This window comes from Acinetobacter sp. TYF_19, from assembly GCF_043105125.1.
Classification (GTDB): domain Bacteria; phylum Pseudomonadota; class Gammaproteobacteria; order Pseudomonadales; family Moraxellaceae; genus Acinetobacter; species Acinetobacter johnsonii.
Map to the genome: position 1 here is coordinate 1 of NZ_JBICLH010000066.1, position 57,671 is coordinate 57,671.

At 42.0% G+C, this 57,671-nt stretch carries 50 protein-coding genes and 6 pseudogenes (1 of these 56 running past the window's edge); 33 read left to right on the forward strand and 23 right to left on the reverse strand.

Annotated features, from left to right (window positions below; all coding sequences use genetic code 11):
- Positions 1-349: 349 nt before the first annotated feature.
- The 4 genes and pseudogenes from ACF8FD_RS09335 to ACF8FD_RS09350 form a co-directional block, all read right to left on the reverse strand.
- Positions 350-2,305, reverse strand: a complete 1,956-nt coding sequence (locus ACF8FD_RS09335) for an alkyl/aryl-sulfatase (protein ID WP_000693745.1) — start codon at positions 2,303-2,305, stop codon at positions 350-352.
- Positions 2,306-2,386: 81 nt separating this feature from the next.
- Positions 2,387-2,647: pseudogene (locus tag ACF8FD_RS09340) on the reverse strand (integrase core domain-containing protein); the annotation flags it as partial.
- A gap of 15 nt (positions 2,648-2,662) precedes the next feature.
- On the reverse strand, positions 2,663-2,995 hold the full coding sequence (locus ACF8FD_RS09345; protein ID WP_004692353.1) for a transposase: 333 nt from the start codon (positions 2,993-2,995) through the stop codon (positions 2,663-2,665).
- Entirely contained in the window at positions 2,943-3,338 is a 396-nt protein-coding gene (locus ACF8FD_RS09350) for a transposase family protein (protein ID WP_078388747.1), read from the reverse strand. Before ACF8FD_RS09350 ends, ACF8FD_RS09345 begins: the two co-directional genes overlap by 53 nt.
- 250 nt (positions 3,339-3,588) lie before the next feature.
- Between ACF8FD_RS09350 and ACF8FD_RS09355 the strand changes: the two genes are divergently transcribed.
- Together ACF8FD_RS09355 and ACF8FD_RS09360 are read left to right on the forward strand one after the other, a co-directional pair.
- Complete coding sequence (locus ACF8FD_RS09355; protein WP_004692352.1) at positions 3,589-5,004, forward strand: glutamine synthetase family protein; 1,416 nt, start codon at positions 3,589-3,591, stop codon at positions 5,002-5,004.
- Positions 5,005-5,014: 10 nt separating this feature from the next.
- Positions 5,015-5,230 carry a hypothetical protein gene (locus ACF8FD_RS09360; RefSeq protein WP_004692350.1) on the forward strand — a complete coding sequence of 72 codons (216 nt, stop codon included), beginning with the start codon at positions 5,015-5,017 and terminating at the stop codon, positions 5,228-5,230.
- A 45-nt stretch (positions 5,231-5,275) separates the two neighbouring features.
- On the opposite strand, the gene ACF8FD_RS09365 is transcribed toward ACF8FD_RS09360, so the two are convergent.
- Positions 5,276-6,055, reverse strand: coding sequence for a TorF family putative porin (locus ACF8FD_RS09365; RefSeq protein WP_004692349.1), 780 nt, complete (start codon positions 6,053-6,055; stop codon positions 5,276-5,278).
- A 193-nt stretch (positions 6,056-6,248) separates the two neighbouring features.
- Here ACF8FD_RS09365 and ACF8FD_RS09370 point away from each other — a divergent pair.
- The 7 genes and pseudogenes from ACF8FD_RS09370 to ACF8FD_RS09400 all read left to right on the forward strand — a co-directional run.
- A pseudogene (locus ACF8FD_RS09370) lies at positions 6,249-6,437 on the forward strand (hydrolase or metal-binding protein); the annotation flags it as partial.
- 242 nt (positions 6,438-6,679) lie between these two features.
- Positions 6,680-8,410 carry a class I SAM-dependent DNA methyltransferase gene (locus ACF8FD_RS09375; RefSeq protein ID WP_114259451.1) on the forward strand — a complete coding sequence of 577 codons (1,731 nt, stop codon included), beginning with the start codon at positions 6,680-6,682 and terminating at the stop codon, positions 8,408-8,410.
- Positions 8,400-9,803: pseudogene (locus tag ACF8FD_RS09380) on the forward strand (RNA-binding domain-containing protein). Before ACF8FD_RS09375 ends, ACF8FD_RS09380 begins: the two are co-directional and overlap by 11 nt.
- Complete coding sequence (locus ACF8FD_RS09385) at positions 9,800-11,137, forward strand: restriction endonuclease subunit S (RefSeq protein ID WP_392453334.1); 1,338 nt, start codon at positions 9,800-9,802, stop codon at positions 11,135-11,137. Before ACF8FD_RS09380 ends, ACF8FD_RS09385 begins: the two are co-directional and overlap by 4 nt.
- Positions 11,130-12,098: an Abi family protein gene (locus ACF8FD_RS09390; protein ID WP_392453335.1), complete on the forward strand. Its 969-nt coding sequence runs from the start codon at positions 11,130-11,132 to the stop codon at positions 12,096-12,098. The genes ACF8FD_RS09385 and ACF8FD_RS09390 overlap by 8 nt, the downstream gene beginning before the upstream one ends.
- A gap of 103 nt (positions 12,099-12,201) precedes the next feature.
- Entirely contained in the window at positions 12,202-15,324 is a 3,123-nt protein-coding gene (locus ACF8FD_RS09395; RefSeq protein ID WP_392453336.1) for a type I restriction endonuclease subunit R, read from the forward strand.
- Positions 15,325-15,437: 113 nt separating this feature from the next.
- Positions 15,438-17,192 carry an ATP-dependent endonuclease gene (locus ACF8FD_RS09400; RefSeq protein WP_074163967.1) on the forward strand — a complete coding sequence of 585 codons (1,755 nt, stop codon included), beginning with the start codon at positions 15,438-15,440 and terminating at the stop codon, positions 17,190-17,192.
- Here ACF8FD_RS09400 and ACF8FD_RS09405 read toward each other — a convergent pair.
- The 4 genes and pseudogenes from ACF8FD_RS09405 to ACF8FD_RS09420 all read right to left on the reverse strand — a co-directional run.
- Positions 17,192-17,290 (reverse strand): annotated as a pseudogene (locus ACF8FD_RS09405) (IS5/IS1182 family transposase); the annotation flags it as partial. The gene ACF8FD_RS09400 and the pseudogene ACF8FD_RS09405 overlap by 1 nt on opposite strands.
- 239 nt (positions 17,291-17,529) lie before the next feature.
- A complete protein-coding gene (locus tag ACF8FD_RS09410) occupies positions 17,530-18,045 on the reverse strand; it encodes a YkgB family protein (protein WP_004911234.1) in 516 nt (171 codons plus the stop codon).
- A gap of 137 nt (positions 18,046-18,182) precedes the next feature.
- Complete coding sequence (locus ACF8FD_RS09415; protein WP_000088799.1) at positions 18,183-18,737, reverse strand: carboxymuconolactone decarboxylase family protein; 555 nt, start codon at positions 18,735-18,737, stop codon at positions 18,183-18,185.
- Positions 18,738-18,795: 58 nt separating this feature from the next.
- The gene (locus tag ACF8FD_RS09420; RefSeq protein ID WP_005006244.1) at positions 18,796-18,972 is read right to left on the reverse strand and encodes a peptide-methionine (S)-S-oxide reductase; all 177 of its coding nucleotides are present in this window, start codon (positions 18,970-18,972) and stop codon (positions 18,796-18,798) included.
- A gap of 852 nt (positions 18,973-19,824) precedes the next feature.
- Between ACF8FD_RS09420 and ACF8FD_RS09425 the strand changes: the two genes are divergently transcribed.
- Positions 19,825-21,111, forward strand: a complete 1,287-nt coding sequence (locus ACF8FD_RS09425) for a GAF domain-containing protein (protein ID WP_000257537.1) — start codon at positions 19,825-19,827, stop codon at positions 21,109-21,111.
- Positions 21,112-21,180: 69 nt separating this feature from the next.
- Here ACF8FD_RS09425 and ACF8FD_RS09430 read toward each other — a convergent pair whose 3' ends face one another.
- Positions 21,181-21,357: a hypothetical protein gene (locus ACF8FD_RS09430; protein ID WP_153310265.1), complete on the reverse strand. Its 177-nt coding sequence runs from the start codon at positions 21,355-21,357 to the stop codon at positions 21,181-21,183.
- A 371-nt stretch (positions 21,358-21,728) separates the two neighbouring features.
- Between ACF8FD_RS09430 and ACF8FD_RS09435 the strand changes: the two genes are divergently transcribed.
- Complete coding sequence (locus ACF8FD_RS09435) at positions 21,729-22,706, forward strand: sensor domain-containing diguanylate cyclase (RefSeq protein ID WP_002119794.1); 978 nt, start codon at positions 21,729-21,731, stop codon at positions 22,704-22,706.
- Positions 22,707-22,925: 219 nt separating this feature from the next.
- Here ACF8FD_RS09435 and ACF8FD_RS09440 read toward each other — a convergent pair whose 3' ends face one another.
- From ACF8FD_RS09440 to msrA, 5 genes are all read right to left on the reverse strand, one after another.
- Entirely contained in the window at positions 22,926-23,573 is a 648-nt protein-coding gene (locus tag ACF8FD_RS09440) for a peptide-methionine (S)-S-oxide reductase (protein WP_223846397.1), read from the reverse strand.
- Positions 23,574-23,793: 220 nt separating this feature from the next.
- Entirely contained in the window at positions 23,794-24,039 is a 246-nt protein-coding gene (locus tag ACF8FD_RS09445) for a glutaredoxin domain-containing protein (protein ID WP_011711656.1), read from the reverse strand.
- Positions 24,040-24,093: 54 nt separating this feature from the next.
- A complete protein-coding gene (msrB, locus tag ACF8FD_RS09450) occupies positions 24,094-24,534 on the reverse strand; it encodes a peptide-methionine (R)-S-oxide reductase MsrB (protein WP_005403705.1) in 441 nt (146 codons plus the stop codon).
- 31 nt (positions 24,535-24,565) lie between these two features.
- The gene (locus ACF8FD_RS09455) at positions 24,566-24,826 is read right to left on the reverse strand and encodes a glutaredoxin (RefSeq protein ID WP_005403706.1); all 261 of its coding nucleotides are present in this window, start codon (positions 24,824-24,826) and stop codon (positions 24,566-24,568) included.
- 3 nt (positions 24,827-24,829) lie between these two features.
- Positions 24,830-25,303 carry a peptide-methionine (S)-S-oxide reductase MsrA gene (gene msrA / locus ACF8FD_RS09460; protein WP_005403707.1) on the reverse strand — a complete coding sequence of 158 codons (474 nt, stop codon included), beginning with the start codon at positions 25,301-25,303 and terminating at the stop codon, positions 24,830-24,832.
- 138 nt (positions 25,304-25,441) lie between these two features.
- Between msrA and ACF8FD_RS09465 the strand changes: the two genes are divergently transcribed.
- The 3 genes and pseudogenes from ACF8FD_RS09465 (at position 25,442) to ACF8FD_RS09475 (ending at position 28,975) form a co-directional block, all read left to right on the forward strand.
- Positions 25,442-26,377 (forward strand): AraC family transcriptional regulator, encoded by a 936-nt coding sequence (locus ACF8FD_RS09465; protein WP_005403708.1) that lies wholly within the window; start codon positions 25,442-25,444, stop codon positions 26,375-26,377.
- Positions 26,378-26,379: 2 nt separating this feature from the next.
- A complete protein-coding gene (locus ACF8FD_RS09470; RefSeq protein ID WP_005403709.1) occupies positions 26,380-27,120 on the forward strand; it encodes a hypothetical protein in 741 nt (246 codons plus the stop codon).
- Positions 27,121-28,331: 1,211 nt separating this feature from the next.
- Positions 28,332-28,975 (forward strand): annotated as a pseudogene (locus ACF8FD_RS09475) (hypothetical protein).
- A gap of 62 nt (positions 28,976-29,037) precedes the next feature.
- On the opposite strand, the gene ACF8FD_RS09480 reads toward ACF8FD_RS09475, so the two are convergent.
- The gene (locus ACF8FD_RS09480; protein ID WP_062033424.1) at positions 29,038-30,228 is read right to left on the reverse strand and encodes an MFS transporter; all 1,191 of its coding nucleotides are present in this window, start codon (positions 30,226-30,228) and stop codon (positions 29,038-29,040) included.
- Positions 30,229-31,292: 1,064 nt separating this feature from the next.
- On the opposite strand from ACF8FD_RS09480, the gene ACF8FD_RS09485 reads away from it, so the two are divergent.
- From ACF8FD_RS09485 to ACF8FD_RS09510, 6 genes are all read left to right on the forward strand, one after another.
- Positions 31,293-32,420 carry an NAD(P) transhydrogenase subunit alpha gene (locus tag ACF8FD_RS09485; RefSeq protein ID WP_205667146.1) on the forward strand — a complete coding sequence of 376 codons (1,128 nt, stop codon included), beginning with the start codon at positions 31,293-31,295 and terminating at the stop codon, positions 32,418-32,420.
- Positions 32,421-32,431: 11 nt separating this feature from the next.
- Positions 32,432-32,755 (forward strand): proton-translocating transhydrogenase family protein, encoded by a 324-nt coding sequence (locus ACF8FD_RS09490; RefSeq protein WP_004692331.1) that lies wholly within the window; start codon positions 32,432-32,434, stop codon positions 32,753-32,755.
- Positions 32,756-32,758: 3 nt separating this feature from the next.
- A complete protein-coding gene (locus tag ACF8FD_RS09495; protein WP_148826712.1) occupies positions 32,759-34,213 on the forward strand; it encodes an NAD(P)(+) transhydrogenase (Re/Si-specific) subunit beta in 1,455 nt (484 codons plus the stop codon).
- A gap of 97 nt (positions 34,214-34,310) precedes the next feature.
- Entirely contained in the window at positions 34,311-35,012 is a 702-nt protein-coding gene (locus tag ACF8FD_RS09500) for an XAC2610-related protein (protein ID WP_392453337.1), read from the forward strand.
- Positions 35,013-35,196: 184 nt separating this feature from the next.
- Complete coding sequence (locus ACF8FD_RS09505; RefSeq protein ID WP_205667143.1) at positions 35,197-36,534, forward strand: ammonium transporter; 1,338 nt, start codon at positions 35,197-35,199, stop codon at positions 36,532-36,534.
- Between the two features lie 16 nt (positions 36,535-36,550).
- Positions 36,551-37,159, forward strand: coding sequence for a hypothetical protein (locus tag ACF8FD_RS09510; RefSeq protein ID WP_205667142.1), 609 nt, complete (start codon positions 36,551-36,553; stop codon positions 37,157-37,159).
- A 47-nt stretch (positions 37,160-37,206) separates the two neighbouring features.
- On the opposite strand, the gene rsfS is transcribed toward ACF8FD_RS09510, so the two are convergent.
- The 5 genes from rsfS to ACF8FD_RS09535 all read right to left on the reverse strand — a co-directional run bounded on the left by rsfS (position 37,207) and on the right by ACF8FD_RS09535 (position 43,122).
- A complete protein-coding gene (gene rsfS, locus ACF8FD_RS09515) occupies positions 37,207-37,611 on the reverse strand; it encodes a ribosome silencing factor (protein ID WP_004692321.1) in 405 nt (134 codons plus the stop codon).
- Positions 37,612-37,686: 75 nt separating this feature from the next.
- On the reverse strand, positions 37,687-38,481 hold the full coding sequence (locus ACF8FD_RS09520; protein ID WP_205667140.1) for a hydroxypyruvate isomerase family protein: 795 nt from the start codon (positions 38,479-38,481) through the stop codon (positions 37,687-37,689).
- A gap of 15 nt (positions 38,482-38,496) precedes the next feature.
- On the reverse strand, positions 38,497-39,372 hold the full coding sequence (locus ACF8FD_RS09525; RefSeq protein WP_392453338.1) for an NAD(P)-dependent oxidoreductase: 876 nt from the start codon (positions 39,370-39,372) through the stop codon (positions 38,497-38,499).
- A gap of 34 nt (positions 39,373-39,406) precedes the next feature.
- Complete coding sequence (locus tag ACF8FD_RS09530) at positions 39,407-40,195, reverse strand: crotonase/enoyl-CoA hydratase family protein (RefSeq protein WP_058868952.1); 789 nt, start codon at positions 40,193-40,195, stop codon at positions 39,407-39,409.
- 113 nt (positions 40,196-40,308) lie between these two features.
- Entirely contained in the window at positions 40,309-43,122 is a 2,814-nt protein-coding gene (locus tag ACF8FD_RS09535; protein WP_392453339.1) for an ATP-binding protein, read from the reverse strand.
- Between the two features lie 153 nt (positions 43,123-43,275).
- On the opposite strand from ACF8FD_RS09535, the gene cysM reads away from it, so the two are divergent.
- Genes cysM through ACF8FD_RS09555 form a run of 4 tightly spaced genes read left to right on the forward strand, consistent with a single transcriptional unit; the run spans position 43,276 to position 48,784 of the window.
- On the forward strand, positions 43,276-44,205 hold the full coding sequence (gene cysM / locus ACF8FD_RS09540; RefSeq protein WP_178928315.1) for a cysteine synthase CysM: 930 nt from the start codon (positions 43,276-43,278) through the stop codon (positions 44,203-44,205).
- A gap of 22 nt (positions 44,206-44,227) precedes the next feature.
- Positions 44,228-45,049 carry a 3'-5' exonuclease gene (locus ACF8FD_RS09545; RefSeq protein WP_335999746.1) on the forward strand — a complete coding sequence of 274 codons (822 nt, stop codon included), beginning with the start codon at positions 44,228-44,230 and terminating at the stop codon, positions 45,047-45,049.
- Positions 45,050-45,055: 6 nt separating this feature from the next.
- Positions 45,056-46,444 carry a 23S rRNA (uracil(1939)-C(5))-methyltransferase RlmD gene (rlmD, locus tag ACF8FD_RS09550; protein ID WP_281963363.1) on the forward strand — a complete coding sequence of 463 codons (1,389 nt, stop codon included), beginning with the start codon at positions 45,056-45,058 and terminating at the stop codon, positions 46,442-46,444.
- A gap of 33 nt (positions 46,445-46,477) precedes the next feature.
- Positions 46,478-48,784, forward strand: coding sequence for a bifunctional (p)ppGpp synthetase/guanosine-3',5'-bis(diphosphate) 3'-pyrophosphohydrolase (locus ACF8FD_RS09555; RefSeq protein WP_004979149.1), 2,307 nt, complete (start codon positions 46,478-46,480; stop codon positions 48,782-48,784).
- 39 nt (positions 48,785-48,823) lie between these two features.
- Here ACF8FD_RS09555 and ACF8FD_RS09560 read toward each other — a convergent pair.
- Positions 48,824-49,591: pseudogene (locus ACF8FD_RS09560) on the reverse strand (SDR family oxidoreductase).
- A gap of 118 nt (positions 49,592-49,709) precedes the next feature.
- On the opposite strand from ACF8FD_RS09560, the gene mazG reads away from it, so the two are divergent.
- The 9 genes from mazG (at position 49,710) to yjgA (ending at position 56,351) form a co-directional block, all read left to right on the forward strand.
- Positions 49,710-50,471 (forward strand): nucleoside triphosphate pyrophosphohydrolase, encoded by a 762-nt coding sequence (gene mazG / locus ACF8FD_RS09565; RefSeq protein WP_205667126.1) that lies wholly within the window; start codon positions 49,710-49,712, stop codon positions 50,469-50,471.
- Positions 50,472-50,489: 18 nt separating this feature from the next.
- Positions 50,490-50,888: a ComEA family DNA-binding protein gene (locus ACF8FD_RS09570; RefSeq protein ID WP_205667125.1), complete on the forward strand. Its 399-nt coding sequence runs from the start codon at positions 50,490-50,492 to the stop codon at positions 50,886-50,888.
- Between the two features lie 136 nt (positions 50,889-51,024).
- On the forward strand, positions 51,025-52,494 hold the full coding sequence (pcnB, locus tag ACF8FD_RS09575; RefSeq protein WP_392453340.1) for a polynucleotide adenylyltransferase PcnB: 1,470 nt from the start codon (positions 51,025-51,027) through the stop codon (positions 52,492-52,494).
- A complete protein-coding gene (gene folK / locus ACF8FD_RS09580; protein ID WP_287167368.1) occupies positions 52,491-52,979 on the forward strand; it encodes a 2-amino-4-hydroxy-6-hydroxymethyldihydropteridine diphosphokinase in 489 nt (162 codons plus the stop codon). The genes pcnB and folK overlap by 4 nt, the downstream gene beginning before the upstream one ends.
- A gap of 36 nt (positions 52,980-53,015) precedes the next feature.
- Positions 53,016-53,825: a 3-methyl-2-oxobutanoate hydroxymethyltransferase gene (gene panB, locus ACF8FD_RS09585; protein ID WP_004692301.1), complete on the forward strand. Its 810-nt coding sequence runs from the start codon at positions 53,016-53,018 to the stop codon at positions 53,823-53,825.
- Positions 53,826-53,828: 3 nt separating this feature from the next.
- Complete coding sequence (panC, locus tag ACF8FD_RS09590; RefSeq protein WP_058868960.1) at positions 53,829-54,671, forward strand: pantoate--beta-alanine ligase; 843 nt, start codon at positions 53,829-53,831, stop codon at positions 54,669-54,671.
- A 26-nt stretch (positions 54,672-54,697) separates the two neighbouring features.
- On the forward strand, positions 54,698-55,549 hold the full coding sequence (gene rapZ, locus ACF8FD_RS09595; RefSeq protein ID WP_004692298.1) for an RNase adapter RapZ: 852 nt from the start codon (positions 54,698-54,700) through the stop codon (positions 55,547-55,549).
- Positions 55,546-55,815, forward strand: coding sequence for an HPr family phosphocarrier protein (locus ACF8FD_RS09600; protein ID WP_010325935.1), 270 nt, complete (start codon positions 55,546-55,548; stop codon positions 55,813-55,815). Before rapZ ends, ACF8FD_RS09600 begins: the two co-directional genes overlap by 4 nt.
- Positions 55,816-55,817: 2 nt before the next feature.
- A complete protein-coding gene (gene yjgA, locus ACF8FD_RS09605) occupies positions 55,818-56,351 on the forward strand; it encodes a ribosome biogenesis factor YjgA (RefSeq protein ID WP_005400753.1) in 534 nt (177 codons plus the stop codon).
- Between the two features lie 78 nt (positions 56,352-56,429).
- On the opposite strand, the gene ACF8FD_RS09610 is transcribed toward yjgA, so the two are convergent.
- Positions 56,430-57,671: the 3' portion of an acyl-CoA synthetase gene (locus tag ACF8FD_RS09610; RefSeq protein ID WP_392453341.1), read on the reverse strand. 402 nt of this gene lie beyond the right edge of the window; only the last 1,242 of its 1,644 coding nucleotides appear in the window; its start codon lies beyond the right edge, outside the window — the gene reads right to left on this strand; it ends in the stop codon at positions 56,430-56,432.

A 57,671-nucleotide genomic window follows, 5' to 3' on the forward strand; every position in this document is an offset into this window, starting at 1 on the left:
TAATATAAAAGCTTATTTTCAATAAAAAACACATCATAATACCCCCTTGCCTTTTAACCACAAAAATATTGAAGTTATTATTTAGAAGCAATTAATAGAAAAATAAACAAATCTTTTTTAAACAAGCTACTAATAAAAATATCTCCATCGAAAATAAAGTATAAAAATTCAAAAACCATTTAATAAAGTATCAATAGAGTTAAAATACATATAGCTTACTTTTAATTTTAAAGAGGAATACAAGAAATAATTTCTTGTATTCCTGTTATAAGATTGGGAGAACCAAGTTGATAATTTCACCCATTTCTTTGGATCTATTAATTTAAGTTTCGACTTTACTTATTTGAGCTTAGCCATTTGGTCGAGTCACAATCGGGAAAATTGAATCTGGACGTTTAAACATTGCAAAGAATTTTCCAATTTTCAGTGGATTACCTTTGACTTTACTGTCTTTAGAAAGCAGGACTTTTACCCCTTCTATTTGACCTGTAATCATTTTTAGATATAAGGGCTTGGTTAAGGTTAATGTAGGGCAATCCAATGCCAAATCTTTACTTTCATCATAACGCTTAAACTGCATGACTGAGTTTTCAACCCATAATGAAAAATGCTCTTTGGTATCCGACAAAACCAGATTGATACACTGGTTTTCATTTTTTAAATTTTCCACATCTAAATTTGTCGCCATAGCTTCAAGAAATCTTTCAGTTGGTGTATGAATCAATAAATCACTCGGATCAGAAGTATTTTGTAGGGGTACATTATTTTGTAGCTCTTGAGCGCCCACCAAAAAGAAATTACGCCAAGTTGAAGCCTCAGCAGCATAGCCCAATTGACGATAAGTATTCGCCAATAAGTCTTTTGCTTGTTGGTTTTGAGGGTTATTCAACACAATATGTTTTAAAATCTCGGCAGCCCATCTATAGTCAGCTTGAGCGTAGGCATCCCGCGCATTTTTCAATGCATTGTTCTCCCCACCTGCTAACTCAATATATTTTTTTGCAACAGCTTTAGGGGGTAATGGATCTAAATTGGAAGGATGGGCATCGAACCATCCCATATAATATTGGTATACTGCTTTTACATTATGTTTTAGGGTTCCATAATAGCCATGAGCATATAGTTTTTGATCAAGTGCCGCTGGAAGCTTAATTTTTTCGGCAATTTCAGCGCCATTAAAACCAGAGTTCATATATCTCACCGTCTGATCATGCGTGAACTTATAAACATCTCGCTGGGTTTTAATAAAATCTTGAATATTGTCATTGCCCCAGACAGGCCAATGATGCTGTGCAATCAATACATCGGATGCTTTGGCATGCTGCATTGCTTGGTCTAGATAGCCCACCCATTTTAAGGCATCACGGACTTTAGCACCCCGAAGGGTATAAAGATTATGCATGGTATGAGATAGAATTTCTGCGCCGTTATAAAGTTTCAATGATGGGATAGAGAACGTTAATTCTGCTGGTGCTTCTGAACCCGGCACGTTATAAAACACAAAATCCAAGCCATCAACCGTCATTTTCTGTTCTGGTTGAGTGATCAGTTGTGTAGGCTCAAGGATGCCCATTTTTCCCACAGCAACAGCCTTACCTAAACCTGTATCCACCAATCCTTCCGCATTTTTAGGTAGAAAAGTTCCATACATATAAGTCGCACGACGTATCATGGCTGAACCTGCCATCACATTTTCACTGGTCGCTTCTTCCATAAAGCCTTTTGGCGCAATAATTGGAGTTTTTCTAGCGTTAATTTCTTCGCTAGAAAGAACGCCTAATGCACCACCAAAATGATCGATATGGCTATGGGTAAAGATAATGGCTGAAATTTTTTGCTCACCTAAATGCTGTCTAGCAAATTTAAGTGCTGCTTCAGCCGTTTCTTTAGAGGTTAATGTATCCACAATAATCCAGCCAGTATCACCCTGAATGATGGTCATATTTGCCAAATCAAAACCACGAATTTGCCAAACTCGATCTGTTACTTTAAATAGCCCAACATTGTTGTTTAATTTTGCTTGTCGCCATAGAGTGGGATTAACGGTATTTGGTGCTTGATCTTGTAAAAAACTAAATGCATCAAAATCCCAGATAACATTGCCTTTCTCACTTTTAATTTGACCTGTTGGCTTGGCAATAAAGCCCTTTTGAGCCTGATTAAACTCAGTCATATCCTCTAAGTTATACTTCGCCTTATATGTATTATTTGATTCAATGACCGCTTTTTCTACTACAGTATTTGCTGCAAAAACAGAAAATGGCAGAATAAGCATCAATGAAACTGTTAAAAACTTAATTTTCATCTTCTTTCCTTTTTTTAAATAGAGGTGGTCCCACATGTTTGAACAACTAAAAGCTTATTTATAAGTGATACTCTGCTCTAGTTAAGCTACCTTATTTTGTTGTGGTAGCTGGTCATAGTAAAACTCATCTGGAGTCATTTTGTCCAGACTCGAATGAGGTCGTTTCAAATTATAAAATTCAAAATATGCGTTTAATTGCTTCTTCGCATCCAAAACATTGCTGTAGGCTTTGAGATACACCTCTTCATATTTAACGCTCCGCCATAATCGTTCAACCATCACATTATCAACCCATCGACCTTTACCATCCATGCTGATTTGGATGTCATTTGATTTCAATACATGGTCAATTCCGATTCATCTTTTATTGATTTCTTGATTATAGATTTTCAATTCAGGATCCAATTTACAGTGTCTTTTGGCTTTTAATGGCAACAGGCTATTCGGATACAACACATAAATCCGCTGATAGCCTTTATCTGCCAGGATAAAAGCCCCAAAAGGAATCTGGTTTAAATTGCGTTTGAACAACTCGAAATCATGCACTGCCCCGCGACTGGCACATAAACTCAGAATTTGCTGAGTTTTGTAGTGAATCATGGCTTGTACTTTAAAGGTATGGGTCTTTTTTTTGCCGCTATAGCTTTTCTTCTGTTTTTTTAGGCCTTTGGATTGGAATTTCCGTGGCATCCACGATCACAACATTCCAGTCGATGCCTTCGCCCTCGGGTAAATCTTTGGGTAAATTAAACAGATTGGACCGAAGCAGGCAGTCTTCAACATGACGGACAATTCTTGAGGCTGTGGGCTCTGAAACCCCGTAACTCGTCGCAACGTGAAATAAGGTTCGGTATTCCCGCCAATAGCTCAGACAGAGCAGAACCTGATCCTCCAGGCTTAACTTGGGCGGTCTGTCTTTGGCAGAGACATGCTTCTGCAATTGCTCAACCATCAAATAGAAAGTTGACCATGAGATGCCTGTGTATCGCTTGAACTGAGGATCAGAAAGCTTGTTTGAATCGATGTATTTCATCCGCAGATTATGCACGAATGCTAAGAAATCCGGAGTGCAAATATTAACCAAAAAGAAGATCGTTTTTTGATTTATGAAAGAGATCTATTGTTATTTTTATGTTTTAACTTATTTTAAATTAGCTTTTTCGTGGTTTTAATAGTTTAAAAAATAATCATATTAGTTGGGTGCTTTTTTACGGTTTATTTACGTTACATTCGGTAGAACTTGTTTTATTTTGATCATTGTTAATATTTAACAGGACAAAATAATGAGTAATTTACTCATGGCTAGACATAATATAGCTGACGAAGAAGCGGTCCCTGAATCCATGCCATCTGCGCGTCAATGCTGCGATATTGAAGATATTCTATTTTCAGAAGAAATCGAAAACTATCTGCAGCGCTATCCCAATACCCGTCATGTTGAGATTTGCCTGCACGATCTGAATGGTCATGTCCGCGGCAAGCGCATAGATATTGTCGGTCTAAAAAATATTGCACAAGGCTGTTATTTCCCAATGTCTATTTATGCCATGAGTCTTGATGGAGAAGTGATTGAAGAATCGGGTTTAGGAAAATCGATCGGTGAGCCGGATTATTTATGTAAACCTATATTGGGAAGCCTGCAGCCCTGCGCTTTAAATCCAGAGTCCAATGCACAGTTATTCCTAACCATGAAAGATGACAATCATCAAGATTGCGAAGTTGAACCGCGCAATATTTTAAAAAAAAGTTTAAGAGCGCTGCATGATCAAAACTTTTATCCTTGCATGGCCGCAGAATTGGAGTTTTATTTATTTGACAGCAATGAAAAATCTGGCTCCAATCAGATTTATTTAAATCAATGTTTTGATGTGAATGCGCAAGATAAATATCAAGACGTTCTGGATGAAATTGAACGGATTGCCCTTTTGCAGGGGATTCAGATTACAGGCTTAGTCTCGGAATCATCTTCCGGGCAATACGAAATTAATATTCAGCATAGCGGTGATATTTTGAAGCTATGCGATCAGATCATGATGCTAAAGCGCACCATTAAGCAAGTCGCTGTAGAACATGGGTTACATGCAAGCTTTTTGGCTAAGCCTGATCTGAATAAAGCGGGCAGCGGCATGCACTTTCACATGAGTTTGTTAAATCAAGACCAGCAGAATATTTTCAGCATGAAGCAGAATCCTTTACCGTCACGGCAATTATTAAAGGCGATCAGCGGGCTGATAGTCTTGCTGCCGCCGTCCATGGCGGTGCTTGCCCCGAATGTAAACTCATTCCGCCGGTTTAAAGCTGGAAACCATGTGCCCTTAGAAGCTAATTGGGGCGTGAATAACCGCAATGTGGCCATTCGCATACCACGTTCGGACAATGAAAATCAACGCTTGGAATATCGTGTTGCAGGTGCGGATTGCAATCCTTATTTAACTGCAGCCCTGATTTTGATCGGCACACTGCATGGGTTGACACAGAATCTAGAAATTCCACAGCAAGCCACTCAGATAAAAAATAAACATCAGCCGCACTTTTTAAGTACGAATCAGCTGGATGCTTTAACATTTTTTCACCGGAATACTGTTTTGCAAAAATATCTCGGCAAAAGATTTATGGAATTATGGTGTGCAGTTAAACGTGCTGAGCATCAGTATATGTACAGCCAAATTACTTTGATCGAACAACATTGGGATATTTAACTGCTTAAAAATGTATAACACGATAAATAATGAAGATGATGCTAGAAATCAGAAGCTCAATGAAGAATTATATTTGAAGTATAGTTTACAGGAAATTGATTCTGACATTTTAGTAAAGAAATACCAGTATGCGTCAAAAAGTATGAAAAAAATAATTCATACTATTTTTAAAGAAAGAGGTTTTAATCGAAGTGAGATAGATCATATATTGAAATCACTCAAGTAAAATAATTATGCCAATAGTATTGCTGATACTATTGGCATTTAACTTTTAAAAAGATTTAGTCAGGGTGAATACTGCTTCAGTTTTTACCCCTTTTTTATTTTGACTTGTAAAGTCTTTGGTTTTTAAATTACTACCAACCGCTGCTAATTCTGCATTTATTCCCATTGGCTTATAGCGGTAAGTTGCACCAATTTTCCAATCAAAAAAATGGTCTTTTGCTTCAGAACCATAAATGTCCTGATTTGCTTTGGAATAACCTAAGCTAACATTTGTGCCAAAATTAGTTTGAGCAATCGGTGTAGCATATAAGACATTAAAATACCAATTTGAGATATCTTTACCTATACTGTCACTGGCAGCTTTGCCGCCATAGTTATAGGTATAGCTTATGCTTGGTGTAAAGCTATCGTTCTGATGCAGCAACGCATTAAAGATCATTTTGAAATAGTATTCATTATAATTTAAATCGCTGTTGCCGATGTAATTGTAGCGCAGCATGCCAAGATCAACTGCAGGATGGATTGAACCTAGCGCGATTGGCGCTGTATAGCCGATCTGGGGATCCAGTTCTAAATTTACTTCGTCATCAAAATCAACATTCGATGCAAATGCAGCAAGATAAAATCCTGAAGCATGGCTTAAAACAAAGTTTCCCTGCAAGGCCGGATCATTCTGGGTTTGCGTTTGGCCGCGCCAGCGGTAGTCGCTGGCCAATGATACATTACCTGAAAAGCTTAAAGCGGGAGAGCTTTCATCTCCAGTAGCAAAAGCATAACTTGAATAGAGCGGTATAAGGCTAAAAAGTAGATGGTATAATTTTTTCATAACACTTTAAATTAGTAGTCATTGAAGTAATGTATGTTATGGTTTAATTTATTGATATATAATAAAATTATCGTAAATTTTGCGTAAAATAAGTATAAAATTTAAGATGAATATTTTTTAAAGTCGCAGATTCAAATCCCAAGTGCAACACATTTGTAGTTAGTTGAAAAAGTTAGGTGTATTCATAGAATCATTAGACTTTACAGCAAGGAAGGGTTTCGCCAATGCCAAATTTGAGGTGCATGCAGAGGAGGGGATGGAATTGCTAGAGGAGTTTTACCTACACAGTGACAGTGCTGTAGATACGGAGCATTCAGCGCAATTGAGCTATGTGCAGGAGATTCAGCAGGGGTTGCAGCAATCAGTCAGACCCGTCAACTAATCGATTAGTTGGAAAAGAGCAGCTTTCTAGGTTGCTCTTTTTTTTACGACAGTATTAGTCGTGGGAGTTGTCAAAGTACTATTTTAGCTATAGTTATCCCGTTAAAATGACAAGACTTAATTAATCTCTATTTTTTTTGTTAAGTGCATGACTTTTAATAGGTCGCAGATATGCTAACTTAGCAACATTGTTTAACATTAAGTATAAAACCAAAGCGGTTGATCTTGGATTGAGGAAATAAAATGCATTCATTGGAACAAAAATTTCTAAATGACTTAGATGACAAGCTTTGGAAAGCCGCCGATAAATTACGCAGCAGTCTAGATGCAGCCAACTATAAGCATATTGTTTTAGGACTGATTTTCTTAAAGTACGTATCAGATGCTTTTGATGAACGGCAATCTGAACTCAAAGAATTGTTTGCACAAAAAGACGATCACAATATCTATTACATGCCGCGTGATCAGTACGACAGCGAAGAAGAATACCAACAGGCTATTGCTGATGAACTAGAAATACTGGATTACTACCAAGAAAAAAACGTATTTTGGGTGCCAAAAGCAGCCCGTTGGTTAAGTATCCGTAATGCAGCAGCACAAGCGATTGGCTCTATCATTTGGCAGGATGAACAAGGGCAAGATGTCAAACTACGCTCTGTATCCTGGCTGATTGACAATGCCTTTGATGAAATTGAAAAAGCCAATCCAAAACTTAAGGGCATTCTGAATCGTATTGGACAGTACCAGCTGGACAATGACAAGTTACTTGATCTGATCAATACTTTTTCTGACACCAGTTTTACTAATCCAGAATATAACGGCGAGAAACTCAGTCTGCACAGCAAAGATATTCTCGGGCATGTCTACGAATACTTTTTGGGACAGTTTGCCTTGGCTGAAGGCAAGCAGGGTGGGCAGTACTACACGCCTAAAAGTATCGTCACCTTAATTGTTGAAATGTTGCAGCCTTATAAAGGTCGTGTGTATGACCCTGCAATGGGTTCAGGTGGATTCTTTGTATCTAGTGAAAAGTTTATTGAACAACATGCTCAGGAAAAGCATTACAAAGCCTCCGAACAGAAAAAGCATATTTCTATTTATGGGCAGGAAAGCAACCCGACCACATGGAAACTGGCCGCCATGAACATGGCGATTCGCGGAATTGATTTTAATTTCGGTAAAAAGAATGCAGACAGCTTTTTAGAGGATCAGCATCCAGACTTACGTGCCGACTTTGTTATGGCGAACCCACCTTTTAACATCAAGGATTGGTGGCATGCTTCTCTAGAAAGTGATGTGCGCTGGAAATATGGCACTCCACCACAAGGTAATGCCAACTTTGCTTGGATGCAGCACATGCTGCACCATTTGTCACCAACAGGCAGCATGGCACTTTTACTTGCCAATGGCTCGATGAGTTCCAATACCAACAATGAAGGCGAGATTCGTAAAAACTTGATCGAAGCCGATCTGGTGGAATGTATTGTTGCGTTACCGGGACAACTGTTCACCAACACGCAAATTCCAGCCTGTATCTGGTTTCTAACCAAGGACAAAAAGAATGGCTTGTCCTTAGATAAAAAGAAAGCCAACCGTGAAGGCAAGACTCTGTTCATCGATGCCCGTAATTTGGGCTATATGAAAGATCGCGTACTGCGTGACTTTACCGATGCAGATATTGCTAAAATCACCAATGCTTTACATGCTTGGCAACAAGGCGAAAATTTTGAAGGCGAAGCGTATCAAGATGAAAAAGGGTTCTGTTTCTCTGCTGAGTTAAAAGATATACAAAAGCACGACTATGTATTGACCCCAGGACGTTATGTGGGTGCAGTCGAGCAGGAAGATGATGGCGAGCCATTCGCTGAGAAAATGCTGCGTTTGACTGCTCAGCTCAAAGAACAATTTGCCCAAAGTGCTGTGTTGGAAAGTGAGATTAAAAAGAATCTAAAGGGCTTGGGTTATGAGTTCTGATCATCCTTTATTGCAAGAAATTCAGAAGGGTGAAAGTCAAACCCTTGAATTTAAAGAGCAGTTACCGAAAGGGCAACAGGTCGCAAAGACCCTGATTGCTTTTGCCAATACCAGTGGCGGTAAATTGGTAGTGGGTGTAAGTGATGATCGCCAACTCGTAGGTATTCAAGATGATATTTTTGAGCTGCAAGATCAGATCACTTCGATGATCAATGAAATGTGTATGCCGAACATTCTGCCGTATATCTATATCGAGAATATCCAAGGCATAGAGTTGCTGGTAATTGAAGTCAGCCGTGGTTCATTATTGCCTTATTATCTCAAGCCTCAAGGCAAGGCACAGGGGACCTATATCCGTTTAGGTTCAAGCAATCGTGTGGCATCACCTGAATATATTCAGCAACTTGAATTGCAACGTCTGAACCAGACCTTTGATGAACAGCCGAATCCGCAATACAGTTTAGATGACATAGATTTACAGCCTTTAAAGCAAGCCTTTGCTGAGCTGGGCAAAGAGCTGTCTTTGCAAAAGATGCGGAATCTTAAATTGATCATTCAGCAGAATGGACAGGATTACCCAAGTCATGGGCTGCTCATTTTGTTGGGGCTTTATGAGCAGGTTGAGATTAAATGCAGCCGCTTTAAAGGCACGACCATGACAGTATTTTTGGATAAAAAAGAATACCGTGGAGACTTGTTTAGCCAGTTGAAGCAAACAGAGCAATTCATCAAAAACCATCTACATCTACGGGCAGAAATTTTAGGGTTACAACGTACATAAAGTTATGAAATCCCCATTCCTGCAATTCGTGAAGCCTTGGTGAATGCAGTGTTACATCGTGACTATAGCAATGCAGGGCGTGATATTAAGGTTGGCATTTATGATGACATTCTGAATATTGTATCGCCGGGTGGCTTGCCTAATGGTCTGACGGAAGAAGATTTAGCACAAGGTCGTTCTGAAATCCGTAATCGTGTCTTGGCGCGGGTATTTAAAGAGTTAGGTTATATCGAGCAATGGGGTAGTGGTATTGCCCGGATCAAAGATCTTTGTTTACAGTCAGGCAATGCTGAACCTCAATTGAAAGCGCAAGGTGATTTTGTCGATTGGGAGTTTTATCGTCCTTCGATTGAGCAATTAGGTGGCTCAATAGGTGGCTCAATGGGTGGCTCAATCCAAGAAACTATGCTGACTGACCGGCAAAAAGAGATTTTAGTTTTAATTCAGCATAACCCGAAAGTTTCCTATCGTTACATGGCGGAGCAGCTTGGTATTAATGAGTCAGCAGTGAAAAAGCATTTGAATAACTTAAAAGATGCATGTTGGATTGAGCGTGTAGGGGGGACTCGTGGCTATTGGGCTATTAAGAAAGTATTTGAGGATAAGGAATGACTAATAATAACTGGGAATTAGTTAAGCTAGGCGATATTCTTAATTTTAAAACAGGTCGTTTAGATTCTAACGCTGCAACGTTAAATGGAGAATATCCATTTTTCACATGTTCACCAGAAACTTTGTCTATCAACTCTTATGCTTTTGATGATGAAGCAGTGCTATTAGCAGGGAATAATGCTAATGGTGTGTTTTCAGTAAAATATTACATAGGCAAATTTAATGCTTATCAGCGTACATATGTGATTACCTCTAAGGATAGAAATTTAGTTTCTATTAGATGGTTATATTTTAGAATTAAGCATGTAACAGCAGAATTACAAAAGATGTCTGTTGGTACAGCCACGAAGTTTCTAACAAAAAAAATTCTAGATAACTTTGAAATAAGATTGCCAACTTTGATTGAGCAAGAATCTATTGCAAATATTTTATGGTCATTGCAATCCCAAATTGATATTAATATACAGATCAACCAAACCTTAGAATCCATCGCTCAAGCCATTTTTAAAAGCTGGTTTATCGACTTTGATCCAGTACGTGCCAAAATTGCTGCCAAACTTGAGGGTGCTGATCCTGAGATTGCTGCTATGTGTGTTATTAGCGGTAAGAGCGAAGCTGAACTCAAGAAAATGCCTGAAGATGATTTTGCTGAGTTACAAGCGACTGCTGCGCTATTTCCTGATGAGTTGGTGGAGAGTGAATTGGGGGATTTGCCGAGGGGGTGGTTTAAAACAGATTTAAGTATTCTTGCTGATTTGAACATTCAATCATGGACTAAGAAAAATTGCCCAGAAAAGGTAAATTATGTTGATTTATCCAATACAAAATGGGGAGTTATTCAAAAAATAGAAGAATTTACTTTTGATAATGCACCAAGTCGGGCAAGACGTGTTTTAAAGATAGGTGATACGATTGTTGGTACAGTTCGACCTGCAAATGGTTCTTATGCGTTTATTCAACGAGAAAGTTTAACAGGTAGTACAGGTTTTGCTGTTCTTTCGCCTAAATATAAAAATTATGCTGAATTTGTTTATATTGTAGCAACTGATAAAGAAAATATTAAGCGTTTAGCTCACTTGGCTGATGGTGGGGCTTATCCTGCTGTGAGTTATGATACTGTTTTAACTACACCTTGTATTTTACCTATTGAAACAAAGGATAGGGACAGGATTCTAGCTTTATTTCATAAAAATGTTAATGGGTTCTATAGTTTATTAGCAGCTAAGACTCAGGAAAATAAATATCTAGTAGATACGAGAGATTCTTTATTGCCAAAATTATTGTCGGGTGAGTTGGAGGTATCGGATTTGCAAGGTGAGGGGATAGATGGCTAAACCATTAAAGCAATGGAAATCTTATACCCAACAATTACAGCTTTTAGAAAGTCGGGGTATGATTGTCACAGATAATGCTAAGGCTTTAAATTATCTAGAGCGTGTGGGCTATTATCGTTTAAGTGGTTACTGGTATCCTTTTCGTCAGATAGATGTACAGGCATCTAAAGCACAAAATAAACCCATTCGAAAAAATGAATTTGTTCAACAAAGTAATTTTGAAAATATTGTCGATTTATATATTTTTGATAAAAAGTTGCGTCTTCTTGCTTTAGATGCTCTTGAACGTATTGAGCTGGCAGTTCGGGTAGATGTTGCTCATTTATTGGGGAAAAGAGATAGTAATGCTCATCAGATTGCGGACTGCTTACATGGTAATTTTACTAAAAAATTAATAAAGAACGGTAAAAATGCAGGTAAAACAGAACATGCAGTTTGGTTAGAAAAATATAATGCCCTACTTTACCAAGCACGCCGAGAACCTTTTATTGAACATCACAAAAAGCATTATGAGGGATGTGTTCCTGTATGGGTTGCAATCGAAATTTGGGATTTTGGTTTATTATCTCGTATGTATTCAGGGCTTAAATACCAAGATCAACAATGTATTGCTGAAAAGTATAATATAAAAAGCGGTAAAATATTTGCAAAATGGCTGAGAAGTCTAAACTTTGTACGTAATGTTGCAGCCCATCATAGTCGATTATGGAATATTAACATTTTAGAATTATCACCACAGGTTGATAATTGGCAACCTATGAATAATGCTCGCCCATTTTTTTATTTTTGCATTATTCAACATCTTTTAAAGAGGATTTGTCCAAACTCGACTTGGTCAGAACGTTTTAAGCAGTTATTGGCAGAGTTTCCACAGATAGGCAATGGTATGATTACTTTAGGAGACTTTGGGATAGCTCAAGAAGATTGGCAAGAATGGGAATTATGGCAGATTAGAAAATGAAAACCGATGCGTACATAAGCAGGGGCATCGGTCATATTGGTTAGAATAGTAATGTATAGTGCACAACTATGTCAAGTGGAACATCTTGTGGAACGGAATTTTTATGAACGAAACACAACTTGAAAACCTCTGCCTAGATTGGTTTGCTGAAAATGGTTGGGAAGTCGTTCATGGTGTCGATATTGCCCCTGACAGCAGTAACCCTTTACGCAAAGACTATAAACAAGTTCTGATTGAAGCAGACTTACAGACCGCTTTTGAACGCTTAAATCCACATTTGCCTGCAAGCTGTTTTGAACAGGTTTGGCAAAAACTCACTAAGCCTGAAAGTCTGGATTTAATCACCAATAACCGTGCTTTTCACCGTATGCTTATTGAGGGTGTACCCGTCAGTTATAAAAAAGAAGATGACTGGGTGAATGACCATGCATTTTTGGTCGATTTTAATCATATTTACCAAAACCGTTTTGTTGCCATTAATCAATTTACCATCCAAGGTACAAAGCAGCCAAGACGGCCTGACATTATCTGCTTTATTAATGGTATTCCGTTTGCGGTATTAGAGTTAAAAAGCCCTACCGATGAAAATGCTGATATTTGGGATGCCTTTAATCAACTACAAACCTACAAAGAAGAAGTTTCTGATCTGTTTATATTTAATGAAGCTTTAGTAGTAAGTGATGGCATTACAGCTCGGGTCGGTTCATTAACAGCAAGTCAAGAACGTTTCTTGCCGTGGCGTACCATTAAAAATGAAGATGATAAACCGCAGTTGGAATGGGAGCTTGAAACCGTTATTCGAGGCTTTTTTGATCGTGGGTTATTCCTCGATTACATCCGTTTCTTTGTGCTATTTGAAACTGATGGTGGCTCTCAACAAGCCGCAGGCGCTACCATTAAAAAAATTGCGGGTTATCACCAGTTCCATGCAGTGCGTGAAGCTGTTCAGGCGACTATTGCCGCAGCTAATCCTACAGGGGATAAAAAAGCAGGGGTGGTTTGGCATACCCAAGGTTCAGGCAAAAGTATCTCGATGTGTTGCTATGCAGGTAAGTTGCTTCAACAACCAGCCATGCAGAATCCTACATTATTGATTGTGACTGATCGTAATGACCTAGATGGACAACTCTTTGAAACCTTTAGTCAGGCACAGGAATTATTAAAACAAACGCCAGTACAAGCCAATAATCGGGATGAGCTAAGACAGCTTTTGGCTGAACGTGAATCAGGTGGAATTATTTTTACCACGGTACAAAAGTTTGCTTTGCTCGATGGAGAAGCTGAGCATCCATTGCTGAATGGTCGGCATAACATTGTGGTGATGTCTGATGAAGCGCACCGTAGCCAATATGGACTCAAAGCCAAACTGTCTAATGATGGGACTTATAAATTTGGCTATGCCAAGCACATGCGTGATGCTTTAGCGAATGCAGCTTTTATTGGTTTTACAGGTACGCCTATTTCCAGTGAAGACAAAGACACCCGAGCTGTCTTTGGTGATTATGTTTCCATCTATGACATTCAGGATGCCGTGGATGATGGGGCAACCGTCCCGATCTATTACGAATCACGCTTGGCAAAGCTGGACATCAATCAGGCTGAAATTGAAGAGTTATCTGATCAAGTTGATGACATTGTCGAAGATGAAGAAGATGTAAGTAATCGTGAAAAGACCAAGAGTGAATGGAGCCGACTAGAAAAACTGGTGGGTGCCACACCACGGCTGAAACAGATTGCAGCGGACTTGGTTGTTCACTTTGAAGCCCGTACCGAAGCAACGGCAGGCAAAGGCATGATTGTCAGTATGAGCCGCGAGATCTGTGTTCATCTTTACAATGAGATTGTTGCCCTCCGTCCAGACTGGCATGATCCTGACCCTGAAAAGGGTAAAATCAAAATTGTGATGACAGGTTCAGCTTCAGATAAACCATTGTTACAGCCACACATTTATAACAAGCAAGTCAAAAAACGCTTTGAAAAACGATTCAAGGATGTAAACGATCCCCTGCAACTGGTAATTGTGCGCGATATGTGGCTTACAGGTTTTGATGCACCGTGTACGCACACCATGTATATCGATAAGCCAATGAAAGGCCATAACCTCATGCAGGCAATTGCGCGCGTGAACCGGGTATTTAAAGATAAGCAGGGTGGTCTAGTTGTCGACTATATCGGCATTGCCAATGAATTGAAGCAGGCTTTAAAAACTTATACTGATGCCAAAGGTAAAGGTGAGCCGACTTTACGTGCAGAAGAAGCCTATGCAGTTCTTGCTGAAAAGATAGATGCGATACGGGGAATGTTTGCCAAAACCAATGAACAGGTAGGCATGAATTTAAGTGCTTACGAAACTCAGGCACACCGACTGATTATCCCCGCAGCTAACTATGTGCTGAGCTTGAAGGATGGTAAAAAGCGTTTTCTTGATTTAGTCTTAGCAATCAATAAAGCCTTCTCTTTATGCAGCACCTTGGATGAAGCGAAGAACCTGCACAAAGAAATTGCCTTTTACTCAGCCATTAAAGCGGTCATTAGCAAGCATACCTCTGTAGATCGTAAACTGTCGCAAGCGGAAAAGGACAGTACGCTAAAACAGATTCTGGATAATGCTGTCATTGCTGATGGGGTAACAGATGTCTTTGCAATGTGTGGTTTGGATAAACCCAACATTGGCTTGCTTTCAGATGAGTTCTTAGAAGATGTAAGGCAGATGCCATACCGTAACTTGGCAGTTGAACTGTTGGAAAAGTTACTCAATGATGGCATTAAGGCAAAGACACGAAACAATGTGGTACAGGAAAAACGCTTCTCTGACCGTTTGCAGGAAACCTTGAGGAAATACAATAACCGAGCGATTGAAACTTCTCAGGTCATTGAAGAACTCATTCAAATGGCAAAAGAATTTCAGACAGAGATGCAGCGTGAAGCTTCACTTGGGTTAAATCCAGATGAAATCGCTTTCTATGATGCTTTGGCAAACAATGAAAGTGCGGTCAGAGAGCTTGGAGACGATACGCTGAAACAGATCGCACGAGAGATTACAGAGAAGCTACGGAAATCAACGACGGTCGATTGGCAGGTTCGGGATAGTGTGCGTGCTCAGCTGAAAATATTAGTACGTCGTACTTTGCAGCGTTGGAAGTATCCACCTGATAAAGCAGCTGAGGCAATTGAATTGGTGATGAAGCAAGCTGAGCAGTTGTCGAATGCGTGGACGACTAGCTAAAAAATCATTTATAAAGAACGTAATTTACACAAAATAATTTACATGCTCTTCTTGGGCGAAACCTTTGAAAAAATAGATAAAGTTACAATAACCAATGTATTTTGGGGGGAACAATGCGTATCGAAAAAGTTAGAGTTGGGGGGTATAGACTTCTTGACGATATTGAGATTGTATTAGAAAAGAATTCAACTGTGATTGTTGGGCGAAATAATAGCGGAAAAACATCTTTTACTAGCATATTTGATTGTTTTTGTGGTGAGTCAGGAGCCCGTTTTAGGTTGGAAGATTTTTCTAGTTTGTCTCGTGAGAAGTTTTTAAATGCAAGAAAATTGAAAGAAGAGGGGGCAAGTCCAGAGCAGATATATAATACACTGCCTATAATCACTCTTTCTTTGACATTTCGATACGATAGTGATGCCCCGACTTTAGGACCTCTTTCACCATTTATCATTGATTTAGATATGGACTCTACAACAGCGATTGCTTGTATTGAATATAGGCCTGTCTTAGCAAAAATGCATTTGTTGTTTGATTTACCTCAACCACCAGTAGGTATGGAACCTCAAATACATTTTTTTAAGTGTTTACGTAATAACTTATCAAAAATTTACGAAGTGCATGTTAGTGCAATAGATCCGACGGATAAGTCTAATAAGAGAAATTTCGAGGATACTTCAGCATTCGCAGCATTATTACAATGTAACTTTGTTCAAGCACAAAGAACTCTTGATAAGACAAAGCTTGGTGAGGCTGATGTTATCGGAAAATTACTTAGTGAATTGTTTAAAACAGCTGCTGCACCAACGGCTACAGAATCTGATCAAGAGTTAGCTGCGAAATTAAAGAAATCTGTTGAAGATATTGAGCTTAATGTTCAAAGTGATTTTGACAAAATGCTCAAAAAGTTATTACCTGTTATGGGGGTGATGGGTTTTCCAAGTCTTAATGATACTGAATTAAGGCCTGAAACTTCATTAAATGTAGAGGCACTTTTGTCTGGGCATACAAAAGTTGTTTATAGTGGTACAGATGGTGTGCATTTACCTGAGGGATATAATGGTCTTGGTACGCGAAATTTAATCTATATGCTGCTACAACTTGAAAGCTATCACAAAATTTACCGATCTCAAATTACTCGCCCTTCAGCCCATTTGATATTCATTGAAGAACCTGAAGCTCATTTGCATCCACAGATGCAGGAAGTTTTTATTAATCAATTAAATGTTGCTATTCAAAAGCTTTCGAGTGCCTATCCAGCAGAAGACGTTTGGAATGTTCAGTTTATTATTACTACACATTCTTCTCATGTTGCTAATGCGGCATGTTTTGATGCAGTAAGATATTTCTATAACCAAAAAGATGCAGTGAAAAGTATTAGAAATACTAAAGTTAAAGATTTTAAAAAGGGTATGCAAACAATATCTGTTACTGATAAAGAGTTCTTGCATAAATACATGACTCTGACTAAGTGTGATCTTTATTTTGCAGATAAAGTGATTATGGTTGAGGGGACAACTGAACGGTTATTAATGCCTCGCCTCAGAGAATTAGTTGATAAATCCTTACCAGAACATCAAAAATTAGCAAGCCAGTATGTAACTTGTATTGAAGCTGGAGGAGCTCATGCTCATCTTTTTTATCCACTCCTCGACTTTCTTGAACTTAAGACTTTGGTAGTTACTGATTTAGATTCAATCAAAAAGGTGGAAAAAGAAAATAATAAAAAAAAGAAAATTAACGTATGGGAAAAATGCCCAGTAGCGGAAGGTACGCGAACCTGTAATACCGCAATAAGATATTGGTTTGCTCCTAAGGATATTAAAAAGATAGAGGATTTTCATTTATCCCCAGTAGAACTTTCAGGCTAATCTCGCCACTGAATGCCTGTGCGCATACGATAAAGTATGCCTTCCAGTGTATTTCGGTGTTCATATTTATTGTAAACACGCCCTGTCTCTTTAAGTATTTGCTTTAGGGCTTCCTAGGCGTTATCTGTTAGCATTGTCCTTGGCATAGCAACGTCCGTTCTCGGTGGTATTTTTGATTTTTGGCGAAACCATTATACCTTGTTGCTATGCCGTTCATTTTTCACTCAAAGATCAACAGCCTCTAGTAAGGCACGTACTTGAAGCACTTAAAAGATAAAAATAAAGGCTCTCTAATGTGTTTAGGAGCCATCTAACTTATAGTTGTTTCGGGTGAGGCTTATTTGTTTTTGTGCTCCAGTGCTGTAAGTGATGTACCTACGATAAATATAGACACGACAAACAAGCCTAAATCTTTTAGCAAAAACTGGCCAGGAACCACAGAGATCGCAGGAAACCCAAGAGATGCCTCAAAAACACCGGGTGTAGTCAGCATGAACGACAATGTCGTAAAAAAGAGTCCGGTTGAAAGTACACCGCCCAAGATTGCGAGCTTAGGGGAGAAAACTCGTGCAGCGATTAACAGGCCAACTGAAATTTCAAGCACACCCAGAAAATTTGAGAATCCTTGAATGCTGAGGAAGCTATACATCCACGAAAGCAGAGGGCTATTACTAACAAAACCATGTATACCGTTTGCTTCGTAGCTAGTGAATTTCATGCCACCAAACCACAAATATATTATCGTCATGGCAACGTAGATGCCACCTATACCAAACTTAGTGATTTTTGCACCGAGATTATTACTAAGGGTATTGGTAGTCTGGACACCATTTTCAATTTCGGGAATAGTCATCTTATATCTCCAATTATTTTTAGCCATGTGGACTCACTCTATGTAGCCCACTAAAATGATATGACTCTTGAGAAAAACTATATGTTTACTCGAGTCGAACCTAACTTAGGTAATTGCTGTAGTTGAGCACCAATGGATTAGACATCAATGCCTAGTGGTTGAACGGCCGGGAAGTCGACCTCGGTCTGTGTCACTTCGTTAACGTAGTTAGTGAAAGTGTTCAGGGCAACAGCCAACAGAATATCCACTACATGTGCATCACTGTAGCCAGCGTTCAGCACCGCTTGGACCTGGTCATTGCTGACTTGCCCGCGCTGGCGGACTACGGCGGCAGCAAAACGCACGGCTGCGTCGGCCTTAGGGTCATTTGATGCACCGCTGCGGTTGGCAGTGAGTTCAGCATCATCAAGCTTGGCCACCTTACGGCCTAGGAAGGAATGGGCAGCAAGGCAATAATCGCAGCCGTTGATCTCAGCGACGGCTAGGGCAATACGCTCAAGAGTCGCTGTACCCAAGCCGCCCTGTGCTGATGCTGCGCTCAATTGCAGGTAGCCAGTCAGCGCAGCAGGGCTGTTGGCAACGACGCGGAACATGTTAGGAACGCGGCCCAGTTGTTTTTCCACAGCCTTGAGTGAGGTATGGGTAGCAGTAGGCGCGGCGTCGATTGTGGTAGGGGTGTTCAAACGTGACATAAATTTCTCCTAGTGATTTGAAAGACAGCACGCTGTATTGGCGTGGAATAAATTGTATTTAAGAAGGTTCTGCTTGATAATCCGTTGCTATCAGACAGCTCATCTTCACGTCTTGCGCAGTCGCCATTTCAGTGCCACTACACACCTTCGTTGACGTCACGCCGTCCTGATTTCTAAGGAGGTCTTCGAGACCCCAAAAACACCCTCCGGCAACGATCACATAATCTAGTTTCATAAAGCCTCCTTAGTTTTCATCCACTTACTGATTAGACTGACTTTACAGCATGTAAAATAGATATAATATGTTCAATAGTTCGTATAACATGACCTATTGGACAGTTTACGTAGGGGCTATGTATGGATGCAGACTTTGGATATCAGATTAAAAGAGTTGTGAAATTAAGGGTTCACGAAAAACTGCAAATATAGGGCAAATCAGATTGTCTATACCCATAATTTAGAGCGCCCGAGCATCAGGAACTCACTGAAAGCAGACGTTTCTGAAAATAAACAAGGCACAGCGCTTGAAAATTTCGAGACATCAACGTTTTGCCAAAAGGCTAAAAATGCGTGCACTACTCATTTCGCATTTAAAGAGAGCATCGGTTATTAGGCAATAACGATGTGGCCAAAATTTGTCGACCACTACACTATCTCGTAAACGAGTTTGATAGACGTCAACTAGTACGTATTTTTAGTGTAAGGTCATATTAATGCACGATGCTAAACTCTGCTGTGAGCTAGGTAGGATGTATAAATACCATAAATATTTCAATGCTTTACTTTTTAAAGCTCAAGTGAGTTACTCAGTTCCGACTGTTGGTGGCAGATTTGGAATCTCGCGATTTGTCTTAAATGTCAGCCAAGCAAGTCTCTCGCTAATAAAGTGTTGACTATCCCTGACAAAGTAACAATTTCTTGCCATAATCAGACTTAAGCACTTTACTTAGAGTGTATGTGCGCCGCTTAATGCATCAATGCTGCTAATTCCCTGATTGACATCAATCACTTTGTTTCCTGTTTGATACTCTGAGATAAACAAGATCGAATGATGCAAAAGGGGACTATTTAAATACTGAGGGAACAAATGGCAGTAGATTTGAGCATAGAAACCGCTCTGCTCCTAGAGCGCTGGCAAGGCATTGTAAACTCGATGGCTCAAGTCGCGGAAGTGCCTTGTGTGCTGATTAATCGATTAGATAAAAACGAAATTTGTCAGGCTGTTGGCAGTGTGTCAGTACCAACTTTTTATTGCGGTGAACCTGTTCCATTGGCACTTAACACTTATTGTTCCCAAGTCATTTCCAGTAACCAGCCATTACTAGTTGAAAATGCAATCGGTACCCGATATGAAAACAATAACCCAACATTTGCAGCAGGCTTTAGTTATTACTATGGCCTGCCATTGCTTTGGCCTAGCGGAAAAACTTTCGGTACTTTGTGTATGTTGGACTTTTCAAGCCCAGATCGGGCATCACAACACTGTTCCTTACTCACACTTTTTAAGCAGGCCATTGAATACGATTTACAGATGCTTCAACAACAGCAAGATCTGCTAAAGCGTGAGCAACAAGCAGACAAAAAATTTATACAACTATTCAATGAGATGTCAAATAGGATAAGACCGGTAACTAATAATAAGTTGCTTCAATCTGAGTTGTTTGTACTTTTGACAAGCCAATACCAATACTGGCATCAGGAACTGGATAAGCAGCTTAATCAAACCGTCCTGACTGATGAAAACTCCATTCATATAGCGGCACTGGTTCGAATTTGGTCAAATTTGTTGGCGATTGCCCATGAAACAGAATGGTTGAGAGCTACGGCAGTTCTAGAACCTTATAGTTGTGATGCTGTTGCGTCACTGGTCAATGCAACTCCATTATTAGAACAAGCAGTGTATAAAACAGCGCTGACCCTTGGTGCTGATCTCGTTTTGAGGAGTCATTTGCCTAATCCACTGTTACTAAGTGGGAAACCAGAGTTATGGTCTCTGATAGGACTAGCTATCACGAGCTTTTTAGTTGTTGGCGCCAGCGGTACAAGTATAACTATTTTTGTCAGTAACCGATTAAAAGGTAAGTACAGAGTTTTGGAATGGTCCCTTCTTGTAAAAGGCCAGACGATGCCGCTGCGTTTTACCCGCGATAATCAAGCGCTTTATGGTTTTGCAACAGTATGTGCCGAGTTAGCGGGTGCTGTTCTTGAATCTGGTGAGTGGCAATTAACTGAGAGTCTTCAGCAACAGAGTCGTTATCTCAACTCAAATCGTGATCACGTTGACGACATTGAAAGCAGGAATGCTTCAAGAACTGCTAATGGCATAACCAGGCTTATCTGCTTATCGATACCGGTGATGGGAGACGATTTATAAACACTCAGCGATGATCAGCGAAGTTGTGTTTTAGTTTTCTTGTTGGCACTACATCCGGTATGGCGGCCTTTAATCTGAGAGTGACACTTGGGATAACTGAAAAACTGGCTGTGATTCTGCTGAACGGAGCTTGGTGCTAAGCATGTTGGCGTCATTCAAAGCAAGGTCAACACTGCTATTAACGTTTACGATTATCTGACGGACGTGCTGCTGCGCGTCAACCAACATCCAGTAAGCAAGGTACATGAACTAATGCCGAAGTTACGGAAAGCTCAGTTCGAAAGCGCATTACAGCGTTCAGCTCTATTTAGCAATCCCGATGCTTCGGTAAAATAAGCCACGGAAAATGCTCCGGAGGCCGCATGCACACTAAATAGATGACGTTAGACGAAGAGTTGGATTTAAACGAGCAAATTATAGAGCCTGCGACCGGAAAAGCCAAAAGTTTATAAATACAGCTAAAACTCAAATCAAGCAGGCGAATATTGTACAAAACAATACCATTGCTACAGAGATAACTTCAAGTCTGACAGATCTATGCTAGAGTTAAATCAACGATTTAATTCATTTTTCTATGCAGGATCTTTGAAAAATGCAGTAGAAAAACGGAGAAGTACATGACCTTTAGTTTAGCTCAAACAGCTAGTGCAGAAACCACACTAAAAGCACCTGCTGAAGCAGATCAGAACCTGCGGGATATCACTGAACTGGCGTGTTATATCTGTGATGCACCAGTGGCTATGGTGACGCGAACCGATGACACAAAGCTGAATCTAATTGCAAAAGTTGGTATTTCGCGTACCTCTGTATTAATTAAAGAGTCCTTTTGCGTGTATGCAATGGAAACACCTGATGCGGTAATGGTGGTCCCTGACGCTACTTTAGATCACAGATTCAGTACCAATGCTATGGTGATTTCAGGACCTGGCTACCGATTTTATGCTGGCTCGCCGCTGATTGATCCCGAAGGTGCAGTGATTGGTACTATTTGTGTCTATGATCATGTTCCTAAGCAGCTGAACCAGCGGCAGATAAGCTCTTTGCAGGCTCTGTCCAGACAAGTGATCGCCATACTGGAGCTGAAAAAAGTCGGCGAACAATTACATAATACCAGCATGACGGATGCGCTGACAGGGGTGAACAACAGAAGAGCTTTTGACCTCAAGTTTGAAGCTGAATTTGCTCGCTGGCAAAGAACAGGACAATCTTTTGTACTGGCATTGATTGATATTGATCACTTTAAGAGTTTTAACGACAGCTATGGTCATGCCGCAGGAGATGAGGCACTGAGTCAAGTCGCGGCTCTGTTTCAGCGCCATAGCAGGAACTATGACTTTTTCGCCCGTTATGGTGGTGAAGAGTTTGTGCTGATCCTGCCAGGCACAGACACAGCGTCCGCAAATAAAACACTGGAAAAGTTAAGGCTGGTAGTGGCTAACCATGAGTGGTTATTACGACAATTAACGGTCAGCATAGGTTTGGCCAGCGCTGATTTATTTGACGACAAAAAGCAGTTGCTCGAAGTCGCCGATCAGATGTTATACAAAGCTAAAACCCAAGGCCGCAATCAAACCAGTGTGTTCGCCACACTGTAAGAGATCTGTTCATGCTGCGCTGATCTCAAGACCTCATAAAAACTGAGGTCTTGCTTCGGTCGATAAGCTGGTCTGATATTGGCATTATTTATTCCTTTCAAATACATGGGTAATGCGACTTACACAGATTTTTTATGCTCTCTTGGACTCCATGTGAAGGAGATCGTCACATTCTTTACATATAGAAAATAGAGTTCTTTAGCCAGCTGCAATTTCAGATTAACCGATTCGGTAAGCTTTCTGCATTTCCGGAGACAACTTTTTTAGCCAGCTTGAGAGACTGAAGCCTTTTCTATCGGTACTATTTAATTTAGTAAAATACAGATGTTCATCCCAGCGAGGACCGAAATCTACTTCTGCAAGACTTACAAGCTGTTTGTTTCTGCGAAGACGATGCTTTTGATGGTAATCTTCGGCGGGCCAAAAATAACCATTTTGTTCTCCGGCCTCAATCACCTCGGGAGATTTCTCCTTTCCAATCGCTTGAATCAGTTCTTCAGCTACTTGTTTTTGCTCCAGATCAAAAACAAAAAGTATCTGGCGATACTGGCCCTGCTTTCTACCATGAACAGACCATGATTCAAAACTTCCAAGAAGTTCCCTGTAGCTGATTTGGTCTTTATCGTAGATCACTCTGACGACTTCGGCGTGTCCGTTGATGTTGCGGTAACTCGGATCCAGAGTTGATGCTCCAGCGTAGCCAACACGTGTTTGCACTACTCCCTGCGTCCCTCCAAAATTAGAATCCGGTCCCCAAAAGCAACCCATGCCGAAAACCGTTTGACTAAGCTTCCCGATTTTCAATGCTTCTTCGATTGCTTCAGGGGTTGCAAATTCATAGCTTTCAACACCGTCTTCTTTATTCATTTTTAGATCCGACATATTTTTCACCTAACTTTCAAAAATTGAAGCCACTCCCATTCCTCACGCCGTGCAAACGACGATAAGACCACGTTTTCCAACACCAGCTTGATGAAGTATCTTTGCTAAAACTCCGCAGCATGTTTCTTGGTAACACAACTGCGGAAAATTGCTGTAATCATTGATCTTACTGCTTATTAAGTTATTAATAATTCTAAAAAACTCATTATTTCATTGAAGCTTCCAACCACCTGTCAAGGTCCTTGAACTTGGGGTTTCTCAGCTTCTTTGTCCCAACCACTATTGTCGGGAAATTCAGCTTTCCGTTCGAATAGAGGGAGCACAGTTCATCAGCAGCCGCGTCGTCTTCATGAACATCCAAAAAAACAAACTGGCTCCCTTTTTCTTGCAAGTACGAATGGTAAATCTTGGTTTTATGGCAGTCTTTATGACCGAACAGCTTAATCAACACGAACGGCTCCTTTTTTCAAAAGGTTCACTTTCATAAACCCCCTCGATTTAAAAATTATTCTACAAACTTCAATGACTCCGAGTTAATACAGAATCGGACCCCTGATGGCTCAGGACCGTCTGGAAAAGCGTGCCCCAGATGGGCTTCGCACACATTGCATAGCACTTCGATTCTGCGCCCGAAGGTCGTATCCAGTTCATATTGAATTACGTTGTCTGCGACTGGCTCAGAAAAACTCGGCCATCCCGTTCCCGAATCGAACTTTAGGTTCGAGTCAAAGAGTTCGGTGTCGCAGCCCACACAGGCGTACCTTCCAGCTTCATAAAATGAACAGAGTTCTCCGGTGTGCGCGCGTTCGGTGCCTTTCATCCGCATGACCCGAAATTGCGCTGGCGTCAGAATTTCTTTCCACTCTTCCTCGCTCTTTTCTACTTTTTTGGGAGGCGCGGGAGTGCCGTTATCCAGGTAGTTGTAAATGCTTTTCCAATTGAACATATATTTGCTCCTTTATTTTAGGGTTCACTCTTTAGCTATCAATCCACGAGAAGAAGTCTGTAGCACTACCAATGAATTCTCCATCCACAAAAACTTGCGGTACAGTTTGGAGATTTGTTCTTTCCTTCAACTCCAGGTAAGTCTTCGGATCGTCGTCTACGCGAATTTGTTTGAAATCGACCTTTTCAGCAGTTAGGTAATTCTTCACGCGTGCGCAAAATGGACAATGGTCTTTCGTATAAATAACAACATTCTTAAGTGCTTTCATTTTTTCCTCGTTCATTTGGTTCATGATTTAGTCTCTTTCAAAATGGCAAGAGTATCCGCTGGGATTCCTCTGCAAATAGTTTTGGTGATATGCCTCAGCGTCGTAGAATTCTTTTTCCAGGGTGACGGTCGTGACCACTTCATTCTCGAAGCGACCGATCTCATTGACCTCATCAATCACGTTTTCGATAATCGCTTTCTGTGCATCGTCACGATAGAACGCTGCCGAGCGATACGAAGTGCCAACATCATTTCCTTGGCGATTCTTCGTAGTCGGATCATGGATTTTGAAAAAGTAATGTAGAATCTCTTCGAGAGATATTTCGTCTTGGTCGTATTCCACGCGAACCGCTTCGGCGTGCCCCGTTTTCCCTGTTATAATATCGGCGTAGGTAGGATCATCAAAATCTCCGCCAGAGTAGCCCACCTTCGTTGACGTCACACCGTCCAGACTCCTAAGGAGGTCTTCGAGACTCCAAAAACACCCTCCGGCAACGATCACATTATTTATTTTTCATAAAGCCTCCTTGGTTTTTATCTATTTACTAATGGAACTGAATTTACAGCATGTAAAATAGATATAACATGCTCAATAGTTCGTATAATGTGACTTATTAGACAGTTTACGTAGGAGCTATATATGGATGTTCTCAGTGAAATTTTAGATAAGGTAGAGCTTACTAGCAGCTACTGGTATAGAACCTCATTTGCGGGAGACTGGGGCATCAGCCTCCCGCAGGAAGAGAATCTAGCGAGATTTCACATCGTGACTCATGGCGAGTTTTGGTATGAGGTGCCAAAACTTAAACTTAAAGCATTGGCGGAGCAGGGCGATATTTTGATCTTTTTCAAAGGGATGGAGCACACCATGGCCAGTGCACCAAAAATCAAGGCCGAGCCTGCGGTCGAATTTAGAGCTAAAGCCAACCTCACCGAAGCTCAAGTTTTGGAATACGGTGATCAGAGCAAGCTCAAAGCCAACGTCGTTTGCGGACATTTTTGTTTTAATGGCGGACCCGATCATCCATTCTTAAATTCGCTGCCAAATGTCGTGCATATCAAGAGTGCTGATAACTCCCACTCGCCTTGGCTTGCCATGCTTTTAAGTATTATAGAGCAGGAAGCAAAATCAGGGCTTCCTGGAAGCAACACGTTAGTCAGAAAGCTGACCGAAATTATCTTCGTGCAAGCGTTAAGAATCCACATGTACAAATCCAATAAAAATGCTGGATTCTTCAAACTGATCGAAAATCCGCAACTCAGCAAAACCTTGGAAGCTATTCATCATAGTCTCGATAAAAAATGGGGTCTTGACGATCTCGCCGGGATTGCGGGGATGTCGCGTACGAACTACAGCGTCAAATTTAAGGAGCTGTCAGGCATGACACCTCTTGATTATTTAACCTATTGTCGGCTTGAAAAAGCAAAGCAGCTGCTTAAAGAATCCGGTAAGTCTGTTCCCGAAGTGAGTGAAGCCATTGGGTATTCGGCACATGAACACTTTCAAAAGTTGTTTAAGAAAAAAATTGGCAAAACTCCTAGCGCGTACAGAAAAGAAAATTCTGAAAAGGTGTAAAAATGAATATCTATAACTCTCCTGTTACCAAAATAGCTTTCTGGGTCATAGTCATTGGTGGTGCGGCTTGCCTGCTTATCCCTTTGTTTGCACCTCTTCTTCCGCTGCAATATTTGAAAGGTTATGGCGAAATAGGAGATGTTCTTGGAGGTATTTCAAGCCCATTTCTACAAATTCTGGGTTCAGTGCTTCTCTTTCTGGTGTTAAAAGCTCAGATTGACGCTAATGGCATCCTCCATCAGCAAATCGAAAAGGAATATACGAAGGAGCAACTGAGGCACGAGTTGAATCAGCTTCACGAACTTTATATGTTCGTCGAAAGAAACATTAAAAATTTTAGCTACGATCAGGAAAAGATGATTGATGGCAAGTCGCAAATGATCCTTTTGCATTCCCGGCGAGCGATTAAATGTTTCATTGAGGATCTAGAGAGCTTAGATGTTGATATTCACAAAGATGACGACATTTTAAGGTTCGACGGGGTTAAAGAAATTATGAGCATTTTGAACAGCGTTGACCTATATTTCGACAAAATCAAAGACAGCGAGATTGCACCTTATCATAAGAGTTTTTATAAAACGCTTATGCAGCACGAACTTCTCTTCAGCGTTTTTCCTTATCAAGATCTCGACAATCAAGCGTACCTAAAACAAGAGCATTGCCCAGAGTGTGGTGAATATCATGCAAATTATCCGCCACTGATTTATGACCGGTTACAGAAAATTAAAAAAAGTTTCTCCTGATGTATTATGGATATTTATTCGGTATCGGTCCTACCAAAAAGCTATTTGTAGTATCTCGAGTACGTGCTGTGGTGTAGTAATTCCAATCTTAGAAAACTCAAAGCTTATTCTGAAACTATCGGAATTGTCGGTTGGGTGAGACTTAGTCGCCCCGTAAAGCCTTATCGGGGCGGCAAAGATAACTTTTTATATCACTGCTATTGATGACGTCCTTTGTTTACTAAAGTTGTAAGCCCTTATTCTTTGTTTTAGACCTTCAACCACTCCGGGCTTGTCACTAGGAGAGTCCCCTTGGCTAACCTTAGCCGTCAGATCGTATTCAGCGATTTCTAGCCGGTCCCCCTGAATCATTTTACGCCAACCGTTCCACAACTTAGGGTCAAGCTCTTCGGTACGCCAACCATCGGTCGGTTCGCTCCGACTCGCTAAAGCCAGATCCCTGATTTGGTTCTGGAGCGTTAGATCGTCAATCATTGTTTGGGAGTGAGAATGTTGAGGGATTAAGTTTTGATACAAAAGATTAAACTTACACCAATTTTACGCCATGGAATTTTAATATTTTTATAAATTATTGATATTTAATATATATTTTAAATTTATTGTCCAATCCATCATCGGTGCAACACTGATTCGTGGAGATTGAGGGGTTTCAATGGTTTTGTCAGTATTCATTAAAAAATCAGGCTCTTGATCAGTGTTTATCAGCTTTTGTCTGCAAAGACATGGTGAACAACCTATGTCTTAGAGCGGAAGCGGTGCAAAGAAATATGTGGGAAATTACATGAAAATCAGATGTCGCAAAGCCAAAGCATCAATCCATTTATTGAGCACGATACAGCACAATGTAATGAGCTGAAATGCATTCATTACCGATAGGAGGATCTTTGGGAGTGGACGAAAAATGAAACTCGGTGCTTCATTTTTATTCAGGTATTTCCGATAGCACGCAATACTATCACAAAAATGGAATACATTCATTGAGAGGTATTATCTGCTTTTATCAACCTTAGAACTTATAATTAATGGTAAGAGGAGCAGCCAATATTCATTAGATACATTGAAATATAGAAAACAGAATGTTTTTTTCGATAGAACATTCACACTGAACTTGTGGGATTTATCAATCATTATGTCCTAGCAGGATTAAATTGAATTTAGCTTAATCATTCAGTATGTTGAATATATAGAAGAATAAAGTATAGGAAAAGCCGATGTTGCTTTTAGAAGAAATTTTTAAAACTAAAAAAATACAACAGAGTGATGAGTTTAATCTGAGAATACATCGTGGGCTGAGTTGGTTAAAGCAAGCATTCCTGCTCGATCATGATCCCGATTTGCAATTTATCAGCCTCTGGATTTCTTTCAATGCTATATATGCACAAGACTTGGGGCAAAGTCAGGACAAACAGAGTTTACGTCAGTTCTTACATTTAATTTGCCAGCATGATGTCGATCATAGAATTTATAGCATTTTATGGGACAAGTTTAGTCAAGCCATTCGTATGCTCTTAGACAACCAATACACCTATCAAGGCTATTGGGACTATCAAAATAAGAAAATTGGTTTAGAGGTCTGTAAGGCTCAGCTTGAACAAGAAAAGAAAAAAGTGGCGAAAGCGCTACAGCAGAAACATTCGGTCGATATTTATTGGTACTGTTTAACCGTTTATATACCTTGAGAAATCAGCTGATGCATGGCGGTTCAACCTATAAGAGTTCATTGAATCGCAAGCAGCTACAAGATGGCTGTCAAATTTTATCGGCTTTGCTGCCCGCATTTTTGTACATTGCTTTGGAAAATGCCGATAGTCTCGATTTGGGTAAACCTTTTTACCCAGTGGCTCAGGTCAGTTAGCGCTCAAAATGAAGTGCCCAAACAAAAAGACAGTTTACTGAGTAAACTGTCTTTTTTGAGGGTTAAGCAATACCATGTTTTTTGCTATATAAGGTATCCAGCAGAGCAAAGACACCCGCCATCATCACCAGTGTAATACCGACCAAACATGTACTAGTCCAGCCACCGTGATGCCATGCATAGACACCCAGTGCCGAGCCACACGCGCCACCAATAAAATATAAGGTCATATAGATGGAGTTCACCCGCGACTTCGCATCGGGGCGTAAACGGAAAATCACGTTTTGGTTACAACTGTGTGTGGTTGCAAGTCCTAAATTAATCAGTGCATAACCGATGATGTAGCTGATGAGTGAACTCCCGCCTAAATATAGGAACACCCAACTGAGGGCTAACGTCCCACAGCCGACCCAAGTCAAAAGCAAGGTATAACCGCGATCGGCCCATTTACCAATCCACTGAGTGGAGAGTGCACCAAATACGCCGACCAAAGTTACCACGCCGACTAAAACATCCGAAAGTTGAAATGGCTCAGAGGTTAAAAGTAAGGCAATTGTTGAAAACAGCATACTCATGGCAGCAAAAGCAAATCCACCCGTGATTGAGCGAAACACCAAACGAGGCTCTTGTTGCAGCAGACTCCCCATGGACTTAAAAATGTCGAAATAGGTGATTTTAAGTTTTGGTAGTTGGGGGAGTTTTCCTTTCATCAGAAGGGCCAAAGCAAACATGGCAATGCCACTCAGCACATAAATCATTTTCCAGTGCCATAAGTCTGAGAGTAATCCAGCCACACTGGTCGACAGTAAAATCCCGACCAATAAGCCACTCATGAGGAAACCGACGACTTCTCCCGTTTTTTCAGGTTTGACTGCCATCGTAGCCAGAGGAATCAGCACTTGTGCTGCAACTGAAAAGAGTCCTGTAATAATGGTGCCTAACCAGAGCATCGATAAGTTGGTAGATGTCGCACAGATAAACAGCCCAGCAGATGTGCCAAACATCAGGAATGGAATTAGTTTGGCTTTGTTCAGCATGTCGCCTAAGGGCACAATGAACAGTAAACCTAAAGCATAGGAGACTTGAGCAAAGGTCACGGTCAAAGCCACTTGTTCTTCTGGTGCTTGAAAGCTTTGCTGAATAGAGGAAATCAAAGGCTGGCAATAATAGTTTGCCCCTGCACATAAGCCGCAGACAATTGCCATCAGCCAGAGCAGAGATTTGTCTCGACTGATGTCGAAAGAAGTATTCATAATGAGCCTTTGATGAGGGAGTATTTTTTAGAATGACGTTTACATCGTGCTTTGAGCTAAATAGATGCATCGTTTCAGAAATTGTATACGAAGCTGATTCAAAAGCCTAAAACAAGCGAGAAAAGGCTGCATAAAAAAATGAGTCGAAGATGAAGACATAGCAAATAGTATGACCTGTTCTGAGGATGGTGTTTTCATCTAATACAATCAAAAAATGATGATATTTCGAATTTCCTGTCAAAAAATCATAAAAATCTTTAAAAAATTCTGAACACACCCGTCTATTTTGTATGAAATTGTTGCATTCGATCATTTTTACTCATCATGCACATCAAAGATTTGGGACAAATTACTGAAATATTCATCTATTTAGAGTGTTTTTGCTCAATTATGGTGCATTTTTACTTAAGCCTAGTGTGTCAATGCGCGCCATTATCATCCCATAAAATATGAAAAGAACATTTTTGTTGGTCGTTCCGCGTTTTAGATCTAGTTAAACGCGATCAATCCCTCCTCGTATTTTTAGATGATCCATTTCAAATACGCGTTTTAGTTGAGCTAAATTTTGAGCATTGGCATTTTTGATCGATGAAAAATAGGAACAGGCCAATTCTAAGCTTTTGCAAATGGGGCAAAACTGTCATTTAAGTCAATGTCTGCAAAGTTTGCGTGACAGCAGATGGTAAAGCTCGATGAATGACGGGTTCGGGTTAATGTCAATGTGGTGGTTCATATTCTTGGATTGGTCAAAAAGATCAATACTGCGGAATTAAAGGACTTGGTTTTGTGCAAAGAAAGTGCAGATTTTAGTGTAAAAAGATCTGTAGCTCAGAATTTGAATAGAAATAAATCAATTTTTAAGCGGACTCAAAGCAAATAAATGAGATATCACCCAATATTTTTTATGAATCACCAGTTCAGTATATGGGTATTTATTAAATAAATAGTGGGTGGTATTTTAAAAAAGTTTCATTAGAATCCAAAAATTCATAAGAACATCCTGTGAGAAAACATTGCCTAATCGGTGATGTTTACTTTAAGAAAAACTAGCTTGAGGGACGCTCATGCAGATCGGAATTCCAGCCGAAACTGTCGTCGGTGAAAATCGTGTAGCCGCAACGCCAGAAACGGTAAAAAAGTTGATCAGTGCTGGTCATAGTGTAGTGATTGAACGTAGAGCAGGTGTGAAAGCTGCTTATATCGACAGTGCTTATGAGCAAGTCGGTGCTAAGCTGACAGATGATGCCTATACCGGTAGCCAAATGATTTTGAAAGTACGTGCCCCTCAGGGTGCTGAAATTCAAAAGCTTGCGCCAAATACATCGGTTATTGCCATGTTTGACCCGTACCGTAATACGGAGCTTGATCAATTTGCATCACAACAAGTGTCTGCATTTGCTTTGGAGCTACTACCACGAACTTTATCTCGTGCGCAGAACATGGACGTATTATCTTCACAAGCTAACTTGTCGGGTTACAAGTCAGTGCTTCTTGCTGCGGCAGAGTACCAGCGCATGTTCCCAATGTTGATGACGGCTGCGGGTACTGTAAAACCTGCACGTGTCGTGATCATGGGAGTCGGTGTTGCTGGTCTACAAGCGATTGCGACAGCAAAACGTTTGGGTGCTGTGGTTGAAGCAACGGATTTACGTCCGACTGCGAAAGATCAAGTGGAATCTTTGGGTGGCAAATGGTTAGACGTACCTATGTCAGCGGAAGAACAGCAAAAAGCAGCCGATGCTGCGAAAAACGGTTATGGCTGGATGCCGGGAGAAGACTATATCCGCGATCAAGCGATTATTGTGGATAAAGCTGTATCGAATGCGGACATCGTGATTACCACTGCGTTATTGCCAGGTCGTGATGCACCGCGCTTAATCAAAGCGGAAACTGTGGCAAAAATGAAGCCAGGTTCTGTGATTTTAGATATGGCGGTTGAAACGGGCGGTAACGTCGAAGGTTCACAATGCGGTGAAACTGTAGTGACTGCTAATGGTGTAAAAATTTTGGGTATTCCAAATATTCCATCTACAGTTTCAACTGAAGCTTCTGCTTTGTATGCACGAAATGTCTTGAACTTCTTAGATACTTTATTTGATGCAGAGAAAAACTTTGCTATCAATCCTGAAGAAGAAATTCAAAAAGCCCTTCTAGTAACTCATGGCGGTCAAGTACTGCTGAAGCGTGGTTAAGGAGATAGATCATGGTTGAAACAATTACAATTTTCGTCCTTGCCATCTTTGTAGGTTACTACGTCGTGTGGGGCGTTACGCCAGCACTACATACACCGCTTATGGCAGTAACCAATGCGTTGTCATCGATCATCGTGGTGGGCGCAATGATTCAAACGGTGGGGATTCCTGCAATCGGTGTTGATGCGAATGTTGCATTCCAAAGTGTGAATGTGGTGAGCATCTTAGGTGCAATTGCGGTGTTCTTAGCAAGTATCAATATTTTCGGTGGCTTCGCAGTAACAGCGCGTATGCTTGAAATGTTCAAGCCAAAGCAAAAGAAAAAAGAGGGCTAATATATGGAATTCATTCGAGACTATGCGGATTGGTTCTACCTGATTGGTGCTGTCCTCTTTATCTTAACTTTACGTGGTTTGTCTGGCCCGAAAACGGCAATTCAAGGTAACCGTTACGGCATGATCGCAATGGCGATTGCTGTAGTGACCACCTTCTTTGTGGCAGATCATCCTGTGATTTGGATGATTGGCGGTGCGATGGTGCTGGGTGCGATAGTGGGTATTGCCCGTGCGCGTACTGTACCTATGACGCAGATGCCTGAAACTGTTGCTTTAATGCACTCTTTGGTGGGTCTGGCTGCGGTATTAATTGCAATTGCTGCAATTCTACATAATAACCAACTGACTGCATTATTTGCACAAAATGAAGCTGCATTAACTGCTGCGGGTGTGCAACATGCACACATGAGCAAGGTCCATTTATTTGAATTGTTCGTGGGGTGTTTCGTCGGTGCGATTACCTTTACAGCGTCTGTATTCGCTTATGGTAAATTGGCTGCGAAAAAATGGGCAAAAACCATTTCTGGTGCATGGGTTAAACCTGTACAAGCGCTGATTTTCCTTGCAATGTTGGCATGTGGTGTGTACTTCTTCACGACAGGCAACATGAATGCATTCTGGGCCATGACTGTACTTGCACTTGCATTCGGTTGGGTTTGGATTGCACCAGTTGGCGGCGGTGATATGCCAGTGGTGGTATCGCTATTGAACTCCTTCTCTGGTTGGGCAGCAGCAGGTATTGGTTTCACACTTGAAAACAATATGTTGATCGTTGCGGGTTCACTGGTGGGTTCTTCAGGTGCGATTCTGTCTTACATCATGTGTAAAGCCATGAACCGTTCAATCATCAACGTTTTGTTTGGTGGTGCAATGGGTGGAACTGCGGTAGCTTCTGCGGACAAAGGCGAACAAGCACAGCGTAACCATCGTTCTGGTTCAGCAGATGACGCTGGCTTCTTGATGTCAAATGCAGACAGCGTTGTGATTGTACCGGGTTATGGTATGGCGCAAGGTCGTGCACAAAATGCGGTGAAAGAACTGTGTGAAATCTTGAAAGAACAAGGTGTAAAAGTACGCTTTGCCATTCACCCAGTTGCAGGTCGTATGCCGGGTCACATGAACGTACTTTTGGCTGAAGCAGACGTGGCTTATGAAGACATCTTAGAGATGGATGAGATTAACTCAGACTTCCCTGCAACAGATGTGGTGCTTGTGATTGGTGCGAACGACGTGGTGAACCCTGCGGCGAAAGACGATCCAACATCTCCAATCTATGGCATGCCAATTCTTGAAGCACATAAAGCACGTACCATTATGGTCATCAAACGTTCTATGGCGACAGGTTATGCAGGTCTAGACAACGATTTGTTCTATAACGAAAAAACCATGATGATCTTCGGTGATGCGAAGAAAGTGGTTGAAGACATGACTAAAGCAATCAATGGTGGTGGACACTAATCCTCTTCTTAGATTGTATAAAGACCACCTTCGGGTGGTTTTTTTATGTTTGCAGCTTTTGCTAAGATGATGTGTATCTTTTCAATAAGAAAACAATATGAACATAAATCAGATCTCGTGTCAGCTGCTGTTGATATTTGGTGTGTTCGTTTTGAGTCAAACTACTCAGGCTCAAATCTTCGAAATAAAAAATGCATCGAAGCACTATGATGTAAAAATCACGACGAACTGTTCGGACAGGAGCTGTGATGGACAAGCCAATATTGATCTTTACCTAAAAGGGACAACACAGCACTTTCAGCATTTTTCCTCGGCTGAATTGACAATGGATTTGGACGAAACTTACAAACCGTCTGTTAATGTGGTGCAGCTTTATGGTGAGCAAAGTGCATTAATTTTTGCTGACTTTAACTTTGATGGGAGTGAGGATGTGGCCATCCGTAATGGTAACTATGGTGCCTATGGCGGGCCAACCTACGATGTTTATGTCTTTCATCGAACCAAGAATAAATTTGTTCTGAGTGAGGAGTTGTCGGTCTTAACCCATGAAAATTTGGGCATGTTTGAGGTTGATCCAAAACAGAAAAGAATCTTAACCTTCAATAAAAGTGGATGTTGTTATCACATCCGTTCAGAATATATTGTGATTCCTAAACATGGTTTGAGTTTAGTCAAAGAGTTTATTGAAGATGCAACAGTCCAAGAGGGAAAGGTTAAAGTGACAGAGCGCACGCTGAATCGTGGTCGATGGATAGAGAAGGTCCACTATTATGCTGTGGATGAGTACTATAAAAACTAAAAGCTATGTTTTATAAATCCACTGATAAATGCGCTTTGGCCCTTGTATGGTGTATCGTTTTTTCACCTTGTTTAAATCGCTCCGTTTATATTGGCGGGCATGGATCATGATTAAATATCCGTAATGTGTTGAAACACTGGCATTGATTTTGCAATTGAAATGAATAATCTTTGGGGGATTATTCATGAAAAAAATAAAATACTTACTCTTCTTTGTGTGCTGTATTGCTTTACCCAGTTTTGCTGCAGAGCCCCTGCCAACACAGGCTCAAAATATTCAAGAGATTCGCCTCTCGCTTGACAGTGTCTGGGTGGTGCTGGGTGGCATCTTGGTGTTTTTCATGCAAGCAGGTTTTGCCCTGATTGAAAGTGGTTCGGTGCGCTCTAAAAACACCATTAATGTACTCATGAAAAACTATATGGATGCCTGTTTAGGGGGCTTGGTGTTTTGGTTGATTGGCTTTGGTTTGATGTTTGGTGTCAATACGAGTGGTTGGATAGGAATTTCGCATTTTGCACCCAATGCCATGGATGACTGGCACTGGAACCTCTTGTTCTTTCAAATGATGTTTGCGGCCACCGCCACGACGATTGCCAGTGGGGCGATGGCTGAGCGGATTCACTTTGTGGCGTATATCGTGAGTGCTGCGGTGGTCAGTGGTTTGATCTACCCGATTTTTGGTGCATGGGCTTGGGGGAGTCTATTTGATGGTGAAGGTTGGCTAAAAGCCATGGGCTTTATCGACTTTGCTGGTTCAACGGTGGTGCATTCGATTGGTGGATGGGTAGCCTTAGCTGGAATTATTGTGCTGGGACCCCGTTTAGGACGGTTTGGACGCAATGGGCAGGTCCATTATTTGGCAGGACATAATTTACCGTTGGTGGCGCTAGGCGGTTTTGTTCTATGGCTGGCATGGTTTGGTTTTAATGCGGCCTCTACTGTGAAGGCGGATGTGAGTATTGGGCGGATTGCCTTGAATACGCATTTGGCGGCGTGTGCTTCGGCAGTTGCCTATATGGTTTATACCCTAATACGTAGTAAAGCAATTTTAATGCGCGGCACGATTAATGCCTCCTTGGGTGGGCTGGTTGCAATTACGGCGGGCTGTGCAACCATGAGTCCACTGTATGCCATCATCAGTGGGGCGGTTGCAGGTGTACTGGTCAGTATTTTACCAGTGGTGATGGAAAAACTCCGCTTGGATGATGTGGTCGATGCGGTGACTGTGCATGGTTTTTGTGGGGCATGGGGCACATTGGCTGCGGGGTTGTTTTTTGAAAACCAAATGTTTAATGCGGGGATCATTGCGGTACAAGGCTTGGGGATTTTGACAGCCTTTGCGTGGGGTTTTGGTGTGGCATTGATCGTCTTTAAAGTTTTAGACGTTGTGCTTGGTGGTTTGCGGGTGAGTAAACAACATGAACAACGTGGCTTGGACTATACCGAACATGCAGAACTGTCTTATCCCGAGTTTCAGCGTGATGTGACGTTTGAAACTGATGATATGACCAAACGTCATTAATGAAAGAGGATAGCTCATGTCGACCGAAACATTAACTATTTTACAAAAACGCCAAGCGATCGAACGTGGATTGAGTCAGTACTTACAAGGAACACTTTTAGAGCAAGTATTAAATCACTGGGAAGCGAAATATGGTGATCAACCCTCCTTTGTCCTGAATCGTTTTTTGAGTGAAATTTGCACCACAGAGGAATTGCGTTACTTTCGAAAGGACATGCTCAAAAATGTCTTGGCAGAGATGGCCCAAGTTGAAAAACAAGTGTTGTTGAATCCATCTGCAAAAGCATCGAAAAGCGAGCAAGGGGGAGCAGCGTTATTCGATGCATTGACGTTTTTTATGCAAAATATCTGTCAAGCAGTCAAAGCCGTTGATGTGCAGGAGTTTGAGCGTGAGGTGAAAACGCAGCTAGATGCTTTATCCATTGTGATTGATAAATATCAGGCCTTGGATGATCGAGCAGTACTTGAAGCTTTGCCCATGACTCAATATGCGCAGGTCTTGACGGTCTGTTATGAAAATTATTGTGAATTTTATGGTCCAGCAAAAGCAGATCAACTCTATGCCCATGTGAAGCGCCAAGTGAAAGAGCGTTACCCAATGGTCGATATGCATCGCTTAATTTAAATAAAAATAGACATAAAAAAAGCGACCTTCAGGTCGCTCTTTTCATATTAGGCTACAGTTTCTTCTGGGGCTGCACGCCAAAGGCTTTCTAGGTCGTAGAAACGACGTGCTGTTGGCAACATCACGTGCACAACAACAAAGCCAAGATCAATCAAGATCCATTCTGCATCACGTTCGCCTTCGACACCGAGAGGGCGGAAGCCTGCTTTACGTGCTTCTTCAGCAACGTTATCAGCAAGTGCTTTGATGTGACGCGTTGATGTACCGCTTGCAATCACAATTGCATCAGCGACGTTGCTGATTAGGCTGACATCAATCGCTAAAATATCTTTTGCTTTTACATCTTCAAGGGCTTCATGTACAACTTTTAAGCAAGCTTGTACGTCGGCAGCTTGGGTATTCATTGCGAAATCGTGAGAATTAGAAGCGCTGGGCGATGGTTCTAAATTCATAAAGGGAATTTTTCCGGACAATAACTCATCTTATAATATAGCGTTTTTAGGCGAAAATTTCAAATCTGCAATGGCTCAACTTTGAGGATGTGCGGCAAAGTATTTTGCCTTCCATGCAAAGGACTGAGTTGAAACAGTTTTTGGTCGATATTCAGCCGCAATAAAACCGTCATAACGGCTGTGTTGTAGCCATTCAAAAATATTTGCATACATAATTTGTGCAGTATCTGGTTCATGCCGCCCCGGACAGTCTGCAAATTGGATGTGACCAATAGCTTGAATATTTTCTTGTAGCCCTTGCAACACATCTTCACCCATCATGGCCATGTGATAGCAGTCGTATTGCATTTTAAGTGCAGGATGTTGTACTGCTTCTAACATTTCCTGTGCTTGAGCAATATTTTGCACTAAGAAGCGCGGCATATCGGTGCCGTTGATCATTTCAAAGACAGGCTGAATGCCATATTCACTGAACATATGGCAGGCCAGTTTCAGGTTTTTGGACAATGTATTTAAACAGGGCAGTAGGTCGGCATCTAGGGGTTGTTTGCCAGCAAGGATATTCACACTTGGCACTTTGAGTGCGCTGGCATATTGCACTGCTAACTGAAGAGCGTGATGAAACTCTAGCTCTTTGCCGGGGACACCTGCGAGTCCATTTCCACCAGTCATTAAGTCGCCCGCTGGAACGTTAATCAGGCAGAGGCTTAAGTCATGAAGCCTAAGCTGAGTTTGAATTTGTTCAATGCTGAGTTCGTAGGGAAATTGGATTTCCACATGTTTAAAGCCAGCGGTTTGAGCCAAAGCAAAACGCTCAAGTAGCGGCACTTCGGTAAAAATCATGGATAAATTTACAGCAAGTTTGGTCATGATTTTCTCCTAATTTTATTTGGCTTTTTGTTCTACTTGTAATATGACTGAGGCAAGATCAGCTTCAGCATAGCCTTGTTGTTGGTGTGCTTGCAATTGCTGAAGTGCTCGCGCTGCAACAGGAATGTCGAGTTGGTGCTGCGCAGCAAGCTGCACAGCATTGTTCAAGTCTTTAGACAGGGTTTGAACTTTCCACTGTACGGGCTCAAACAGGTGAGTCGCCATACGTGGACTTAAAATTTGAAAGGGTTTCGAATCGGCAAAACCGCCTGCAAGCGCAGGTGCAAGTAAGCGAGTGTCCACGCCAGCTTTGGCTGCTAAAGCAACTGCTTCTGCAATCAGAGTGCTATTTGCTGCCACAATCAGTTGATTACAAATTTTGGTGGCTTGTCCTGTTCCAATGTCGCCCATACAGGTGACACGTTGCGACAAGATATTATAAATCAAAGACAAGTCTTGAATCGTCTGTGCATCGCCACCAGCAAAGATGACCAGCGTACCTTGTTCCGCACCGATAGTTCCCCCTGAAACAGGTGAGTCGATCCATTGCACCTGTTTTTGTTCGGCACGTGCTGCAAGGCTCAGGGTTTGCTCCACCGAAAGACTGGAAAAGTCGATAATCACTTGCTTCGCCGTCAAAAACGGTTCGATTTGTTCATAAACGCTGAGTGCAGCTTTGTCGTCGGCTAAACATGTTAGGACTATAGGATATTCAGCAATATTCTGTAGTTCTAAGTCTGTCGCCCCCAAATCAATGAGGGCATCGCAGGCACTGCGGGTACGGTTCCATACAGCGACTTCGAAACCTGCTTGAAGTAAGCGGGTGGCCATACGGCTTCCCATGAGTCCCATGCCGAGAAATGCAATTTTAGTGTGTCGATCGAAACTCATGGGACCCCCTTTGATTGTCAGTGATTAAATACTGTTATTTATATTGGCGTGGTAGATACTGCGCGTCGGGTTGTTTATCTTTCTTACGTGCGATTTGGCTATTTTTACCTAACAGTAATTTGAGCTGCCAAATTTTTTCCAAACGTAAGGATTTTTTAGGCTCATGCTGCATGGCATCCAGCACATATTTTGAGGCCATGAGCGCATCTGGTGAGCGTTGTAACATTTCTTCTGCAATGGCTTGGGCTTTAGCAAGCGGTGATTCATCAAGATGTGTGACTAAGCCAATTTCTTTGGCATAAGTTGCATCGAAAATACGCGCTGTAAGCGTTAACTCTTTGGCAAGATCTAGTCCTATTAGACCTTTCAAAGAACGCGTCAGTCCCATATCAGGAACCAGTCCCCAACGGCTTTCCATAATCGACATTTTGGTTGCAGGGTGTGCGACACGAATGTCTGCCGCTAAAGCCAGTTGCATACCAGCGCCAAAGCAAAATCCTTCAATCGCGGCAATCACAGGAACAGGCAGTTCTTGCCAAATTAGGAATGCTTTTTGAAATAAGCTTTGTCCAGGTTTGATTAGTTCCCATGCGGCATAGGCGCGATTTTTCGGATTGTTCAAATCGGCAAGATCAATGCCTGCACTAAAGACTTGAGCTTCACCAGTGAGGATGACACAACGAATGCTGCGGTCTTTTTTAATTTTTTCAGCAGTTTTAACCAATTCGCGCAACAGGTCGAAACTCATCGCATTGCGTTTGTCTGGGCGGTTAAGTGAAACAGTGGCAATGCCGTTTTTGTTTTCAATGCGAAGTAAAGCCATGATGAGAACTCTTATTTTTTGCTCGCACGGAGCATAGCATAGCTCTCGTACGGATAAATGACACCAAGAGTCACGTCACAACTTGTCTTAGGTGTCATGCTCTTTTGAATGTTTTATGGGCTATGTTTGATTAAAATTTGCTGTGCCGCATGTTGTACTTGTTCAATCACGACTTTGAGTTCATTGAAACGCTTGATGGTTTCTTGAACAAATTGTTCATCTGCTTTACGACGCTCTTTACGTAAGGTTGAAACAAACTGTTCAAATGTCCCTGTTGCTTCTTGTAAGTTGGGTACACCGACATAGCGTGTTGCACCATACAGGCGGTGTAGCACATGCTCCAATTGTGGGAAATCTTCCATTTCAATCAATTGCTTCATTTCATGCAACTCAGTATCAAAACTGTCCATTAACATACACAATAAGTCGACCGCTAAATCTTCTTTATTGGCGGCTAACTGTAAGCTTTGCTGCCAGTCGAGCACCTTAGGATCGAGTGCTTCAATCACGATAGCTTTTTCAACGGGTGAGCCTTTATTGAAGCGATCAGTGGTCCAATGGGTCAGGATTTGAATAATCTGATCAATTTGAATTGGTTTGGTGACATAGTCATCCATGCCGACTTGCAGTAGTTTTTGCTTTTCATCGGCCAATGCATGTGCGGTGAGGGCAATGATGGGCAAACGTTTATGGTTTTCAATGGTTGACTCCAGCGCACGAATGGCACGTGTGGTATCGACCCCCGACATGACAGGCATTTGAATATCCATAAATACCAAATCAAAAGCTTTGCTGTCGTGTTCAGCGCGCTCTTGTAAAATCTCTAAGGCTTGTTGGCCGCTTAAAGCTTTTGTTGTCGTGACATTCAACTCGCCTAGTAGGGCTTCAAGGACAATCAGGTTGGGAAGATGGTCATCTACCGCTAAAATATGTAAGCCTTGACCATTGAAGGACTCCATTTCGTCTTCTTCAAATAGCGGTTGATTGCTGAGTAATTGAATCAAAGCACTCCGACTGAGTGGTTGGTATAATGGTCGTGCGCGATACTCATTCAGCGTGGTCAAATCGAGTGACATCTGGTAGCCATAAACCGCAAGGTTACCGCTATAACGTTGACGAATTTCTTTTAATAAGGCTTCGGTATCACCACTGTGGTCAACAATCAACCATGTGTTTTCCACATCTTGAGGCAGTCTGTTGAGGTGGCTGAACAAGTCTAAAATTGAACTCGATTCGATGTGCTCCACAGCATAGTCTTCAAGATAATGACGCAGAATATTGGCCGTTGCTGGATGCGCCAAATACGAGACCACTTGCATATCGTTAAACTGAGGATGCTCAACGTACTCATCTTCTTCATTGACCATAAACATGGCTGTAAACCAGAAGGTGGACCCTTTTTCGGTTGGCGCGCGTTCTTGGTTATCCTCAAATCCAATTTGCCCCTTCATCAAATGCACCAGCTGTTTGGAAATCGCTAAGCCCAGACCTGTACCGCCAAATTGACGCGTGACCGAAGCATCGCCTTGCGAGAAAGACTCAAACAGTTTTTTACGGTCGGTTCCACTGAGTCCGATACCGCTGTCTTGTACACTAAAGTGCAATAGGCACTGTCCAATATCATCTTGTTCCATTCTTGCGCGGACGATAATCTCGCCATCAGGAGTAAACTTAATGGCATTGGAAATCAGGTTGGTTAAAATTTGTTTGAAGCGTAGGGCATCTCCAACCACATGCTTTGGCACATTGTCGGCATAGTAAAAGGCCATATCGATATGCTTTTGTGCAGCAAGAGGAGACAGCATATCCATAACATCAAAAATTGCTTCTTCTAGATCAAAAGTTGCAGTATCGAGTTCTAGTTTACCGGCATCAATTTTTGAAAAATCTAAAACATCATTAATCAGTGCCAGTAAGTGTGCAGATGATTTTCGGATGGTTTGTAGATAAAGATTTTGATCATTGTTGAGGTTGTCTTGACGCAGTAAGAGATGAATAAAACCATCAATACTGTTCAGTGGCGTGCGCAGTTCATGGCTGATATTGGCCAAGAATACAGACTTGGACTGACTTGCTGAAATGGCTTGGTCACGCGCTTGACGATAGGTAATGTTTTGCACTTCTAAAGTGTCAAGGGTTCGGCGTAAATCGTCTTCCGTCTGCTCAGTGTGTTCTTTCAATTCTAAAAAACTAAAATGCAGGCGTTTCACCACATTGGCAATATCGCGCTGTAGTAAGCGTAATTCACCAGTACTGTTAATCAGCATGTGTTGATCGAGGGTGTCGGCATTTAAACGTTGCAGCTGCATGCGAATTTCATACATCGGCGCAATCCAGCGACGTGAGTAGAAATTTAAACAGAGTAAAAGCAATAAGAGTGTCAACAGACCTGTCGCAATCAACACAATCAACACGCGATAACGGGCAATTTGTAAAGGCTGGTTATCTAATTCAACCACCAACTGCGCAGGCGTGCCTGTAAATTGGTTGATGGGCAAACCATATACTGTATTACCTTTAAAATTCATCGGGCCAAAAAAATCAGTATTTTTTTTCAACGCAGGCCACGGCGCTTGGTCTTGGTAGCCAATGCTGAGTTTGTTATTGCCTTTTTCATCAATAATTGCGGCACGAATCAGATGTTTTTCATTTAACATTTTTTGCATCAAATAACGTGCATTTTCATACTGCCAAGGGGAGGCATTCACCAAATTGATCGCCGCTTCCGCATCTAGCTGATAGCGCGTTAAAATCGCTATCGCCATTTGTCGCTGTTGGGCTTTGGCGGCATTCGATGTTTCGGTAATGACCAGTAATGCACCTACACAAGCCAAGATCATAATCGGCACGAAAATAAGTGCAATGAGCTGTCCATAAGCATGGTTTAAGTGCAGACGATTAAATAACTTTTTATTGATATTTGACATGGTGCAAGTGATTTATTCCCTATGCTTTGAAGTGTAGCACGCTTTATAAAAAATCGATGGTGCTTTAATCACTTTCACGAAAAAGCACGCTAAATGGGTGCAGGGACAGGCATTTTTCCATACAATAGGCGCACCTCGATCAAGGTAAAAAGAATGAGTACTACATCCACTGATTTTAAAGCAGACGAATTTTTGTTAGATCACTATGTGGGAAAAACTCCACTGGTGCGTTTACAGCGTCTGGCAAGTCACACTCAAGCAACAGTATTGGCAAAGTTAGAAGGCAACAACCCCGCAGGTTCTGTCAAGGACCGTCCCGCGTATAACATGATTATGCAAGCGGAAAAGCGAGGGCAAATCCAGCCGGGCGATACCTTGATTGAAGCGACCAGTGGAAATACTGGCATTGCATTGGCGATGGTTGCTGCGATGCGTGGCTATCAGATGAAACTGATTATGCCCAACAACATGAGCCAAGAGCGTAAAGATGCCATGCGTGCTTATGGCGCAGAACTGATTGAAGTGACCAAAGAACAGGGCATGGAAGGTGCACGTGATTTGGCTTTGCAAATGCAAGAAGAAGGCAAAGGGTACGTACTCAATCAGTTTGGTAATCCTGATAATGTTGAAGCACACTATTTAACGACTGGGCCTGAACTTTGGCAGCAAACAGGTGGCAAAATCACTCACTTTGTGAGTTCAATGGGTACTACAGGTACCATTATGGGGGTCTCTAAATATCTCAAAGAGATGAACCCCAACATTCAAATTATTGGCCTACAGCCATCGGATGGTTCAAGTATCGCTGGGATTCGCCGTTGGCCGGAAGAATATTTACCAACGATTTTTGACCGCAGTCGAATTGATCAGATTATTGATATTCCGCAAATTGAAGCGGAAAAAACTATGCGTAAATTGGCGCAAAAAGAAGGGATTAGCGCAGGAACTTCTTCAGGTGGTGCGGTGTGGGCATCAATTAAAATTGCTGAAGAAAACCCTGGTGCCATCATTGCGTGCATTATTTGTGACCGTGGTGACCGTTATTTATCGACGGGTCTTTTCTCTGTGGTTGATCCTGAATAAAACAATAAAAGAGAGTCCTGCTATGCGTTTACCTGTTCTCACCTTTGATATTGAAACAATGACTGATTTGAGATCGGGGGCGCATTTATATGGTTTAGATTTGCCTGAGGCTGATTTGGAGGCGGCACTGACCAAATTGCGTCGCCAAGAATCAGGTATGGATTTTCAGCGTTTGGCTTTGCATGAAATTGTGTGTATTTCAGGCTTGTGGTTGGATGACCAAGGCCAGATGAAACTTTTTTCTTTTAGCCGTGAGCAATATTCGGAAGCAGAAATCCTCAGTAAGTTTTTATCCATATTTGATAAGCGCTTACCAACTTTAGTGAGTTGGAATGGCGCTCAGTTTGACTTACCTGTAATCATGCTTCGCGCTATGTATCATGGTTTAACTGCACCTGCTTTGTTCGATCAGGGCGAAATTGACACACAAAAGCGCTATAATAACTATCAGAACCGTTATCATCAGCGTCACATCGATCTGATGGATGTGATGGCAATGTTTAATGGACGTCATTTCCAAAAGCTAGATGATGTTGCTCATTTATTGGGGTATCCCGGTAAACGAGGCGATGGGGCTTATCATGTACCCGAATATGTTCGGGCGCAGGAATGGCTCAAACTCACCAGTTATTGTGAAGGTGATGTGCTAAATACATGGTTGGTGTATTTGCGTTGGCTCTTGCTCAAAGGGCAATTGTTAGCTCAAGACCACCGTCACTTTATCGATCAAACCATCCAGTTTTTACAGGCTCAACCGCAGCATCAAGACTTTTTGTCGGTGTGGCGTGAGACCTCACAGCAGACGGCTTTTACCGCTGCCGATTTTTCCCCTTCCAATCTTTAGGTACACATGAAACATAGAGCCAAACCTCGTCCAACTCAACAGCCCAGTTATATTTTTCAGGTTGAGTCACTTTCGCATGAAGGACGCGGCATTGCGCACTATGGTTCGCATCCAGACCATCCTGCAGACAAGCAGGGTAAAAAAGTCTTTATTAGCTATGCATTGCCGGGTGAAACGGTTAAAGCGCAGATTACCCATGCGGTAAAGCGTTTAGAGGAAGCCGATGCTGTCCAACTCCTTAGTAAAGCCTCTGCTTTTCGGGTTGAACCGAAGTGCCCGCATTTTAAAAGCTGTGGTGGCTGTAATATGCAGCATATTCATCCCGATGAACAAATTCGCTTAAAGCAAGATGTGCTTAAATCGCATTTGCAGCATTTTGCGGGGATTCAACCTGAACAATGGTTGCCGCCTTTGCGCTCTTTACGTGAAGACTACCGTCGTAAAGCACGCATTGGGGTACGTTATTTGCCACATAAAGACCAATTGGTCGTGGGTTTTCGAGAGCGTCAAACCAATAAATTGACTTCAATTGATCGTTGTTTGGTGTTAGATCAAGCGTTTGGTTCGATCACACGCTTAAAGCAGTTACTCCAAAGTCTAACAGCCAAAGCGGCTATTGGTCATATAGAATTGGCCATGGGGGATTGTGACATCGCCCTCACGGTGCGACATACTGAAAAATTAAACACAGAGGATGTCAACCGATTAAAACAATTTGCGTTAGACAGAGGGTGGCAGTTGTATTTACAAGCTGCAGGCCCAGACAGTCTAAAGCGTATGGATGATGAACATGCAGAGATGCGTTTACATTATCGTTTAAATGATTTTGATGTGGCATTTGGATTTAACCCACACGACTTTACTCAAGTAAACTCAACCATTAACCCGCAAATGGTGAAATTGGCATGTGACTTGCTAGATTTAAAACAAGGAGAACGTGTTCTCGATTTGTTCTGTGGTCTAGGAAATTTCTCTTTGCCTTTGGCTCGATGCGTGGGTGAAACAGGACAAGTGGTTGGTGTTGAAGGCAGTGAAGAAATGGTTCAACGTGGTGCAGAAAATGCGGAACGTAATGCTCTTGGCCAGTTGAAGTTCTTTTCACAAGATTTAACAAAAGATTTCTCGCATCATTCTTGGGCAAATCAAGGATTTGATGCATTATTGATAGATCCTCCACGTGCAGGCGCAGAGGAAATAATGCATTATATGCCTAACTTTGGTGCAAAAAGAATCGTTTACGTGTCGTGTAATCCAGCGACACTCGCAAGGGATGCGGGGCTGTTGGTACAACAGGGTTATCGATTAGTCAAAGCCGGTGTGATGGACATGTTTACTCACACAGGTCACGTTGAGTCGATAGCATTGTTTGAAAAAGATAATGAGATAAACGATTAAAGAATATGAAGCGTAAAAGTGTAGGAGAAGGGTATGGTCACAGTACGTGAGCAACTACCTGGGCGACTCAATGAGTTGTCTCAGGAGGCGACTGTAGAGCATGCCGAACAAGCTCAACATGATTTGGCTGAATGGTTAGATCGTGTTCGAAGCATATTAGATGATGCGAAGCTTGAGCAACTCGAAGAAGTTGCCAATTTGACTTTACAAAAAGAGTTAGAAACCACGGTTAATCATCGTTCCAATACCTTTTATACCGGTATTGAAATGGCGGATATTCTGGCCCATTTACATGTCGATGAAGACACCTTGGCTGCTGCGATGCTCTATCGTGGTGTACGCGAAGGCGTGATTCCATTGGCGGAAGTACAAGAGCATTTTGGCGAACAAGTGCATGCACTGGTCAAAGGCACTTTGGCTATGGGTAAGTTGTCTGACCTCATCGAGCAGAATAAACGCCTCGAAGATCACTTTAATAACAATCAGCGCGAGCACTTAAACGGCATTTATAAAATGTTGATTTCAGTGACGGAAGACGTGCGCGTTGTACTGATCAAATTGGCTGAGCGAACTTATGCACTGCGTGAATTGGCGACTTCATCTAAAGAACGTCAAGAGCGTGTAGCACGAGAAATCTTAACCATTTACTCACCTCTGGCACACCGTTTAGGGATTGCGCAGTTAAAGTGGGAACTGGAAGATTTAGCCTTTCGCTATTTAGCACCCGATCGCTATAAAGAAATTGCGACGCTGCTGAATGAAAAGCGACTGGAGCGTGAGCAATATATTCAGTTTGTGATTGATACATTGCGTGCATCTTTGAACGAGCATGGCATTGAAGCTGAAATTAGCGGCAGGGTAAAACACATTTATTCGATTTATCGAAAAATGAAAAGTAAGAACCTGAGCTTCGATCAGCTCTATGACATTCGTGCCGTTCGGGTCTTGGTTAAAACCGTACCTGAGTGCTATCACTCGTTGGGGATCGTGCACCAAATTTGGCGGCATATTCCGCATCAGTTTGATGACTATATTACCAATCCGAAAGCCAATGGTTACCGCTCACTGCATACGGCTGTGATTGCGGAAAATAAGTCACTGGAAGTTCAGATTCGTACCAAGAGCATGCATGAAGAAGCAGAACTTGGGGTGTGTTCGCACTTTAACTATAAAGAGGGTGGTAAGAATACCGATCGCTCTTTTAACCATCGTTTACATTCATTGCGTGCAGTACTTGAACACTATCAAGAGCGCAATGATGCGAATGTACATAAGTCTGATGAAGACTCTGAAAATTTTGAGCAAATTCAAGATTTTGAGGATTTTGAGAAGATTTATGTGTTTAGCCGTGATGGCGATATTAAAGAGCTACCACGTGGTTCGACCGTACTCGACTTTGCTTATCATGTGCATACTCAAGTCGGTAATAAGTGTTATGCCGCACGGGTGAATCAGCGTTATGTTCCGCTAACTTATACCTTAAAAACGGGTGAGCAAGTTGAGATTTTAACCAAGAAAGACCGTGAGCCAAACCGTGATTGGTTGGTGAACTCTTTAGGTTATATCAAGACGGCACGTGCGCGTGACAAGCTGCGCCATTGGTTTAGACAACAAGACCGCAGCAAAAACTTGGAAGTGGGCCGTGACCTGCTCAACAAAGAGCTTTCACGTTTAGCAATCCATCCAAAAAGTATTGATTTGAATGATTACTGCAATCATTTCAATGTCAAAGCGGGTGAAGATATTCTGATTGCACTGGTCAATGGTGACATTAGTCTGCATGCCTTGATCAATCAGGTGAACCGCCATATGCATTTGGATCAGGACGAACCTGAACTGGTGCTGAAGCCGACATTGAATCCACGTGCTAGTCATACTTTGTCAGCGCATGGCATTTTGATTGATGGTTTAGATAACGTTGAGCTGCATGTGGCGCAGTGTTGTCAGCCTGTGCATGGTGAGTCAATTGCGGGTTATATCACCTTGAACCGTGGGGTGAGTATTCACAAAGTGGCGTGTCCTGACTACTTACGCATGATTCAAAATGAACCGGAGCGTGCAGTAGAAGCCGATTGGGAAATGCAGCCAACGCGTGGTCAGAGTGTACAAATTGTGGTGGAAGCTTATGATCGCCGTGGTTTGCTTAAAGATTTGACCCAAGTGATTTTCTCCGATCAAATCAATATTCGTCAGGTCAACACCATCTCTGAAGCAGACGGTATTGCCAATATGAAATTGTTGATTGAAGTTAAAGGTTTATCACAATTATCAAAACTGTTGGCGCGGTTAGAGCAACAACCAGGCATTATTAGTGCGCGTCGTTTGGTGCAAGGTAACTAAACAAACTGAAATAAAAAGAGCCTGCAATTGCAGGCTTTTTTATTTAGAAAGGTACAAATTGGTCAGGCGATTCAGAAATTGAGGACTGATTTTACTCAGTTGAAATAAAAGCTTGGCTTTGGCGCCCACGGCTTGATGCGTTGCAGTGAGTGCCGTATCTTTTGCAACAGCCCTTTGAAAAACGTGTTGCGCTACATCTTCTGCAGTTAAGTGTACCCCCATGTTTTGAATAGTCTTCGCTTGCATATCCTGCACCATGGCAGTTTGTACAAATAGCGGCATGACATCTAATACGCGAATGCCATATTTCTGCCATTCGGTATCTAAGCCTTCGGTGATGCCGCGTACCGCAAACTTACTGGCAGAGTACGAGACCAAATCGGCTTGACCATAGATGGCTGAGGCTGAAGAAAGGTTGATGATGCGGGCAAAATTCGCTTGTTTGAGGTAGGGCAATGCAGCGTGACAGCCATTCAGTACACCATTAACATTGATCGAGATAGTTTTGTTATGTGCGCTGATCTCTGTTCATTCAAAAGGCCCTGAGAATAGAATTCCTGCGTTATTGACCAAGATATTGAGCTCGCCCGCCCATGCGACAAACTCGGCTAAAGCAGTTTGCCAGTCTTGATAGTTGGAAACATCGAGTTGTCCTGCTTTGGCATTTGGGCCGAGGCTGGCTGCCAGCTGTTGGGCTTGAGCACTATTAATGTCATAAATTCCCACCTTGTAGTGATGTGCATAAAATAAGCGAGCGATGGCCTCACCAATACCTTGGGCTACACCGCTAATCAAAATACTGCGCATTGAAACTGCTCCTTGTTGCTCTTTTTCTTGATGTTATTGTTGTGATTGGATTGAGCATAACAAATGAATGCCGTCATAATGTAATTTTTATCAATATGATTTTTGAAGAGAGATAAACATGGAACAATTACTTAACGTGATGCGTGAATTACGTGAAAAATGTCCATGGGATCAACAGCAAACCCCAGAAAGTCTAACCCGCTATGCCATTGAAGAGGCTTATGAAGTTGAAGCAGCTGTGCGTTCAGGTAAAGCTGATGAGGTGCGCGATGAGTTGGGGGATTTACTGCTACAGGTGGTGTTCCAGTCACAGATGTATGCCGAGCAAGGGGCTTTTAATTTTCAAGATGTGGTTCATGCCATCACAGAAAAACTGATTCGTCGTCATCCCCATGTCTTTCAAGCACAGCAGTTTTCAGCTTTGTCTGCCGAAGATGTGGGCGAGCTTTGGAAGCAAATTAAACAACAGGAAAAGCAGGGTAAGGCACAGTCACGATTAGACAGTATCAAGCATGGCCCAGCCTTACAACAAGCGGAACAGATTCAAAAAAATGCAGCACAGATCGGTTTTGACTTTCCTGATGTGGCCGGTGCTTATGCCAAGCTTGAAGAAGAATTAGCTGAATTGAAATATGCGGTTCAACAGCAAAATTCCGATGAAATAGCAGATGAATTTGGTGATTGTTTATTTTCAATGATCAATGTTGGACGTAAACTGGGCGTCTCAAGCGAAATGTCGCTTTTGAGTACGATTTATAAATTTCGCAATCGTTTTGCTTTCATTGAAGATCAAGCTTTGCAACAACAAAAAAAGATTGAGCAGATGTCTTTAGAAGAAATGGATCAACTGTGGGAGCAAGCCAAATTACAACTGAAATAATAAAAATGGTGGCTTGAATTGATAAAAATAAAAGTAAGTTTGTTGATCATTGCGTTGTTATTACTGAGTTTACTGGCTTGGGTACCCAGTAGTTATGCACAGTCTTTTGATCAGAACTACCTGAACTGGAAAGCAGAGCAGCAGGCGTGGGATGATCGTATTCAAGCTCCTAAAAGCGTGAAACGTGCTGTGTCTCCTGTTCAGGCTCAACCTGTGTCGAGCACAAATAAAATTAGTTTAAATCAAGCCAGTGTTGATCAATTACAGCAACTTCAGGGTGTGGGTCTAAAAAAGGCACAGGCAATCGTGGCCTATCGCCAGAAACAAGGGCCATTTGAGACTATAGATGAGTTACAACAGGTGCGCGGGATTGGACCGGCAATTTTTGCAAAAAATAAAACCCGTTTGGGCTTGTGAAAAAGCGGTGTCATTTATTGGTGAATTGATCAGAATCCTGCTTTGCTTTCGATAATCAAATTGCCCTTTGATTGTGTTAGATATATGATTAGCGTCATCTTAGAATTTTACGTTTAGGCGTAGGAGACAGCGGCTTTTGCAAACTTTGCGCGCGTCAAAATGTGGTTTATCAACCGCTCAATTACCTTCTTACATTTTAGATGTGATCGATGCATTAACTAAGGCAGGCTATGAAGCGTATATCGTCGGTGGCGGTGTCCGCGACATGATGCTTGGCCTAAATCCCAAAGATTTTGATGCAGTGACCAATGCAACACCGTCACAGGTAAAAGAAGTTTTCGGACGACGTTGCCGTATTATCGGGCGCCGTTTTGAGCTGGCTCATGTCTATTCTGGTCGTGAGTTAGTTGAAGTGGCAACTTTCCGTGCACCGCCGAAGAAAGAAGTCACCTCTGCGCAAGGCATGATTTTGCGTGATAACAATTGGGGCACGATAGAGCAAGACTTTGCTCGCCGCGATTTTTCAATTAATGCAATGTACTATCAGCCACGCAAGGGCGTTGTCTTAGATTTCTGTCATGCTGTGGATGACATTAAAAATAAAACCTTACGTCTACTGGGTGATGCACAAACGCGTTTTGAAGAAGATCCTGTGCGAATGCTACGGACTTTGCGTTTTGCTGCAAAATTAGGTTTCTCAATCGATCAGCAAATTCTCGACGTTTTCACCTTGGAAATGACGCAGTTGCTGCGTGATGTTTCGCCGCACCGTTTATATGATGAATCTCAGAAGTTGTTCACGATGGGACATCTAAATCGTGTGTTGCCAATGCTGATTGACTTCGGCATTTGGAAGCAGTTATTTGCAGATATCCAACCGAATATTACCCCATTTATTGAACGTGCTGCTAAAAATACCGATCAGCGTATTCAAATGGGCAAAACCATCAATCCTGCATTTTTCTATGCGGTGTTGTTATGGCAGCCGTTCTTAGAGCGTTGTGAGTTTTATAGCGGTAAAGGTGTGGTTGCGGCTGAAGCGCGTGCACAAGCGGGACTTGATGTATTAAAGCGCCAGGCCACGCGGACCATTATTCCTCGCTTTGCCGAAACCTTTATTCGTGAAGTGTGGGAAATGCAAACTCGTTTACTCAACCCGAAAGCACAGCAAATTCAAGCCTTATCTAGCCATGCACGTTTTCGTGCAGGCTTTGACTTCTTGTTGCTTCGCGAAAAATCCGGTGATGACGGTACGCTCGGCATGGGACAGTGGTGGGATGCCTATCAGTTGATGAGCACCGATGAAAAAGAACGTGCCATTAGTCAATATAATCGCCAACGTGCAAAATCACGTCGCAGTGGTAAAGCAAGTGCTGAAGAAGCGGCGATTGCCAAAACGGTAAGTCATGAAATTGAGCCTTTGGTGCAAGAGCAAGAATCACGCAGTCGCCGTGCACGTAAACCGAAGCAACACGCTGAAGCTCGTACCCAGATTGGTAAGGGAGCAGGTCATAGCTCGACCGAGATTGGTGTAGACCACCCAATTTTAAAACGTAAACGTGTTCAACGTGATTTAAGCAGCGTGATTTTTGGGCCGACACAATGAGCATCGTCACGTACATTGGTCTAGGTAGCAACTTAGGCGACTCTAAAGTGATTTTGACTGAAGCGGTACACAAGTTGGCCAGTCTAGGAGATGTAAAAACCTCCAAGCTGTATCAAAGCCCACCGATGGGACCGCAAGACCAGCCTAATTATTTAAATGCCGTGGTGCAACTCAGCACAAACTTGGCGCCGTTGGCCTTGCTGGATGAATTGCAACGTTTTGAACAAGAGTCGGGACGTGTACGTTTACGCCATTGGGGTGAACGTACTTTAGATTTAGATTTACTGATCTATGCAGAAGAGAAAATTCAGCATGAACGCTTAACCGTGCCGCATGTTGGTGTGATGGAACGTGATTTTGTGTTGATTCCACTACTGGATTTAGACCCAGATTTACACATTGATGGTATTGCGTTGAAACAGTTGCCTGTTGTACAACAACCCACGTTGAGCGTGCTGGATGCAGGCAATTGGGCAGAGATTTAATTTAGCCGAGCTAAAGATGTTGAAAGGAATAGTTTGATGATTAGTTTAAATGACTTAAGAAAATTTAAAGCAGAAGGTCGCAAATTTTCCTGCCTGACTTGCTATGATGCAAGTATGGCAAAGGCAATGGAACTTGCTGAAATTGATACCATTTTAATTGGTGATTCACTAGGTATGGCGATTCAAGGTCGTGATTCCACTTTGCCTGTTACGGTTGAAGATATGGCTTACCATACCGCAGCTGTACGCCGTGGTAACCAGCATGCCTTGATCATGACCGATTTACCGTTTATGAGCTATGCCACCTTAAATGATGCTTTGCAAAGCTCAAAAGTGGTGATGCAAGCGGGCGCACAAATGGTCAAAGTTGAAGGTGGTGCGTGGCTGGCTGAAACGGTTCAGGTTTTGACACGCAACGGTATTCCTGTATGTGTACACTTAGGTTTAACCCCACAGTCTGTACATGTGTTTGGTGGCTATAAATTACAAGCACGCACACGTGAAGCGGCAGACCAATTAATTGCGGACTGCCAAGCGGTGGTTGATGCGGGTGCTGCGGTGCTGTTATTAGAGTGTGTGCCTGCGCAGCTCGGGAAAGAAATTAGTGAGTTGTTCCCACATGTACCTGTCATTGGCATTGGCGCAGGTGTGGATACCGATGGTCAAGTCTTGGTGGTACAAGACATGCTTGGACTGACTTTTGGTCGTGTTGCAAAATTTGTGCGTAACTTTATGAAAGAACAAGCAGGGGAAACGGCGATTTTGGATGCGTTCAAGGCATACCATGCAGCGGTGCTTGATAGCTCATTCCCTGCAAAAGAACAAACATTCCAAGTCGAGCTGTAAAACATGAAAACTGAAACCACGATCCAAGGCCTCTCAGCATCATTGAACCCTGCGCGAACGGCTCGAAAAAGTATTGGTTTCGTCCCGACCATGGGCAACTTGCATCAGGGGCATTTGAACCTTGTGCGCGAAGCGAAAAAACTCTGTGATGTGGTTGTAGTTAGTATTTTTGTGAATCCGATTCAATTTGGACCCAATGAAGATTTTGACAGTTACCCACGCACCTTGGAACAAGATCAGCGCTTGTTGGCCGAGGTTGGTTGTGACATCGTGTTTGCACCATCGGTTGAGCAAATGTATGGCAACAGTCCACGTTTGACCAATATTACTGTTTCAGATATCACCAATGATTTGTGTGGTCTACAACGCCCAGGGCATTTTGATGGTGTCGCCGTTGTGGTGACGAAACTGTTCAATATTGTGCAACCCACTTTTGCTTTCTTTGGTGAAAAAGACTATCAACAGTTGGCTGTGATTCGTCAATTTGTTCGTGATTTGAATATGCCGCTTGAAGTGATGGGTGTGGCAATTGCACGTGCAGAAGATGGTTTGGCTTTAAGTTCACGTAATGGTTATTTAAGCGAAGAAAACCGTCAAAAGGCACCGGCCATTTATCAAAGTTTAAAAGCGGCAGAACAGTCGCTGCAAACTGGTACCGCTTTAGCTGATGTGTTAGCAAATATAAAGGCGACATTGACACAGGCTGGTTTTGTTGTGGATTATGTGGAAGCACGCACACCTGCATTGCAGAAATTGGATGCGTTTGACCAAGATGTGGTGCTTTTTGTTGCGGCAAAACTCGGGGCAACTCGTTTAATTGATAACTTGAAAGTGAAACATATTTAGGCAAGCTCACCTCTCAAAGGATTAAGATGAAGCGCATTTTAATTGTTACAGGACAGTCTGGTTCGGGTAAATCCTCTGCATTACAAGTATTGGAAGACCTCGGTTATTACTGTATTGATAATTTGCCTTTGGCCTTACTTCCAGAGATTGTGGCTAAACTGGATCGAGAAAATAACCTTGAGCAGTTGGCGCTTGGTGTGGATGTACGCAGTACACGTGCAGATTTGCAAGAGTTCGACTTGGTGTTTGAACAATTGCAAAGGCATGGTACGGTCGATATTATTTATTTGACCACGCGTGACCAAGAACTAATTGCGCGCTTTAGTGCTTCACGTCGTCCGCATCCGTTGGCGACACGCTTTCAAAGTTTGAATCAGTGCATTCAAGAAGAGAAAACCCTTTTATTGCCGATTAATTTGCGCTCAACTGTGCATATTGATACCACCGATAAAAGTGTGCATGACTTAAAGCATACCTTGCTGTCAAAGTTGGGGCAGTCGGATAACCTGATTTTGATTTTGCAGTCTTTCGGCTTTAAACATGGTATTCCGTTAGATGCTGACTATGTGTTTGATGTTCGACATTTACCCAATCCCCATTGGGATTTAGAACTGCGGAAGTATTCTGGACTGGATGCCCCTGTGCAAAAATTTTTGGAACAAAGTGAGCAAACCCACGAAATGTTCCAAGATATTTATAAATTTTTAGATAAATGGTTACCAGCTTTTGCTGAAGGGCATCGTCACTATATGACCGTGTCAATTGGTTGTACGGGTGGGCAGCATCGCTCTGTATATATTGTGGATAGACTAAAAAAAGCCCTTGAGGCAAAATGGTCTATTCAGGTCCTCCATCGAGAAATGAAGCACTGGGCATGATTGACACAACTGTTGACGTAATTAATAAACTAGGGTTACATGCGCGTGCATCTGGCAAGCTCATTGAAGTGACCACCAAATTCCGTTCTTCAATCCAAATTGGAAAAGGAGACAAATTGGTGGATGCCAAAAATATTATGTCCCTCCTGATGCTAGGCGCAGGAAAGGGCACCACTTTACGCTTGGTGCTTGAAGGCGCAGATGAAGAACAAGCTTTATCTGAGATTCAGGCACTATTTGCAGCAAAATTTTACGAGGCAGATTAATCGTGGCACGTCGACCGCATAGTTTTACTGAAGAAGACTTTGAATCTTTAGAAGGACGTGCAAGTAAAACTGAACAGAAAAAAGCCGTACAACGTATGGCATCTTTGGGTTCTCAACTTGCAGAGTTGAACACTAAACAAATTCAAAACTTACCTGTTGAAGAACGTTTGATTGAAGCCCTTTTGGATGTGAAACTGATTACATCAAATGAAGCTCGTCGTCGCCAATTTTTACGCATTGGGAAGTTGTTGCGTAATGAAGATGAAACGGTGATTTTGTCTTATTTGACACCGCAACAAGGCGCGAAAAAAACCGCTCAATTGCAGCGTTGGGTTGATCGTATGATCAAAGATGGTGATGTGGTCATTAATGAGTTTTCCAAAACTTATAATGCCGCGGAACGTCATACCATTCGTCAGCATGTATTGCGTATTCACCGTGATATGAAACAACAGGCGGATGAAGAACAACTTAAAGCTTCGCGTTTGAAGTTGTTTAACTACATTCAGCAAGTGGCTTTAATTTCAGATAATTAAGTCATTTAGACATAAAAAAGCGACCTTCAAGGTCGCTTTTTTATTTGAGAATATTTGCTTGTATAGACTGCTGAATGTTTAGCTAAACTCGCCCGTTGCACGCTCTTTGGCCCAATCGCGTAGAACAAATTTTTGTAACTTGCCTGTCGAGGTTTTTGGAATTTCGGTAATCACTACATCTTTCGGGACTTTAAAACGTGCCAGATGTTGCTTACAGAATTCAATGATTTCCTCAGGCGTGGTTTCTTTACCTGCTTTGAGTTCAATAAATGCACAGGGCACTTCTTGCCAGCGAGGATCGGGCTTCGCGACCACCGCAGCCGTTAAAATAGCAGGATGTTGATAGAGAATTTCTTCAACTTCTAGTGATGAAATATTCTCACCTCCAGAAATAATGACATCTTTAGAGCGGTCAGTAATTTTGGCATAGCCATCAGGTTGGCAAACGGCAAGATCGCCTGTATGGAACCAACCACCAGCAAAGGCTTCTGCCGTGGCTTCAGGGTTTTTGAGATAACCTTTCATCACAATGTTACCTCGGAACATAATTTCACCCATAGTTTGACCGTCATGCGGTACAGGTTGCATCGTGTCTGGATCCAGCACTTTCATACCATCTTGCAGTGGGTAAGGTACACCTTGGCGTGAGTGCAACTGCGCTTGTTCCTGAATAGATAAGTCAGACCAACCCGCTTGAGAGGCACAAAGCGCAGAAGGTCCATAGGTTTCAGTCAGTCCATAAACATGGGTGACATTTATACCAATATGGCGCATGCCTTCAATGATTGCAGCAGGAGGTGCAGCACCTGCCACCATCACTTCAACGCGATGCTCAAAGTGGATCCGTTGCTCTTCAGGGGTGTTGATCATCATGGATAGCACAATTGGCGCACCACAGAAATAATCGACTTTATGCTCAGCGATGACTTTGAAAATGAGTTCAGGGTCAATTTTACGTAAACAGATATTGGTGCCCCCATTGGCTGCCATGGTCCATGCAAAGCACCAGCCGTTACAGTGGAATAAAGGTAAGGTCCACAAGTAGGTCGCACGTGGTATCATGCCACAAGCAATGATGTTACTGGCTGCATTGATATAAGCGCCACGGTGGTGATAAACCACGCCTTTTGGGTTGCCTGTGGTGCCAGAGGTGTAGTTAAGGCTAATGGCATCCCATTCATCTTGAGGTAAATGCCATTCAAAGTTGTCATCGCCTTCGGTTAACCAGTCTTCATACTCGATTTGCCCAATCGGGGCTGCAAAACAGTTTTCGTACTCAGCATCATCTACATCAATCACGAAAATATCGCGTCCGACCAA

What these genes read in the sequence shown, in the direction of transcription:
- ACF8FD_RS09335 (WP_000693745.1), bottom strand. Translation starts at nt 2,305, where the DNA reads ATGAAAATTAAGTTTTTAACAGTTTCATTGATGCTTATTCTGCCATTT.
- ACF8FD_RS09345 (WP_004692353.1), bottom strand. Translation starts at nt 2,995, where the DNA reads ATGCCACGGAAATTCCAATCCAAAGGCCTAAAAAAACAGAAGAAAAGC.
- ACF8FD_RS09350 (WP_078388747.1), bottom strand. Translation starts at nt 3,338, where the DNA reads ATGAAATACATCGATTCAAACAAGCTTTCTGATCCTCAGTTCAAGCGA.
- ACF8FD_RS09355 (WP_004692352.1), top strand. Translation starts at nt 3,589, where the DNA reads ATGAGTAATTTACTCATGGCTAGACATAATATAGCTGACGAAGAAGCG.
- ACF8FD_RS09360 (WP_004692350.1), top strand. Translation starts at nt 5,015, where the DNA reads ATGTATAACACGATAAATAATGAAGATGATGCTAGAAATCAGAAGCTC.
- ACF8FD_RS09365 (WP_004692349.1), bottom strand. Translation starts at nt 6,055, where the DNA reads ATGAAAAAATTATACCATCTACTTTTTAGCCTTATACCGCTCTATTCA.
- ACF8FD_RS09375 (WP_114259451.1), top strand. Translation starts at nt 6,680, where the DNA reads ATGCATTCATTGGAACAAAAATTTCTAAATGACTTAGATGACAAGCTT.
- ACF8FD_RS09385 (WP_392453334.1), top strand. Translation starts at nt 9,800, where the DNA reads ATGACTAATAATAACTGGGAATTAGTTAAGCTAGGCGATATTCTTAAT.
- ACF8FD_RS09390 (WP_392453335.1), top strand. Translation starts at nt 11,130, where the DNA reads ATGGCTAAACCATTAAAGCAATGGAAATCTTATACCCAACAATTACAG.
- ACF8FD_RS09395 (WP_392453336.1), top strand. Translation starts at nt 12,202, where the DNA reads ATGAACGAAACACAACTTGAAAACCTCTGCCTAGATTGGTTTGCTGAA.
- ACF8FD_RS09400 (WP_074163967.1), top strand. Translation starts at nt 15,438, where the DNA reads ATGCGTATCGAAAAAGTTAGAGTTGGGGGGTATAGACTTCTTGACGAT.
- ACF8FD_RS09410 (WP_004911234.1), bottom strand. Translation starts at nt 18,045, where the DNA reads ATGACTATTCCCGAAATTGAAAATGGTGTCCAGACTACCAATACCCTT.
- ACF8FD_RS09415 (WP_000088799.1), bottom strand. Translation starts at nt 18,737, where the DNA reads ATGTCACGTTTGAACACCCCTACCACAATCGACGCCGCGCCTACTGCT.
- ACF8FD_RS09420 (WP_005006244.1), bottom strand. Translation starts at nt 18,972, where the DNA reads ATGAAACTAGATTATGTGATCGTTGCCGGAGGGTGTTTTTGGGGTCTC.
- ACF8FD_RS09425 (WP_000257537.1), top strand. Translation starts at nt 19,825, where the DNA reads ATGGCAGTAGATTTGAGCATAGAAACCGCTCTGCTCCTAGAGCGCTGG.
- ACF8FD_RS09430 (WP_153310265.1), bottom strand. Translation starts at nt 21,357, where the DNA reads ATGTACCTTGCTTACTGGATGTTGGTTGACGCGCAGCAGCACGTCCGT.
- ACF8FD_RS09435 (WP_002119794.1), top strand. Translation starts at nt 21,729, where the DNA reads ATGACCTTTAGTTTAGCTCAAACAGCTAGTGCAGAAACCACACTAAAA.
- ACF8FD_RS09440 (WP_223846397.1), bottom strand. Translation starts at nt 23,573, where the DNA reads ATGAATAAAGAAGACGGTGTTGAAAGCTATGAATTTGCAACCCCTGAA.
- msrB (WP_005403705.1), bottom strand. Translation starts at nt 24,534, where the DNA reads ATGTTCAATTGGAAAAGCATTTACAACTACCTGGATAACGGCACTCCC.
- ACF8FD_RS09455 (WP_005403706.1), bottom strand. Translation starts at nt 24,826, where the DNA reads ATGAACCAAATGAACGAGGAAAAAATGAAAGCACTTAAGAATGTTGTT.
- ACF8FD_RS09465 (WP_005403708.1), top strand. Translation starts at nt 25,442, where the DNA reads ATGGATGTTCTCAGTGAAATTTTAGATAAGGTAGAGCTTACTAGCAGC.
- ACF8FD_RS09470 (WP_005403709.1), top strand. Translation starts at nt 26,380, where the DNA reads ATGAATATCTATAACTCTCCTGTTACCAAAATAGCTTTCTGGGTCATA.
- ACF8FD_RS09480 (WP_062033424.1), bottom strand. Translation starts at nt 30,228, where the DNA reads ATGAATACTTCTTTCGACATCAGTCGAGACAAATCTCTGCTCTGGCTG.
- ACF8FD_RS09485 (WP_205667146.1), top strand. Translation starts at nt 31,293, where the DNA reads ATGCAGATCGGAATTCCAGCCGAAACTGTCGTCGGTGAAAATCGTGTA.
- ACF8FD_RS09490 (WP_004692331.1), top strand. Translation starts at nt 32,432, where the DNA reads ATGGTTGAAACAATTACAATTTTCGTCCTTGCCATCTTTGTAGGTTAC.
- ACF8FD_RS09495 (WP_148826712.1), top strand. Translation starts at nt 32,759, where the DNA reads ATGGAATTCATTCGAGACTATGCGGATTGGTTCTACCTGATTGGTGCT.
- ACF8FD_RS09500 (WP_392453337.1), top strand. Translation starts at nt 34,311, where the DNA reads ATGAACATAAATCAGATCTCGTGTCAGCTGCTGTTGATATTTGGTGTG.
- ACF8FD_RS09505 (WP_205667143.1), top strand. Translation starts at nt 35,197, where the DNA reads ATGAAAAAAATAAAATACTTACTCTTCTTTGTGTGCTGTATTGCTTTA.
- ACF8FD_RS09510 (WP_205667142.1), top strand. Translation starts at nt 36,551, where the DNA reads ATGTCGACCGAAACATTAACTATTTTACAAAAACGCCAAGCGATCGAA.
- rsfS (WP_004692321.1), bottom strand. Translation starts at nt 37,611, where the DNA reads ATGAATTTAGAACCATCGCCCAGCGCTTCTAATTCTCACGATTTCGCA.
- ACF8FD_RS09520 (WP_205667140.1), bottom strand. Translation starts at nt 38,481, where the DNA reads ATGACCAAACTTGCTGTAAATTTATCCATGATTTTTACCGAAGTGCCG.
- ACF8FD_RS09525 (WP_392453338.1), bottom strand. Translation starts at nt 39,372, where the DNA reads ATGAGTTTCGATCGACACACTAAAATTGCATTTCTCGGCATGGGACTC.
- ACF8FD_RS09530 (WP_058868952.1), bottom strand. Translation starts at nt 40,195, where the DNA reads ATGGCTTTACTTCGCATTGAAAACAAAAACGGCATTGCCACTGTTTCA.
- ACF8FD_RS09535 (WP_392453339.1), bottom strand. Translation starts at nt 43,122, where the DNA reads ATGTCAAATATCAATAAAAAGTTATTTAATCGTCTGCACTTAAACCAT.
- cysM (WP_178928315.1), top strand. Translation starts at nt 43,276, where the DNA reads ATGAGTACTACATCCACTGATTTTAAAGCAGACGAATTTTTGTTAGAT.
- ACF8FD_RS09545 (WP_335999746.1), top strand. Translation starts at nt 44,228, where the DNA reads ATGCGTTTACCTGTTCTCACCTTTGATATTGAAACAATGACTGATTTG.
- rlmD (WP_281963363.1), top strand. Translation starts at nt 45,056, where the DNA reads ATGAAACATAGAGCCAAACCTCGTCCAACTCAACAGCCCAGTTATATT.
- ACF8FD_RS09555 (WP_004979149.1), top strand. Translation starts at nt 46,478, where the DNA reads ATGGTCACAGTACGTGAGCAACTACCTGGGCGACTCAATGAGTTGTCT.
- mazG (WP_205667126.1), top strand. Translation starts at nt 49,710, where the DNA reads ATGGAACAATTACTTAACGTGATGCGTGAATTACGTGAAAAATGTCCA.
- folK (WP_287167368.1), top strand. Translation starts at nt 52,491, where the DNA reads ATGAGCATCGTCACGTACATTGGTCTAGGTAGCAACTTAGGCGACTCT.
- panB (WP_004692301.1), top strand. Translation starts at nt 53,016, where the DNA reads ATGATTAGTTTAAATGACTTAAGAAAATTTAAAGCAGAAGGTCGCAAA.
- panC (WP_058868960.1), top strand. Translation starts at nt 53,829, where the DNA reads ATGAAAACTGAAACCACGATCCAAGGCCTCTCAGCATCATTGAACCCT.
- rapZ (WP_004692298.1), top strand. Translation starts at nt 54,698, where the DNA reads ATGAAGCGCATTTTAATTGTTACAGGACAGTCTGGTTCGGGTAAATCC.
- ACF8FD_RS09600 (WP_010325935.1), top strand. Translation starts at nt 55,546, where the DNA reads ATGATTGACACAACTGTTGACGTAATTAATAAACTAGGGTTACATGCG.